This window comes from Paramagnetospirillum magnetotacticum MS-1 (genome assembly GCF_000829825.1).
GTDB classification, from domain to species: domain Bacteria; phylum Pseudomonadota; class Alphaproteobacteria; order Rhodospirillales; family Magnetospirillaceae; genus Phaeospirillum; species Phaeospirillum magnetotacticum.
In genome coordinates this window covers 1-57,671 of record NZ_JXSL01000019.1, presented here as the reverse complement: position 1 = coordinate 57,671, position 57,671 = coordinate 1, and the positions used below count along the sequence as shown (strand labels likewise).

51 protein-coding genes (1 of these 51 running past the window's edge) are annotated in these 57,671 nt (G+C 65.4%); 33 read left to right on the top strand and 18 right to left on the bottom strand.

The window, feature by feature from the left end; genetic code table 11:
* The 12 genes from CCC_RS02340 to CCC_RS20990 form a co-directional block, all read left to right on the top strand.
* On the top strand, positions 1-555 hold the 3' portion of the coding sequence (locus tag CCC_RS02340) for an AAA family ATPase (protein ID WP_052472907.1). Its footprint begins 5,271 nt before the window's first position; 555 of the gene's 5,826 nt are visible here — the last part of the coding sequence; the start codon falls outside the window, past its left edge; it ends in the stop codon at positions 553-555.
* Positions 556-584: 29 nt separating this feature from the next.
* The gene (locus CCC_RS21620) at positions 585-1,463 is read left to right on the top strand and encodes a response regulator (protein ID WP_236686276.1); all 879 of its coding nucleotides are present in this window, start codon (positions 585-587) and stop codon (positions 1,461-1,463) included.
* Between the two features lie 32 nt (positions 1,464-1,495).
* On the top strand, positions 1,496-2,416 hold the full coding sequence (locus CCC_RS02330) for a GGDEF domain-containing protein (RefSeq protein WP_052472913.1): 921 nt from the start codon (positions 1,496-1,498) through the stop codon (positions 2,414-2,416).
* 10 nt (positions 2,417-2,426) lie between these two features.
* Positions 2,427-3,083, top strand: coding sequence for a trimeric intracellular cation channel family protein (locus CCC_RS02325; protein WP_009868880.1), 657 nt, complete (start codon positions 2,427-2,429; stop codon positions 3,081-3,083).
* A gap of 32 nt (positions 3,084-3,115) precedes the next feature.
* Positions 3,116-4,138: an NADH-quinone oxidoreductase subunit B family protein gene (locus tag CCC_RS02320; protein ID WP_009868881.1), complete on the top strand. Its 1,023-nt coding sequence runs from the start codon at positions 3,116-3,118 to the stop codon at positions 4,136-4,138.
* The gene (locus CCC_RS02315; RefSeq protein ID WP_009868882.1) at positions 4,135-5,580 is read left to right on the top strand and encodes a nickel-dependent hydrogenase large subunit; all 1,446 of its coding nucleotides are present in this window, start codon (positions 4,135-4,137) and stop codon (positions 5,578-5,580) included. Before CCC_RS02320 ends, CCC_RS02315 begins: the two co-directional genes overlap by 4 nt.
* A gap of 453 nt (positions 5,581-6,033) precedes the next feature.
* Positions 6,034-6,276 (top strand): hypothetical protein, encoded by a 243-nt coding sequence (locus CCC_RS02310; RefSeq protein ID WP_041039588.1) that lies wholly within the window; start codon positions 6,034-6,036, stop codon positions 6,274-6,276.
* Between the two features lie 64 nt (positions 6,277-6,340).
* Positions 6,341-6,784 (top strand): hypothetical protein, encoded by a 444-nt coding sequence (locus tag CCC_RS02305; RefSeq protein ID WP_052472905.1) that lies wholly within the window; start codon positions 6,341-6,343, stop codon positions 6,782-6,784.
* A gap of 5 nt (positions 6,785-6,789) precedes the next feature.
* The gene (locus CCC_RS02300) at positions 6,790-7,284 is read left to right on the top strand and encodes a hypothetical protein (protein ID WP_009868885.1); all 495 of its coding nucleotides are present in this window, start codon (positions 6,790-6,792) and stop codon (positions 7,282-7,284) included.
* On the top strand, positions 7,281-8,453 hold the full coding sequence (locus CCC_RS02295; protein ID WP_160295506.1) for a multiheme c-type cytochrome: 1,173 nt from the start codon (positions 7,281-7,283) through the stop codon (positions 8,451-8,453). The genes CCC_RS02300 and CCC_RS02295 overlap by 4 nt, the downstream gene beginning before the upstream one ends.
* Positions 8,450-9,724 (top strand): MCP four helix bundle domain-containing protein, encoded by a 1,275-nt coding sequence (locus CCC_RS20995; protein WP_009868887.1) that lies wholly within the window; start codon positions 8,450-8,452, stop codon positions 9,722-9,724. Before CCC_RS02295 ends, CCC_RS20995 begins: the two co-directional genes overlap by 4 nt.
* Entirely contained in the window at positions 9,721-10,524 is an 804-nt protein-coding gene (locus tag CCC_RS20990; RefSeq protein WP_009868888.1) for a methyl-accepting chemotaxis protein, read from the top strand. Before CCC_RS20995 ends, CCC_RS20990 begins: the two co-directional genes overlap by 4 nt.
* Here the strand turns inward: CCC_RS20990 and CCC_RS02285 are convergent.
* Positions 10,521-11,228 (bottom strand): DUF1223 domain-containing protein, encoded by a 708-nt coding sequence (locus CCC_RS02285; protein WP_160295505.1) that lies wholly within the window; start codon positions 11,226-11,228, stop codon positions 10,521-10,523. The two genes, CCC_RS20990 and CCC_RS02285, sit on opposite strands and share 4 nt — an antisense overlap.
* A gap of 17 nt (positions 11,229-11,245) precedes the next feature.
* A complete protein-coding gene (locus tag CCC_RS02280; protein WP_009868890.1) occupies positions 11,246-12,181 on the bottom strand; it encodes a LysR family transcriptional regulator in 936 nt (311 codons plus the stop codon).
* A gap of 104 nt (positions 12,182-12,285) precedes the next feature.
* On the opposite strand from CCC_RS02280, the gene CCC_RS02275 reads away from it, so the two are divergent.
* The 4 genes from CCC_RS02275 to CCC_RS02260 are packed head-to-tail and all read left to right on the top strand — an operon-like array spanning position 12,286 to position 14,856.
* Positions 12,286-12,837: a carboxymuconolactone decarboxylase family protein gene (locus CCC_RS02275; protein WP_041039584.1), complete on the top strand. Its 552-nt coding sequence runs from the start codon at positions 12,286-12,288 to the stop codon at positions 12,835-12,837.
* 38 nt (positions 12,838-12,875) lie between these two features.
* Positions 12,876-13,490 carry a pyridoxamine 5'-phosphate oxidase family protein gene (locus tag CCC_RS02270; protein WP_009868892.1) on the top strand — a complete coding sequence of 205 codons (615 nt, stop codon included), beginning with the start codon at positions 12,876-12,878 and terminating at the stop codon, positions 13,488-13,490.
* Entirely contained in the window at positions 13,490-14,227 is a 738-nt protein-coding gene (locus tag CCC_RS02265; RefSeq protein WP_236686275.1) for an RNA polymerase sigma factor, read from the top strand. Before CCC_RS02270 ends, CCC_RS02265 begins: the two co-directional genes overlap by 1 nt.
* A complete protein-coding gene (locus CCC_RS02260) occupies positions 14,227-14,856 on the top strand; it encodes an NrsF family protein (protein WP_009868894.1) in 630 nt (209 codons plus the stop codon). Before CCC_RS02265 ends, CCC_RS02260 begins: the two co-directional genes overlap by 1 nt.
* Positions 14,857-15,007: 151 nt before the next feature.
* On the opposite strand, the gene CCC_RS02255 is transcribed toward CCC_RS02260, so the two are convergent.
* From CCC_RS02255 to CCC_RS02240, 4 genes are all read right to left on the bottom strand, one after another.
* Positions 15,008-17,377: a transglycosylase domain-containing protein gene (locus CCC_RS02255; RefSeq protein ID WP_052472902.1), complete on the bottom strand. Its 2,370-nt coding sequence runs from the start codon at positions 17,375-17,377 to the stop codon at positions 15,008-15,010.
* Complete coding sequence (locus CCC_RS02250; RefSeq protein ID WP_041039581.1) at positions 17,374-23,160, bottom strand: alpha-2-macroglobulin; 5,787 nt, start codon at positions 23,158-23,160, stop codon at positions 17,374-17,376. Before CCC_RS02250 ends, CCC_RS02255 begins: the two co-directional genes overlap by 4 nt.
* Positions 23,157-28,418, bottom strand: a complete 5,262-nt coding sequence (locus tag CCC_RS02245) for a hypothetical protein (protein ID WP_152619676.1) — start codon at positions 28,416-28,418, stop codon at positions 23,157-23,159. The genes CCC_RS02250 and CCC_RS02245 overlap by 4 nt, the downstream gene beginning before the upstream one ends.
* Positions 28,419-28,625: 207 nt before the next feature.
* Positions 28,626-29,420: a TOBE domain-containing protein gene (locus CCC_RS02240; RefSeq protein ID WP_041039577.1), complete on the bottom strand. Its 795-nt coding sequence runs from the start codon at positions 29,418-29,420 to the stop codon at positions 28,626-28,628.
* A 238-nt stretch (positions 29,421-29,658) separates the two neighbouring features.
* Between CCC_RS02240 and CCC_RS02235 the strand changes: the two genes are divergently transcribed.
* The 4 genes from CCC_RS02235 to CCC_RS22050 are packed head-to-tail and all read left to right on the top strand — an operon-like array spanning position 29,659 to position 34,845.
* On the top strand, positions 29,659-32,412 hold the full coding sequence (locus CCC_RS02235) for a molybdopterin-dependent oxidoreductase (protein ID WP_009869348.1): 2,754 nt from the start codon (positions 29,659-29,661) through the stop codon (positions 32,410-32,412).
* Positions 32,409-33,245, top strand: a complete 837-nt coding sequence (gene fdhD, locus CCC_RS02230) for a formate dehydrogenase accessory sulfurtransferase FdhD (protein WP_009869349.1) — start codon at positions 32,409-32,411, stop codon at positions 33,243-33,245. The genes CCC_RS02235 and fdhD overlap by 4 nt, the downstream gene beginning before the upstream one ends.
* A complete protein-coding gene (locus CCC_RS02225) occupies positions 33,242-33,910 on the top strand; it encodes a 4Fe-4S dicluster domain-containing protein (RefSeq protein WP_009869350.1) in 669 nt (222 codons plus the stop codon). Before fdhD ends, CCC_RS02225 begins: the two co-directional genes overlap by 4 nt.
* Positions 33,907-34,845 (top strand): polysulfide reductase NrfD family protein, encoded by a 939-nt coding sequence (locus CCC_RS22050; protein ID WP_152619675.1) that lies wholly within the window; start codon positions 33,907-33,909, stop codon positions 34,843-34,845. Before CCC_RS02225 ends, CCC_RS22050 begins: the two co-directional genes overlap by 4 nt.
* Here the strand turns inward: CCC_RS22050 and CCC_RS02215 are convergent.
* Positions 34,761-35,654 carry an EAL domain-containing protein gene (locus CCC_RS02215; protein ID WP_009869352.1) on the bottom strand — a complete coding sequence of 298 codons (894 nt, stop codon included), beginning with the start codon at positions 35,652-35,654 and terminating at the stop codon, positions 34,761-34,763. The two genes, CCC_RS22050 and CCC_RS02215, sit on opposite strands and share 85 nt — an antisense overlap.
* Positions 35,655-35,846: 192 nt before the next feature.
* Between CCC_RS02215 and cysE the strand changes: the two genes are divergently transcribed.
* Genes cysE through CCC_RS02190 form a run of 5 tightly spaced genes read left to right on the top strand, consistent with a single transcriptional unit; the run spans position 35,847 to position 39,256 of the window.
* Positions 35,847-36,716 (top strand): serine O-acetyltransferase, encoded by an 870-nt coding sequence (cysE, locus tag CCC_RS02210; protein ID WP_041039575.1) that lies wholly within the window; start codon positions 35,847-35,849, stop codon positions 36,714-36,716.
* A 14-nt stretch (positions 36,717-36,730) separates the two neighbouring features.
* Positions 36,731-37,066, top strand: a complete 336-nt coding sequence (locus CCC_RS02205; protein ID WP_009869354.1) for a DUF2325 domain-containing protein — start codon at positions 36,731-36,733, stop codon at positions 37,064-37,066.
* Positions 37,067-37,087: 21 nt separating this feature from the next.
* On the top strand, positions 37,088-38,044 hold the full coding sequence (locus CCC_RS02200) for a family 2A encapsulin nanocompartment shell protein (RefSeq protein ID WP_009869355.1): 957 nt from the start codon (positions 37,088-37,090) through the stop codon (positions 38,042-38,044).
* The gene (locus CCC_RS02195; protein ID WP_009869356.1) at positions 38,041-39,036 is read left to right on the top strand and encodes a COG0520: Selenocysteine lyase; all 996 of its coding nucleotides are present in this window, start codon (positions 38,041-38,043) and stop codon (positions 39,034-39,036) included. The genes CCC_RS02200 and CCC_RS02195 overlap by 4 nt, the downstream gene beginning before the upstream one ends.
* Entirely contained in the window at positions 39,026-39,256 is a 231-nt protein-coding gene (locus CCC_RS02190; RefSeq protein WP_008615048.1) for a hypothetical protein, read from the top strand. Before CCC_RS02195 ends, CCC_RS02190 begins: the two co-directional genes overlap by 11 nt.
* Before the next feature lie 79 nt (positions 39,257-39,335).
* Here CCC_RS02190 and CCC_RS22380 read toward each other — a convergent pair whose 3' ends face one another.
* From CCC_RS22380 to CCC_RS02175, 5 genes are all read right to left on the bottom strand, one after another.
* A complete protein-coding gene (locus tag CCC_RS22380) occupies positions 39,336-39,485 on the bottom strand; it encodes a hypothetical protein (RefSeq protein WP_160295504.1) in 150 nt (49 codons plus the stop codon).
* 22 nt (positions 39,486-39,507) lie between these two features.
* Positions 39,508-39,681, bottom strand: a complete 174-nt coding sequence (locus CCC_RS22375) for a hypothetical protein (RefSeq protein WP_160295503.1) — start codon at positions 39,679-39,681, stop codon at positions 39,508-39,510.
* Between the two features lie 57 nt (positions 39,682-39,738).
* Positions 39,739-41,853: a ferrous iron transport protein B gene (feoB, locus tag CCC_RS02185; RefSeq protein WP_009869357.1), complete on the bottom strand. Its 2,115-nt coding sequence runs from the start codon at positions 41,851-41,853 to the stop codon at positions 39,739-39,741.
* A gap of 35 nt (positions 41,854-41,888) precedes the next feature.
* Positions 41,889-42,143, bottom strand: a complete 255-nt coding sequence (locus tag CCC_RS02180) for a FeoA family protein (protein ID WP_231920569.1) — start codon at positions 42,141-42,143, stop codon at positions 41,889-41,891.
* Positions 42,144-42,217: 74 nt separating this feature from the next.
* Positions 42,218-43,426 (bottom strand): carbohydrate porin, encoded by a 1,209-nt coding sequence (locus CCC_RS02175; protein ID WP_009869358.1) that lies wholly within the window; start codon positions 43,424-43,426, stop codon positions 42,218-42,220.
* A gap of 328 nt (positions 43,427-43,754) precedes the next feature.
* Here CCC_RS02175 and CCC_RS22685 point away from each other — a divergent pair, with 328 nt between their 5' ends.
* Positions 43,755-43,937, top strand: coding sequence for a transposase (locus CCC_RS22685; protein ID WP_082036466.1), 183 nt, complete (start codon positions 43,755-43,757; stop codon positions 43,935-43,937).
* Positions 43,938-43,980: 43 nt separating this feature from the next.
* Here the strand turns inward: CCC_RS22685 and CCC_RS02170 are convergent, their stop codons facing one another.
* From CCC_RS02170 to CCC_RS02160, 3 genes are read right to left on the bottom strand one after another with little or no spacing between them, the layout of a single operon-like run.
* Complete coding sequence (locus tag CCC_RS02170; protein WP_009869359.1) at positions 43,981-44,946, bottom strand: protein kinase domain-containing protein; 966 nt, start codon at positions 44,944-44,946, stop codon at positions 43,981-43,983.
* Positions 44,947-44,952: 6 nt separating this feature from the next.
* A complete protein-coding gene (locus tag CCC_RS02165) occupies positions 44,953-45,906 on the bottom strand; it encodes an ABC transporter ATPase (protein ID WP_009869360.1) in 954 nt (317 codons plus the stop codon).
* Entirely contained in the window at positions 45,890-46,870 is a 981-nt protein-coding gene (locus CCC_RS02160) for a hypothetical protein (protein ID WP_041039569.1), read from the bottom strand. Before CCC_RS02160 ends, CCC_RS02165 begins: the two co-directional genes overlap by 17 nt.
* A gap of 304 nt (positions 46,871-47,174) precedes the next feature.
* On the opposite strand from CCC_RS02160, the gene mamY reads away from it, so the two are divergent.
* The 4 genes from mamY (at position 47,175) to ftsZ (ending at position 52,161) form a co-directional block, all read left to right on the top strand.
* Positions 47,175-48,311, top strand: coding sequence for a liposome tubulation protein MamY (mamY, locus tag CCC_RS02155; protein ID WP_009869362.1), 1,137 nt, complete (start codon positions 47,175-47,177; stop codon positions 48,309-48,311).
* A 135-nt stretch (positions 48,312-48,446) separates the two neighbouring features.
* Positions 48,447-49,262 carry a magnetosome protein MamX gene (gene mamX / locus CCC_RS02150; RefSeq protein ID WP_041039565.1) on the top strand — a complete coding sequence of 272 codons (816 nt, stop codon included), beginning with the start codon at positions 48,447-48,449 and terminating at the stop codon, positions 49,260-49,262.
* Entirely contained in the window at positions 49,246-51,180 is a 1,935-nt protein-coding gene (gene mamZ / locus CCC_RS02145; protein ID WP_009869363.1) for a magnetosome biogenesis transporter MamZ, read from the top strand. Before mamX ends, mamZ begins: the two co-directional genes overlap by 17 nt.
* 45 nt (positions 51,181-51,225) lie before the next feature.
* The gene (gene ftsZ, locus CCC_RS02140) at positions 51,226-52,161 is read left to right on the top strand and encodes a cell division protein FtsZ (RefSeq protein WP_040475729.1); all 936 of its coding nucleotides are present in this window, start codon (positions 51,226-51,228) and stop codon (positions 52,159-52,161) included.
* A 39-nt stretch (positions 52,162-52,200) separates the two neighbouring features.
* Here the strand turns inward: ftsZ and CCC_RS02135 are convergent, their stop codons facing one another.
* The 3 genes from CCC_RS02135 to CCC_RS02125 all read right to left on the bottom strand — a co-directional run bounded on the left by CCC_RS02135 (position 52,201) and on the right by CCC_RS02125 (position 56,021).
* Positions 52,201-52,527: a YnfA family protein gene (locus CCC_RS02135; protein ID WP_009869365.1), complete on the bottom strand. Its 327-nt coding sequence runs from the start codon at positions 52,525-52,527 to the stop codon at positions 52,201-52,203.
* Between the two features lie 247 nt (positions 52,528-52,774).
* On the bottom strand, positions 52,775-53,731 hold the full coding sequence (gene dmeF / locus CCC_RS02130) for a CDF family Co(II)/Ni(II) efflux transporter DmeF (protein ID WP_009869366.1): 957 nt from the start codon (positions 53,729-53,731) through the stop codon (positions 52,775-52,777).
* A gap of 16 nt (positions 53,732-53,747) precedes the next feature.
* Entirely contained in the window at positions 53,748-56,021 is a 2,274-nt protein-coding gene (locus CCC_RS02125) for a heavy metal translocating P-type ATPase (RefSeq protein WP_236686274.1), read from the bottom strand.
* A gap of 99 nt (positions 56,022-56,120) precedes the next feature.
* Between CCC_RS02125 and CCC_RS02120 the strand changes: the two genes are divergently transcribed.
* The 3 genes from CCC_RS02120 to CCC_RS02110 all read left to right on the top strand — a co-directional run bounded on the left by CCC_RS02120 (position 56,121) and on the right by CCC_RS02110 (position 57,472).
* Positions 56,121-56,546 (top strand): MerR family transcriptional regulator, encoded by a 426-nt coding sequence (locus CCC_RS02120; protein ID WP_009867026.1) that lies wholly within the window; start codon positions 56,121-56,123, stop codon positions 56,544-56,546.
* Positions 56,547-56,651: 105 nt separating this feature from the next.
* The gene (locus tag CCC_RS02115) at positions 56,652-57,077 is read left to right on the top strand and encodes a Fur family transcriptional regulator (RefSeq protein WP_041039563.1); all 426 of its coding nucleotides are present in this window, start codon (positions 56,652-56,654) and stop codon (positions 57,075-57,077) included.
* A 146-nt stretch (positions 57,078-57,223) separates the two neighbouring features.
* Positions 57,224-57,472, top strand: a complete 249-nt coding sequence (locus CCC_RS02110) for a hypothetical protein (protein WP_009867024.1) — start codon at positions 57,224-57,226, stop codon at positions 57,470-57,472.
* Positions 57,473-57,671 lie beyond the last annotated feature (199 nt).

Sequence of the window (57,671 nt, the reverse complement as noted above, 5' to 3'; positions counted from 1 at the left end):
CAGGCCATCGCCGATTTCGACAAGATGATCCACCAGATTTCCGCCCGACTGGAAAAGGAAGTGGGACCCCTGGTGGTCGAAGGCGACGACGTCCGCATCGATCCCGAAGTGTTCGGGCCGTTCCTGCGCTCGCTCGGCCACGTCTTCCGCAACGCCATCGATCACGGGATCGAGGACCCGGATTCCCGATTGTCCACCGGCAAGAGTGAAATCGGCACCATCCGCTGCGCCATTCGCCGCATGGAGGGCTTGCTGGCCATCGATATCGCCGATGACGGCGCTGGCATCGATGTGGAAAACCTGCGCCGACGGGCCGCCGAATTGACCACCTCCGACGTCAGCGGCTGGGATATCGCGGATCTGGTCTTCGCCGACGGAATCAGCATCCGCACCGAGGCCACCGAACTGTCCGGGCGCGGCGTCGGCATGACCGCCGTGAAGGCCAGCGTCGAGGAATTGGGTGGCAGCATCCGCATCGACTCGCGTCGCGGCCAAGGCACGCATGTTCTGTTCCATATCCCCTATCCGCCGCAGGTGGAGGGGCACATCCAATGACCTTCAACACCCTGAAATTCCCGCCGGCCATGGCGGCGGTCCTGACCCGCACGCGGGACTACCTCCAAGAGGAGATCGGCCTCAAGGTTTCCAGAGCAAAACCGCGAACCGGCAATGTGGACTCACTACAGTTGCGCGATATAACTGCTGTCGTCTGCACCGATGGTCCGATCAAGCTGATGATCGTCTTCAGCTTCCAGCGCGTCCTGCTCGAACACATCCGCGAAGTGGTGACCGCGAGGCTGAAGGTCTTGCCCGAGGAACGCGAACTGTTCTTGCGTGAAACCGCTGGGGAAACGGTCAACTTCATCCTGGGCCATGCAACCGCCGATCTGGCCGAGACGGGCAACGTCATGCATTTGTCCCCCCCATCCATACTGGATGAGGAGCGCAACATCCTTCGCCCCAAAAAGGCGATTTTTACAACCATCGAAATGGCAACCAGCCATGGTATTCTTGATATTAATTTTATTGGTCCATCAGAACTTTTCGACCAAAAGCTGAACGTCATCGAGGAAGAAGAGACGCAAGGGGGAGAGATGCACCCATTGAAGGTCCTGATTGTCGACGACTCTTTGCTGACTGTCCGGACGCTGACAGGCATGCTGACCGAACTGGGCCATCTGGTGGTCCAAACGGCGGGGAGCGGAGCGCTGGCCCTGGAGGCCTACCGCCGGTCCAAGCCCGACCTCGTCACCATGGACATCACAATGCCGGACATGGATGGCATCGAGGCCACCAGCGGCATTTTGAAGGAATTTCCCGAGGCCAACATCATCATGGTCACCTCCCACGGCCAACAGGGCATGGTGATGAACGCCGTAAAGGCCGGAGCCAAGGGATATGTCCTCAAACCCATCAAGTTGGAAAAGCTGCGCGATATGATCGCGCGGGTCTTCAAGACCTGATGGCGCCGCCGCGGAATGCCCAGGGGACCCGGATGACGGCCGTCGCAAGGCTTGCACAGGCGGAGCAGCGCCCGCGTTGCGACGGCACCATCGACGTTATTCCGTTTCCCATCTATGTGGTCGATGCCCGGACGCGCGAACTGGTGACCCTCAATCAGGCCATGCGCCGCAAGACAGGGGCCGAGCCCGGCCAGACCTGCCACGTGGCCATCTATGACCAGCCCGCGCCCTGTCATTTCTGCAAGATCGCGGAACTGTCCACGTTGCGCAGCGATCCGCCGACCACCATCGTGTTCGAGCATTTCAACGACCGCGACAATTGCTGGTACCAGTTGAGCGAGACGCTGATCAACTGGTTCGACGGCCGCCTGGTCAAACACTCCATCGCCGTTGATATCAGCGCCCTGAAGGAGGCCGAGAACGAATTGGCGGAGGCCTATGCCGAACTGGCCCTGAAAAGCGTGGCGTTGGAAAAGGTTTCCATCACCGACGCCCTGACCGGCCTGTTCAACCGCCGCCGCCTGGATGAGGCCTTCGCCCATGAGTTGGACCGCGCCCAGCGTTATGCCGAGCCGGTTTCGCTGATCATCTCCGACGTGGATCATTTCAAGTCGATCAACGATGTCCACGGCCACCAGACCGGCGACGAGGTCTTGCAATCCATAGCCGATCTGCTGCGCAACGGCGTGCGGGCGTTGGACGTGGTCGGACGGTGGGGCGGTGAAGAATTCCTGATCATCTGCCCCAATACTGATCTGGAGGGCGCCGTGGCCCTGGCCGAGAAACTGCGGTTGACCATCGCCACGGCCGTCTTCACTGGAACAGGCGCCTGCACCGCATCCTTCGGCGTAGCCCAATACGCTGAGTCAGAGTCCTTCAAGGACACGGTGGCCCGCGCCGACACGGCCCTCTACCGTGCCAAGGTCGAAGGCCGCAACCGCGTGAATCAGTGAACCGCTTGCCATGCTGATCGGCCAGTTCACTCTGCCCCTCGCCTTCGATCTCGCCGCGACGTTCCTGTTCGCCGTCACCGGTGCGCTGACCGCCATGCGCAAAGGCTATGACATGGTCGGGGTGTTTTTTCTGGCCCTGGTCACCGGCCTGGGCGGCGGCCTGTTGCGCGACGGTGTCTTTTTGCAGCAGGTCCCTTCGGTTCTGGGCTCGCATTATCTGACCGCCGTACTGGTCGCCAGTTTCATCGGCCTGTTGTTCGGTCAGGCCCTCAACCGCCTGTCGCTGGTCTTCCTGCTGGTGGATGCCATGGGATTGGGCCTTTATACCGTATTCGGAGCGCAGAAAGCCCTAAATGCCGGTCTGGGCTGGGTTTCCGCCCTGTTGATCGGCGTGGTCAACGCGGTGGGCGGCGGCATGCTGCGCGACCTGATGACCCGTGAGGACCCGCTGATCTTCCGCCCCGGCGAATTCTACGCCGCCGCCGCCCTGGCGGGGGGATTGGTCTTCGCCGCCCTGGGACTGGGGCTGGGTGTCTCCGCCGAGCCCGCCGCCCTGGCCGGGGCGGGAGTGACGGTTCTGGTTCGGATGGCCTCGGTCCGTTTCGGCTGGCGGACTCCGGCGGCGCGGGCCCTGATCGGCCGCGACGAGCCGACCGAGGGGACTTGAACCCACCTCCTCCCGGCGCTTAATGTGAAGTCATGGCGGCATCTTCTTCTTCCGACACCTTCAACCTCCTGTGGCTGCAAGCCGCCAGCTGCGGCGGCTGCACCATGTCGGCCCTGGCCGCCGACGACACGGAGTTGCTGCGCTCTCTCGAACGTTTCGGCATCCGCATGCTGTGGCATCCCTCGCTGTCCGAGGAAAGCGGTACCGAAGCGCTGAGCATTCTGGAAGATTGCGCCAGCGGGCGGGTCCGCCTCGACTGCCTGTGCGTCGAAGGCTCGGTGCTTCTGGGCCCTCAGGGCAGCGGCCGCTTCCAGATGCTGTCGGGCAGCGGCAAGCCCATGATGGAGTGGATCTCCCGGCTGGCCGCGCAGGCCAGTACCGTGGTGGCGGTGGGAAGCTGCGCCGCTTTCGGCGGCGTGCCCGCGGCGGGACACAATCCCACCGACGCCCGCGGATTGCAGTATTCCGGCTGGGATTTGGGAGGTGCCCTGGGCAAGACCTTCCGCTCCGGCTCTGGCCTGCCGGTGGTCAATATCGCCGGTTGCGCCCCCCATCCCGGCTGGATGGTCGAGACCCTGGCGGCCCTGGCGCTGGGCAATATCTCGGCCGAGCATCTGGACGCCCTGGGCCGTCCGCGGACCTATGCCGATCACCTGGCCCATCACGGCTGCGGCCGCAACGAGTTCTACGAGTTCAAGGCCAGCGCGGCGCGCCCCTCCGATCGCGGCTGCCTGATGGAAAATCTCGGCTGCCGCGCCACCCAGGCGCCGGGCGACTGCAATATCCGCCGCTGGAACGGCTATGGCTCGTGCACCGATGGCGGCTATGCCTGTATCAACTGCACCTCGCCCTGCTTCGAGACGCCGTCTGGGCCTTTCCAGGAAACCGCCAAGGTGGCGGGAATCCCGGTGGGCCTGCCGGTGGACATGCCCAAGGCGTGGTTCGTGGCCCTGGCGGCCTTGTCCAAATCGGCGACGCCCCAGCGGGTGCGCACCAATGCCCATGCCGACCACGTCATCGTCCCCCCCGCCCGCAAGCCATTCAAGTCGCCATGACCCAAAACCCCACCCGTCTCATCGTCGGCCCCTTCAACCGGGTCGAGGGCGATCTGGAAGTGACCCTGGACATTCAGGACGGCGCCGTCGCCGAGGCCCGCGTCAACGCCCCCCTCTATCGCGGCTTCGAGCAGATTCTGCTGGGCCGTCCGGCCGCCGATTGCCTCGTCATCGCGCCGCGCATCTGCGGCATCTGCTCGGTTTCGCAATCGGTGGCGGCGGCCCGCGCCCTGGCGGATCTGGGACAGGCGAGCATGCCCGACAACGGCAGCTTGGCCACCAATCTGATCCTGGCTTGCGAGAATGCCGCAGACCACCTGACCCACTTCATGCTGTTCTTCGCCCCCGATCTGGCGCGGTCTTGTTACAGCGAGCACCCGTGGTTCCAGACGGCAAGGCGGCGCTTCGCGGCGGGTGACGGCGAATGCGCCCGCACTTTGTTGCCTGCCCGCGCCCGTTTTCTCCACCTGATGGGCCTGTTGGCGGGAAAGTGGCCCCACTCGCTGGCGCTGCAGCCGGGCGGCGTCACCAAGGGAATTGATCCGGGCGAGAAGATCCGCCTGTTGTCCATCCTCGCCGAATTCCGCGAGGCGCTGGAAACCCATCTTTTCGCCGACAGCCTGGAGTCCATCGCCGCTCTGAACGGCATCGCGGCCCTGGAGGCCTGGGCCGATGCCGCTCCATTCGATCGCGGCGATTTCCGCCTGTTCCTGCATATCGCCCGCCACCTGAACTTCACGGGTCTGGGGTCCGGCCCCGGCCGCTTCATCTCGTCGGGCAGCTTTGGCCTGTTCGCCCCCGGCGTCTGGGACCGGGACGCCCTGACGGTCTTCGATCCCACCCAGGTCACCGAGGATCACGCCCATTCCTGGATGGAGGGCACAACCGCCTCGCCTTCCGCCGGAAAGACCATTCCCTCGCCCGATAAGCCCGAAGGCTACAGCTGGTGCAAGGCGCCCCGCCTGGCGGGCCAGGTGGCCGAGGTCGGAGCCCTGGCCCGCCAGATGGTGGACGGCCATCCCCTGATCCGCGACCTGATCAAGACCCGGCCCGGCGGCTCGGTGCAGGATCGGGTGGTGGCGCGCCTGCTGGAACTGGCCCGGCTGATCCCCGCCATGGAAACCTGGATCCGCGCCATCCGCCCGGCCGAACCGTTCTGTTTTCCCCCCACCGATCTTGGGGATGGCCCTGGCACGGGGCTGGTCGAAGCCGCCCGCGGCACACTGGGCCATTGGATCGGCCTGGACGGCGGGCGCATCGCCCATTACCAGATCATCGCCCCCACCACCTGGAACTTCTCTCCCCGCGATGCCCAGGGCAATCCGGGAGCTCTGGAAATGGCCCTGGCCGGAACCCCCGTACTGCCTGGAGAGACCACGCCGGTAGCAGTCCAGCATGTGGTCCGCTCCTTCGATCCTTGCATGGTCTGTACCGTTCATTAGCTAACACATTGTTTTTACAAGATTTTTCTGCTTCCAAATGTTTAGCAAAACTCTGCTGAGTCGAACTGACCAAAAAGCGGTCATTCAACACGGCCTGGCATCAGCCATCCCCGGCAATAAACAACCGACCCGACCAGTCGCCCCCCAGGTGGCGCCCAGGTCCTCGCCAACCACCCCAGCATCAAATTGCAGATGGGACGGCCAGGAAGTCTTCCCCTTCCCCCCATAAATTCCACCTCCCCCCACGTAACCTTCGCGTGAGCGGCGGCGAAACCAGGACAGACGTTCCCCCTTACCAAGCCCAATCCTGGGCAGGGTGCTGCTGGTCGGACGTCTGATCCTTTCCGGACTCGACAAAGTGGTCGAGACCCGGCTCGCCGACACCACGCCGCCTTGGCTGGTGAACATGACCACGCGGTTCTAACGCGGTTGGTCTTAATCATGGAGACTTGCATGCTCACGTCACTTCGGACCCTCGCCTTCACCATCGCCGTCGGCAGCTTCGTGGCCCTGGGCAGCGCCGGGGCCTATGCCCAGGCCGCCAATCCCTGCGCCGCCAAGGCCGCGAACCCCTGCGCCGCAAAAAAGACCATGGACGACAAGAAGGCCATGGACGACAAGGCCATGATGGACAAGAAGCCCGCCAACCCCTGCGCCGCCAAGCCAGCCAATCCCTGCGCCGCCAAGAAGATGTAGTCCTCCCCGGGCGGCCAGCCGGGATCTGTCCCGGCTGGCCGCATTCTGTTTAAAGGAGGCGATCATGAGGGCAATTCTCCCCAGGCAATGGATACTGGTCCTGGCCGGGCTGGCCTTGCTGGTTGTTGCCATTCCGCCCAGCCGGGGCGCCGGTCATCGGGTCAAGCTGACCGGCGAGGTGATCGATTCCTGGTGCCAAACCACCGGTATCATGTTTGCCCTGGGCACCGCCCACCACCAATGCGCCATCTGGTGCGCCGTCGGCGGCATCCCGGTGGGCCTGCGCACCAGCGACGGCACCCTCTACACCATCCTCAAGGTCGACAAGGACAAGGAGAACGTCGCCAATCCGCGTCTGCTCCGCCTTCAGACCCACGAAGTCTCGGTCGAGGGCGACATCATCGAGCGTGACGGGCTGCGCTATCTCCTGATCGATCAGGTGATGGACGATCACGGCATCGTCAATCAGACCCATGCCGATAACGGCATCCAGCCATACGGGGAGTGATAAGCATGCGCAAACTCTTGCTCATTCTTCCCCTGCTGATCGCCAGCCCCGCCGGTGCGGCGGAGTCCTGGGGCCTGCCGGGCGAGCAAGCGGCCAGCTTCGCAGGCATTGTGGTCGATATTCAATGCGCCCTGACCAGGGATTGCCCCAAGGATTGCGGCGCGGGCCGCCGTCAGCTTGGCCTGCTGAAAAAGGATGGCGCGTTGATCCTGGCCATGAAGAATGCCGATCCTTTCGCCGGGGCCACCCGCGACCTGCTGCCCTTCTGCGGCAAATCGGTCACGGTGGACGGGCTGTTCACCAGCAACGAAGGCGTGCGCGCCTTCGCCCTTCAGCGGATCAAGCCCCCCGGCGGTGAGTGGATCGCCGCCAACGGCTTTGTCCGCGACTGGGTCAAGGCCCATAATTCTTCGGAAGCCGAGGAATGGTACCGCCACGACGAAGCCGCCCAGGCGCGGATCAAGACCGAGGGCAAGCTTGGGCTCGGGCCGGGGCAATGAGGGCAATTCTTGGCCGGATTCTGGCGCTCTTGCCCCTTTTCCTCTGCTTCGGCGCCGAGGCGGAGGAATACTGGTCACGGCCGCTTAAAGCCCAGGGCATACCACCGGCCGCATGGTCGGAGTTGGAAGAGTCCCTGGACCCGCAATCCTGCGGCGCCTGCCACCCCGACAAGCTGGCGCAGTGGAGCGGCTCGCTGCATTCCAAGGCCTTCTCTCCCGGTCTGGTCGGCCAGTTGCTGGCCTTGTCGAAGGAAGACACCCAAGACTGCCTCGACTGCCATGCCCCATTGGCCGAGCAGGCGGCGGCTTTCGAGGCGGCGAGAAAGAAGGGCAATGCCCATCGGCCCGAGGCCCAGGGGTTGGCCGCCGCCGGTAATTCCTGTGGCGGCTGTCACCTGCGCGGCCACCAACGCTTTGGCCCGCCCCAGCGCAGCACCGGGGCGGTGGGACGGATCACAGGCGACCTGCCCCACGGCGGCTTTACCGGAACCAAGGATTTCGAGCGCTCGGAGTTCTGCGCCGCCTGCCATCAGTTCTCCGCCGATCAGGCCATCAACGGCAAGCCGCTGGAAAACACAATCGAGGAATGGCGGGCCAGCCCCCAGGCCGCCGCCGGTCAGACCTGTCAGTTCTGCCACATGCCCGACCGCCAGCATCTGTGGCGCGGTATCCATGATCCCGCCACCACCGCCGCCGGCCTGACGCCCAAAACCTCGTCCGACCAGGACAAGGCGCGGTTCGCCGTGACCTCCACCGGCGTGGGACACGCCTTTCCCACCTATGTCACCCCCAAGGTCATCCTCCATGCGGTGCTGCTGGACGGGGCGGGCCAGCCTAGGCCCGGCACCGAGAAGACCCATATCATCCAGCGCCGGGTCGAGTTCGACGGCAGCGATTGGCGCGAAATCTCAGACACCCGATTGGCTCCGGGACAGACCGCATCGGTGGAGATCGCTTGGAAGGACGCCACACGGGCGCGGGTCTGGCTGGAGGTGCAGCCGGATGATTTCTACCACTCGGTGACCTATGCCCAGCTGCGCCGGGACCTGCCGAAATCCAGCGCCGCTTCCCGCTTGATCGCCGAGGCGGATTCCCGGACCCGGTCCAGCATCTATCGCCTGTTCACCACCGAAATCGAGCGGCCTTCCCCGTCAGGAGATCACCCATGAACAATCTTCGCATCCGGGGTCGTTTGATCGCCGGTTTCAGCGCAGTTTTGCTGATCATGGTGGTGATGGTGGGCACCACGGTGACCAAGATCGCCGGTATCGGCACGCTGACCCACAGCATCACCGAAAAGCGGGTACCGACGGCGGCCACCAGCGCCCGGCTGGTCAATTCCATCAACGCCTCCCTGGCGGCGCTGTCGGGCTGGATGCTCACGGGGCGCGAGGACGACAAGCAGGAACGGGCCGCCATCTGGCGTGACATCGATCAGGCCAAGGCCGCCATGGACAAACTGTCCGCCGACTGGGACCGGGCCGAGGAAAAGGCGGGCTGGGAAAGTTTCAAGACGGTGCTCGACGAGTTCCGCGCCGCCCAGGACCGGGTGCAGGTCATCGCCCGCTCCCCCGATGAACAGCCTGCGACCAAGCTGCTGGTGGATCAGGGCGGCCCCGTGGCCACCGCCATGCTCGAGCGCATCTCCGAGATCCTCAACACCGAAGTGGATCTCGCCGCCACCCCGGAACGTAAGCAATTGTTCGCCATCATGGGCGATATCCGCGCTGGCATCTCGGTCAGCGTGGCTAATGTGCGGGCCTACCTGCTGGCCGGTGATGCCCAGTTCTCCGAACAGTTCCAGGGCGTGTGGCCCTGGGTGCGTGATCAGATGGATGCTTTGAACAAGAATGCGGCGGCCCTGACCCCTGGGCAGCGGGCCTCGCTGGCGGCGCTGCTGAAGGATTCGGACAGCTTCGACGCCCTGTCCAAGGAGATGTTCGCCATCCGCGCCTCGGAGAAATGGAATATGGCGCAGTTCCTGTCGCGCACTGAAATCGCGCCGCGCGCCGACCGGCTGTTGACCTTCCTGGCTGGCACGAAGAATGCCGACGGCACACGCGCCGACGGCCTGGTCGATCACCATGGTGCCGAGTTGAAGCAGGAGGCCGCAACCATCGCCGATGCCATCGGCTCTCTGGCCTTGCTGGAATGGGTGCTGCTGGTCCTCGGCCTTGGACTGACCGGCCTGATCGTGGTGCTGATGTCGCGTTCCATCATCGATCCCATTTCCGGCATGACCCTGGCCATGACCCGTCTGGCCGAGGGCGACATGGCGGTCATGGTGCCTGCCCTGGGCCGCATCGACGAGATCGGCGAGATGGCCAAGGCCATGGAGGTCTTCAAGGTCAATGCCGCCGCCACCGGGACTCGCAGCAGGCCATCACCCAAAAGGCCGAGCGCCAGGGCCAGTTATCAGCCGGGTTCGACGCCGCCATGAGCCAGACTCTGGTCCAGGTGGCCGAGGCGGCGGAAACCATGCGCGCCAATGCCGAACAGATGCTGCATCAGGCCAAGACCACCGACGGCCTGTCCAATGCGGTCGCCTCGGCGGCGGTCGAGGCCTCGTCCAATGTCTCCAAGGTTGCCGCCGCCGCCGAACAGCTGACCGCCTCCATCCAGGAGATTCAACGTCAGGTGGCGGATTCGTCGCGCATGGCCGCCGATGCCACCAGCGAGGCTACCCAGACCAATACCCGCATCGCCGGTCTGGCCGAAGCCGCCACCCGCATCGGCGAGGTCATCGAACTGATCCAGCAGATCGCCGAGCAGACCAATCTACTGGCGCTCAACGCCACCATCGAGGCGGCGCGGGCTGGCGAGGCTGGAAAGGGCTTCGCCGTGGTCGCCAATGAGGTCAAAAACCTCGCCAACCAGACGGCGCGGGCCACCCAGGATATTACAGCCCAGGTCGGCGACATCCAGGCCGCCAGCCGAGACGCGGTGGATTCCATCGGCGGCATCGCCACCACCATCTCGGCCATCAACGACATTTCCGCCACCATCTCCCACGCCGTGGCCGAGCAGGGCCAAGCCACCCAGGAGATCGCCCGTAGCGTCGATCAGGCGGCCCAGCGGACCGGCGAAGTGTCGGAAAAGATCGAAACCGTCCGCGACGCCTCCGGCGCCACGGGCACCGCCGCCCAGGCGGTGCTGGGCGACGCCGATGGCCTTGCCCGTCAGGCCCGCGACGTGAAGGCCAAGGTGGAAGGCTTCCTGTCGGCCATGCGCCAGGCCTAGCGAAGCGGGATCGTCGCCGCGCCCTGCATCGGCCCCTGCCCGGCGCTTTGGACCAGAACGGCGGCGATGGTGGCGCTATCGGGCACCGAGGCGAGGTTGAGGCTGAGAGACTTGGCGGTGCCGTCCCACTGCCCCATGGGATAGACGGCGCGGACGATGGCATGGTCCTTCAAAACCCGTCCGGCATTTTCGCCCCGCGCCACCCTGGTCTCGGTCTCGCCGCTATAGGCCAGCACGGTGATCTCGCCTGCGCGACCCGCCCCCAGTTCGATCAGCAGTTTGCCGTCGGCCCGCGACAGATGGATGGGCACGCCGTCGCCCTTACCCTGCATGGCCGCCAGCACGGCGGGACGGTCGAATCCCACCACGTCGGTCTTGCCGCCGATCACCATCTGCGGGGTGTAGAGATTTTGCAGGTTCAAGGCACGGGTATAGGCGTTCTGACGCGCGGTGGCGGCCGGCAGGCTGAACGGATCCTTCCATCCCAGCCGATCCCAATAATCGATGTGATAGGCCAGGGCGATCACACCCGGCCGCCCGGCCAGTTCACCGAGAAGACGGTCGGCGGGCGGACAGGAACTGCAGCCCTGTGACGTGAAGAGTTCCACCACCACCGGCATGGGTTCGGCGCGTGCGGCGCTGCCCAGCACCAGGGGGGCGGCCAGCCCCAACACCATCCCCACGCTCCACAGGGTCCGTCCCATCGCGTCCTCCGATTCCATCAGCCTCGATGGCTATTCGCCGCGAAAGGCGGAAAGGTTTCGCCGAGGCGTTGGCCGAGGCGCGGTCTGGCGAAATCGAGAAAGGCCCGCAGCTTCAGCGGCAACGCGCCCTGCCCGGCATGGATCAGGCTGACCGGAAGGGCTGGCGGCTCGAAGGTCCGCAGCACCACGACCAGCGCCCCGGCCCGGACGGCATCGGCGGCCTGATAGGACAGAACCTGGGTGAGTCCGGCCCCCGCCCGCGCGGCATCGACCGCCGCCTCGGCGGTGTTGACGATCAGCCGGGACTGAACCACCACCGAGAGATCCGCCTCCCCCTCTCTGAAAAGCCAGCTTTTGCCCGAGGCCAGGGCATCGAAGGACACGCAATCATGGTCGGCCAGGTCCTTGGGATGGTGAGGAATTCCCCGCACTGCCAGATAGGACGGGCTGGCGCACACCACCCGGTGAACCGAGCCCAGTCCCATGGCCATCAGGCCGCCATCGGACAGCGCGCCCACTCGAACCGCCACGTCCACGTGATCGTCGAGCAGGTGAACCCAGCGATCCGACAGGGCCAGCCGGACATGGATCTCGGGATAGGCCGCCAGAAACGCCGCCACCACCGGCAGGACATGCAGGCGTCCGAAGACGATGGGGGCGGTGATGACCAGATCACCCTTGGGCGTGGCGTATTCACCCGCCGCCGCACGCTCGGCCTCGACCACCTGCTCGAGAATTCGTCGGCAGGCGGCCAGATAGGACTGGCCTGCCTCGGTCGGTGATAGCTTCCGGGTGGAGCGTGCCAACAGACGAGCCCCCAGATGGGCCTCCAACTCCCCAACCTTACGGCTGATGGTGGCGAGCGGCACGCCCAAGCGGCGGGCGGCGCCCGAAAAGCTGCCGCAATCCACCACCGCGACAAAGATGGACATGGCTTCAAGCCGGTCGGCCATAATCTCAATTTCCAAGATAGTTATTCTTAATAATGGGCAATTATCGCCAAATTTGGAAGGTGATAGCGTCTGGTCATCGGCAATAACCACCAGGAGCTTTCCCCATGTCCCTCATCCCGACCCCCGCCACCATCGAAGACGCCCCCGCCGCATCCCAGCCGTTGCTCCATGCCGTCAAAGCCCAGTTGGGCGTCGTGCCCAACCTGTTCCGGCTGGTCGCCAACAGCCCGGCCGCCCTGGAAGGCTATCTCGGCCTGTCGGGTGCCCTGGCCAAGGGGGCGCTGCCGGCCCAGACCCGCGAGCGTATCGCCCTGGCGGTGGCGGAGATCAATGGCTGCGACTACTGCCTGGCCGCCCATAGCTATCTCGGCAAGAACCTGGCCAAGCTGAGCGACGCCGAGATCGCCGCCAACCGGCACGGCGGCTCGACCGATGCCAAGGCCGACGCGGCGGTGCGCTTTGCCGCCAAGATCACCCGTAGCCACGGCCGCGCCGACGAGGCCGATTTGAAGGCCGTCCGGGCGGCAGGCTATGACGACGCCCAGATCGTCGAGATCGTGCTGCACGTCGCGCTCAACACCTGGACCAATTACATCAACTTGGTCGGCGCCACCGACCTGGATTTCCCCGCCCCTCAGGCCCTGAGCGCCGCCTGATCGGTACAGCCCTCCACCTTGAAATCAGGGATTCCACCATGAGCCATCTGCGCACCCCAGCCAGCGATGTCGCCTTCACGCCGACGGTCAAGGCGATGCAAAGCCGGCTGGGGTCGCGCGCCGCCTATGCGCGCATGGAAAGCACTGGCGGCTGGGAGAGCCGCATCACCTCGGATCTGGCCCTCTTCATCGCCTTGCAGACCAGCATCTTCATGGCCACCGCCAGTGCCGAAGGCCAGCCCTATATCCAACACCGCGGCGGCCCGCCCGGCTTCCTCCATGTTCTCGACGACCACACCATCGCCTTCGCCGATTTTGCCGGCAATCGGCAATACATCACCTTGGGCAATCTGGCAGACAACCCCAAGGCCCACCTGTTCCTCATGGATTACGCCCACCGAAGCCGCATCAAACTGTGGGGCGAGGCGCGGGTGGTCGAGGATGATACGGAGCTGTTGGCAAGCCTGATGCCGCCCGATTACAGAGCCCGGCCCGAACGGGTCATCTTGTTTAGCGTCGCCGCCTGGGACGCCAATTGCCCCCAGCATATTCCCCGACGCTTCGAGGCCGCCGAGGTCGCGGCATTGCTGGACGAGCGCGACCGGCGAATCGCGGTGCTGGAAGCGGAACTGGCCATGCTGAGGCCAAAATAATGTCGACATCCATGGGGGGCGACGACGGGGCTGTAACCTATGCGCCATTGCCGACGAACTCACTTCAGGATCCCGTGGAAGCAAAGGCCATTCCCGCCATGGATATTGCTGCCGATACTCCATTCGAGGCATTGTCGGGCTTGATCGAAAGCAAGGGTGGCCGATCCGTGACCAGCGGCGAGCAGAATGGAACCGGCACCGCCTGGGGCGCTCTGATGGCCGCCGCCCAGGATGGCGATGGGGCGGCCTATGGCCGGTTGCTGGCAGAGATTGCCCCCATGCTGCGCCGGACCATTCGTCGCCGGTGGGGCGATACCGATTGCGAGGATATCGTTCAGGAGGTTCTGATCTCACTGCATCGCGTCCGCCACACCTATGATCCCAATCGGCCCTTCATCCCCTGGCTGATGGCCATCGCTCAGTTTCGTATCGCCGATGCCGCCCGCAAATCAGCGCGGCGCACCGTGCATGAACGCCCCGAATGGAGTTTCGAGTTCGGTCTACCCGATGTCGCCGCCGAAGAACCCCAAGAGACCCAGGGCGACCCTCAGTTGCTGCGCCGCGCCATCGCCGATCTGCCCGAAGGCCAGCGCCGCGCCGTGGAACTTTTGAAATTGGAAGAGCGCTCGCTGAAGGAGGCGGCTGCCGAAACCGGCATGACCGTGGGCGCGTTGAAGGTGGCGGTCCATCGCGGGCTCAAGTCCCTGCGGGCCGCCCTGACGGGAAGGGAGCTATAATGCGGACCGACGACCTGATCCTTTCCTTGAGCCAAGATGCACGACCGGTCCGGCGTTTGGCGCCGCCGACCCGGCGCGCCCTCGGTTGGTTCGCCCTGGCGATTCCGGTGGTCGGCGCCATCGCCTTGGCCATGGGATTGCGGGCGGATTTGGGCTTGCGCATGGCGGAGCCCGCCTTCGTGATCCAACTGATCGCCTGCGGGCTGACCGCGTTTTGCGCCGCCATCGCTGGCCTCGCGCTGACCATTCCGGGAACACCCAGGCTCTGGGCGCTGCTGCCGGTGCCGTCCATGCTGGTGTGGCTGGGCGGATTCGGCCGCCAATGCGTTCTGGAATGGCTGGCCCCGGAGTCCGGCGAACTGTTGAGCGGGCCCCATCTCCATTGCCTGCCCGATATCGCGGTGATCACCGCCATCCCCACCACTGTCCTGCTGCTGATGCTACGGCGCGGCGCCTGCTTGGAACCCCGGCTGCCGGTAATGCTGGGCGGGCTGGCGGCGGCGGCCCTGGCCCATGGCGGGCTGTCCCTGGCCCATCCCGAGGATTCCGGATTGCTGGTCCTGATCGTTCAATTTCTGGCCATCGGACTTCTGGCGCTGGTCATCGGGGCGAGGCCGAGGGGCGCATAGCGTCACCTCATCGAGCGGCCAATGACCGGATCTCATGGTAATTTGTCGTCGCCCCCACTGAATGCTGCCTTCCGCTGTTGCGGTGTCACGCGCCAAGGCAACCGGCACCACCATGGCTCCAGAGATTGCCGGTTGATCGCCGCTCTGGCTCCTATTCCACCGAAATGGCCACCGGGGCCGATCTCTGGGTGCCGTCTTGGCTTGTCACTTGAAACACATGGGTTCCGGCGCTAAGCGGCCAGTGAACCGGATCATGCGCCCCCGCCTCGGCCCAAGGCCTGCCGTCCACCAGCCACACCACCGTGGTAACGCCGCGTCCGACCGTGGCGCGGAGATTGAGCATATCGGCCTCGGGCGGGGTTTCGGGATTGCGCGCCATGCGTAGGCCGTCGCGGGGCGCGATGACCCGCAATCCCGCCCCGGCATCCCGCGTCCCGACGGCACCCGGCCGCGCAGCCGTCGGCGCCCGGTCCGAGGGCCGGTCCAGGGGGCTGAGTTCCGTTGGCGGCGGCGCCAGGGCATTGGCGCTGCCCCAGGCGGCATGCTCGGGCGGAAAGGCGGCGAAGGTGCGCTCGACCACGTAATCCCCAGGCGTCCACGGCGCCGCCAGCAAACCGTTGCGCAAATCCACCTTCAGGAGCTGGAAGACATCATCCTCCTCAGGCGGACGGCCATCGGCGAACCATTCCACCAGGGTCTGGGAACACCGCCCCGCCGAGCGCAATCCCGTCCGGGCGCACAACTCCACCGGCCGGTAATTGGCGGGGGGCGGGAAAGCACGTTCTGCCAAGGAATCGGGCCGGGCCTCTCTCAGACCGACCAGGATTTCCTGGGCGAGCCGCGCCGAGGACTGCGCCCCGGTCATGGCCTGCATGGTGGTGCCCCGCGCCCGCCCGGTCCACACCCCCACCATGGTGTCGATGGTCCAGGTCACGGCCCAGGCATCGCGATAGCCCTGGGAGGTACCGGTCTTGATGGCGATGGGAATTCCGGCCTCGTTGGCGCCCAAACGGGGAAAAGTGGGCAGCCGTGCCGCCGGATCGGACAGGAACAAGGTGATCTGCCGCGCCGTCGCCGCCGCCAGAACCTGTCCCGGCGGGGAAACCTCCTGGCCGCGCCACCACGACAGATCCTTCAGCCTGCCGTCATCGGCAATGGCGCCATAGGCTCGGATCAACCGCTCCAGCGTGGTGGGCATGGCGCCCACCGCCAGCACCAGCCCATAGCGCGAGGCCGCCTGGGTATTGTCGTGCACCCCCAATGTGGAGAGAAACAGATGGGTCTCGTCCAGCCCCGCCTGGCGCAGCACCGAGACCGCCGGGACATTGCGCGAATTGGCCAGGGCCTGGCGCGGCAGCATGGGACCGAGATAGTCGTGGTCGGAATTGTCGATGCCCCACTGGGTCTCGGGCAGATCGGCCAGGATGGTATTGGCGGCGATGCGCCCGCGATCGAGCGCCAGGGCGTAGATGAGGGGTTTCAAGGCACTGCCGGGCGACCGGCTGACGGCGGTGAAATCGATGGCCCCGCCTTGGGGCGAGAAATACGATTCCGAGCCCAGCCAGGCGAGAACCTCGCGGCTGGAACGGTCCATGACCACCACCGCCACCTGCTCGGCCCCCCTGGCCCGCCAGTCGGGCATCAGACGCGAGGCGGCCTCCTGCACCCGGCGCTGGACTGCCAGATCCAAGGTGGTGAACACCAGAGGCGCCACCGGGGATGGCGAGGCGGCCAAGGCGCGCTGCAACCGCAGCACGGGATGAATCATCTCGGCCGGTCGACGGCCATGTCGCGGAACCACCAGATGTTCGATCTGGCTTTCGGCCAGGGCGAACTCCTCCGCCCCCATCAATCCGGCCTGATGCAGATGGGCCAGGATGCGATGGCCGCGCCGTACCGCGCGGGCCTTGCCCTCGGAGGTATAAGGGTTCATCCGGGCCGGGGCCTGGGGGATGGCCGACAGAAAGGCGATCTCGGCCCAGGACAGATCGTCCACCGGCTTGTCCAGATACCAGCGGGCGGCATGGGCGATGCCGTGGCTGCCATTGCCGAAAGGCACCAGGCGCAAATAGTGCCGCAAGACCTCTTCACGTCCATGACGGGCCACCATGATCATGGCGGTGGCCGCCTCCAGCAGCTTGCGCGGCAAGGTGCGCGGTCCCGGCATCTGCATGCGGGCCACCTGCATGGCGATGGTCGAGGCTCCGGAACGGCCCGCGCCCCTCAGACGCTCGGCCGCGGCCCTGACCGTGGCGACGGGGTCCACCCCCGGATGGGCGGTAAAACGGCGGTCCTCGATGGCAATGATGGCGGCGGCCACCCGTTCGGGAACGCGCTCCACCGGCCAGTAGCCATAGCCGGTGGCGTCGCTGCCGCCCGACTGGGCCAGGAAAGTCCCGTGGCGGTCCAGCAGGATGCGGGTCATGGCTGGCGCGGCAAGGTCGGCGCGCGGCCACAGGACCGCCAGGGTAAGGACCAGCCCTGCCGTAATTCCGAAGGCTGCGCGCCTCCCCCTGGTCATGGCCGCGCGATCACCACCAGCGCCCCGTTGCCATTGCCGTTCACCGTGTCGTCGTACATGGCGCGCGCCGCCGCTGCGGGCTGGATGAAGCGGCCGGGCACGGTGGCGCGGCTGCGCAGGCGGAAGTGATAGGTTCCCTTGGGCAGTTCGTCATAGAAGTAACTGACCTTGTCGTCCAGGAAGGCGGCATAGGACGGCGCCCGAGTCACCGCTTCCGACGGCTTGGCTTCTGGCGGAGCCGTTGCCAGGGCGGGGTTCAGCGGCTCCATTCCGGCAGCCAAAGGAACCACCACGGCGATATGGGCCCGGTCGGCGGAATTGACCACGGTGACGTGATCCTCGATCACCTCGCCCACCGCCAGAGCAATGGTGGTGGAATGGGTATCCAGGGCGATCCGCCGGGTCAGCCCGCCATCGCCCGCCACTATCCACACGTCACGATCCACGGCGAAGCCGCGCGCGGCGGATGCCTGGGCGCTGCCATCGGCCTCGGGCAGATAGCTGGTCCGCACCCATACCGCCAAGGGTTCCGGCGACGGAGCGCCCAGGCTGATCGTCGCCTCGCTAGCCTGAATGCTCTGGCGCACCGCCGGAACCGTATCGGACAGGGTCAGTTGCCGCCGTTCCGCCCCAAAGGCGATGGTGGCGGCGCTCTCGCCCGCTTTGGTCCCTCCCGCCTTGATCCAGTCGGCCAGGGCCAGCAGGGCTTCGGCATTGGCGTTGGTGCTGCCCCAGCCATCGCCCTTGCCCAGAGCCAGCAGGGCATCGGCCAGCATGCGGTTGCGCGGCTCGGTGGGCTGAACGGCCATGGAGGCCCGCAGAATCTGGGCCAGGGTCCGGGTTTCCGACGGCAGGATCAGCGGGCTCAGGCCTCCGTCTTCCTGCAAGCCGCCATAAACGTCCCGGCCCTTGTCCAGCTTGACCACCACATTGGACCACAGACGCTTTTGCATCTCGCCCAGGATCGAGACCGGGGTAGCGGGCGATTTGGCCAGGGCCCAGGCAACCTGGGCCAAGGCCTCGGCGCGCAGATTGGGTGCCTTGCGCGCCAGTTCGGCGGCATAGGTGGCATCCCCCTGCCCCGCCCCGGTCAGCGCCGCCAGCGCCCAGGACCGCTCCGACCAGGACTGGCCGTCGACGAAGTCGCGGTAGTCCGAGCGCAACGACTGTTTCAGCGCCACACTCAGCTTGTCGAGCAGGGATTGATCCACCGCCAACCCCGCCGCCTTGGCCTCGGTCATGAACTGCACCGCCCAGGCCGTCACCGCCACATAGCCGCGCCCGCCCGGCCAGTAGGATACCAGGCCATTATCGGCCACGGATTGGGCGATCCATTCCTGGGTCGCCCGCATACTGGCCTTGATCCGCTCCTCCGAACCATCGGGCCCCAGTAGGGCGCCGCCGAATTGGCGGGTGCCGATACCGGCGCGGGCCAGGCTGATCCGCTGTTCGGTGCAGCCAAAGGGATAGAGGAGCAGAGAGTCAAGACCACCAGCCAGCGCCACCAGTTCCTTACCTGCCACCACCACATCGCGTTCCAGCGTGCCGGGCCGCACCGCCTCGGTTACGGCGGGCACCACCACCGGAGCCTCGGCGCTCAGCCGGGTGATGGTGCGCTCGGCCACCTTTTCCCGGTCGGGCAGGACCGGCAGGCTAACCTGGAAGGCATCCTTGGCGCCGTCAGTGGCCCGGTCCACGCCCATGGTCACGTCCACATTGCCGCTGGCCCCCACCGGAACCTTCACCGGAAAGTCCAGGCGCTGGGAGACATTGGCCTGCCACTCGAAGCCGCGCTCGTCCGAGCCTGCCAGGTCAAGCCCCGACAGTTTGACCTTGGCCCGTCCGGGCCCGCCGCTTCCGTCCACCACCCGGCCGATGGCCGACAACTGGAAACTGTCGCCAGGGCGCACGAAGCGCGGCAGAGCAGGCTGCACCAGGACCGGCAGGCGAACCTGCATGTCGCCGGTGCCATATCCGAAGCGGGAGGGGCCGCTGACCGCTTTAGCCCGCAGCTTGAAGTTGGTGAGGGAATCGGGCAGGCGCACGGTGACGGTCACGGTCCCGCTTGGTCCCACCTTGAGAGACGGCTCGTAATAGGGAACCGGCGTGAAATTCTTGCGGACAGTGGCGCGCAGCAGGGGGGAACCGTCATCGCCCTCGTCGCCGCCCGGTTCCTCCTGCAAGGGCAGCAGGCCGAAGACCGAATTGCGGGTATCGCGCAATTTGGTTTTGCTGTCGCGCGGCACGATGAACTGGGGCAGCGGGTCCAGCCGGGCCTCCTTGGCCAGGGCCAATACCGCTTGATCGACCATCCACAAGGTGACCTCGCCCGCCAGAGGCTGGCCCAGATCGTCGGCCAGTTTCACCGTCAGATCCACATCCTGGCCGGGCTGAGCCTTGCGCGGCGCGGAAATCTCGACCTTGACCAGATTCTTGGCGGGCGTGACCGTGACCCATTGGGTGGCCGCCACGGTGGCGGGTTTGCGCAGATCGGCGTGGATACCGACCTGATCGTCGTCGCCCTTCAGACGCCCGCGCATCAGCACGAAATGCACCGGCAGGCGCGGCATGTATTCCGGCTTGATGGCCAGCGCCAAGGTGCCGTAGCCATTCTTGACCGTCACCCATTCATAGCGGTTATGGCCGTCGGGTTCTTCGATCACCGCCAGGGCCTGACCGTTCTGGAAGGGGCTTTGCAGCACCAGCTTGGCGGTCTCGCCGGGGGCATAGGCGGTCTTGTCGGGCGCCACCGAGAATACCTCGGCCGGTGGGCGCGACCATGTGGCCGGGCGCTCGCCACCGGCGAACAGGTCCACCTTGACGCTTTGCAGACGGCCCAGCCTGTCCTGGGACTCGACCTCGACCACATAGACCCCCGCCCCATTGATGGGGAAGGGAACCTTGAACGGCTCGGCGGCGCTGTTCACGGTGGTTTCCGCAACCTTCTCCTCGACGGTCTCGGTGACGTATTTGGCCGAACCCTGGGTGAAGTCGGTGGCCTGAAGAATGGAATTCCACTGGCGCTTGAGCAGCCGAACCGTCACTTTCTGACCGGCGATGGGCTTGCCCTGGCCGTCCTCGACCACCACCAGGGGCTCGAGCCGGTCGGTCTTTTCGATAAAGCGCGGCAGCTTCAATCCCAGCACGAAGGGCGGCAGCGCCAGCACTTCCTGGGTATTGGTGACGCTCTGGTCGTCGTCGCCCACCACCGTGGCCTCGACGATGTACTTCCGGGGCTGGGCGGTAGCCTCGATGGTGGGGTCGAGGACCAGCCGCGCGGCGCCCTGGGGATCGGTCTTGCCGTCACGCTCCAGGACGGGGCTGGAACGGAAGGGCTGATTGCCGGAAAAGCGCTGGTCGGCCGAAAACAGAAAACCCGGCCGCGCCTTGGGCGTCCAGGCGAACGGCACCTGCGTCACCCGCCAGCGCAAAGGCCTGTCGGCCACCACGCCACCGGCATAGTACTCGCTGGTCAAGCCCACGGGGAAAGCGGCGTCGAGGCCCACGGAGAGGGGGGCATGCAACTGCACCTCGAAGCGCGGCAGCCGATAGGCCTCTTTCTTGAACTTGGCCACATGGCAGATGCCGCCCCCCGACTCGGCGGCTAAATCCTCGTCCTCGGATTCGTCGCGGGGAGCTGGGGTCGTCTTATAGTCCAGGCTGACCTTGTAGATGCCGGTGGCGGCGGTCTTGGCGTCGAACTTGTGGTAGAAGCTGCCGAATTCGTTGATCGCCAGAGGATAACGCCACTCGGTGCCGTCGGGGGCGCGCACCACCAGGGTGCCGGGCTTGGCCGACAGGTCCAGCTTGCCGTCCTGGCCCTTGCGGACATAGCCCTTAATATGGACCGGCTCATCGGGCCGGTAGATGGGCCGTTCGGTGAAGATATGACACAAATCCCTGGGGAGTTCCTTGCGATCCGCCAGGGCGCGCGTCGTCCAGTTCAGCCAGTTTTCGTAATAGGCGGAGTCGCGCCAGCCTCCCTCGGCATAGAACCGGGGCGGGCGGGCGGGGTCGAGAACCAGGATATCGCCGTCCTTGGCGACGACGATGCGCCGGATCATGTCATCGACATTTCCGGGCGCCTCCCACGATACCGTGCCATCCGCGCCGGTGGTCAATTGGACAGGCAGGCTGTTGTTGTTCTGATTGCCTCGGCCCTCCAGACGGATAGAGGCCCCCGCCACCGGCTGCCCCGACGCCAGCGAAGTCACGGCGAAACGGACCCGGTCGACCTCGTCCACGGCGGTCAGGCTGAGATCGGTGACCTGCAGGCGCATCCAGTAGCGGCTGCTCTTGCTTTCAAGGCGGCGGATTCCGACCAGATAATGGCCCGGCTTGTCCGCCCCGGCGATCCGCGCCAGATGGGGACGCAAATTGAGGCCGAAACTGGTGGTCGCATTCCCCTTGCCGCCCGGAACCTGAACCAGTTCGGAGATGGAGGGAGAGCCGAAAGCCCGGATATGCTCGGCGATGATGTCATCGGAAACCGCATAGCTGGCGGTCCAGGGCTTGGGCTCCTCGCCCGGGGCCGGAGGGCGCCGGGTCTCGTCGATCAGCATGTTCTCGCGCGGGAAAGGCCACAGCGAGCGATCCAGCGGGTCGATGGGATGGATGCGCAGATCCATGTGTTCGACGCCGCGCGACTTCATGGGCACCATCTGCGGCCCGAACCGTTCGGCGATCCCCTCGCCCGCCATGAATTTGATGAAGCCCGGCTTGGCGGGAAAGGACAGATACAACTGATTGGCCGCCGCCAGATGCAGCAAGCGGCCCTTGGCATCGGACAGGGCCGAGGGTTCCAGGCGGACCTGATACAAGGTATCGGCCTCGAAGCGCCCCCGGATCACCAGCGTGTCGTTCACGGTCTCGAAGCGCAGCCCATCCACCTGGGGCGATAGGCGCACCAGATTGCGGCCTTCGACAGGACCGACGGGTTTGAGATTGCCCGAGAAGGTCAGGTGCACCGAGCGCTCGTCGGCGGGGCATTGCAGGGCGCGTTCCTTGGCATAGGACACACCTTCGGGCAGCGAGGGATAGCCGGAATCGCGGCAGCCGAACCGGGTGACATGGAAGGGTTGGGCGGTGGAAAAAGCGATGCGCTGCTCCTCATGGCCCGCCACCTGATCGGGGGCCAGCCGGAGATGAACCACCACCCGGTTTCCCGGACCGATGGGATGGTGGAGATTCAGCACATAGACCGCCGGATCGGCCGAGCGCAGCCGCTCTTGCACCTTGACGTCGAAATCGGCGGCGTCGAGGGTCCGGGCGCGATCGCCGCCAACCCCCGGCAATGGCCGGATTTCGATGGTCGCCAGACGGGCCAGGATGTCGGGCGCGATGGGCTCGCGGAACGACAAGGTGATGGCCTCGATGGGATCGAGGCCGCCTGCGCCCTCAGCGGGAATGCTCGCCACCGCCCCGGACATCAGGGTTACCAGATCGGTCCTGCGGCCCTGCACCGTCCAGGCGAAGCGCCCCATGGGCGGCCAGGCCACCGTCGGGCGGAATTGCAAGGTGCGGGAATCCATCCAGGTAAAGGCGCCGGGATGGGGCGGGTCCAGGGTGACGACGCGTTCGGGATGATCTTCCGCCCCGCCCTTGGCCGGGCCTGTATCGGCATCGAAGAACACGGTGACCGGGTCCCAGCTTCGCAGGAAATGTTCGGGCACCACCTGGGCGCCACCGGGACGGCGAAGCTGGTCGGCGGCCCATCCGGGCGCCGCCAGGAGGGCGACCAGAAGAGCCAGGGCCGCGAAGAGGCGGCGACGGAGGTTGGTCATGGCTTGCTGCCCTCTTCCTCGGTGGCCACCAGGGCCCAATAGGCCCGCTTCACATCCTCGGGCGGACCGTTATCGGGCCTCGCCAATCCCACCAGGGCCGGTTGGATTTCCACCGGCAAGGCATCAACGCGATTGGCCACCATCAGGAAGTAACGGCCTGCCGCCAGTTCCTTCATGGCCACATTGCCTTCGGCCAGGACGCCGCCCTTCGGGTCCAGCAGGGTTGCCCGCGCCGAATCAGACGAGCCCTTGATGCCGATGCCCACCGGCCCCGCCTGGACCACGTCAAAGGAAAACAGGCGGGCATCGCCCGGCGCCAGGCGCAGCCGGGGCCCCAGCCCCTCGCCCAGGGAAACGGGCTCGCTGCGGGCCAAGCGGACCGAACCCGCCAAGGGGCCACCGTGCAGCGACCGCAAGCCCACGACCGAAGCGCCTTCGGGCATGAAGACATGCAGACCCGCCGCCTCGGGCGACGCCGCCACCACGGGAGCGGCACCGGGTCGGCGCAGCCCCGTCACCACCGGCTCGGAACTGCGCAGATGCAAGAGAGTGGGCGACGCATTGTCGAATCGCCAGGACGCCTCGTCCCCGGCCAGCGCCACCGTTCCCGGAACGGAGGGCGCCGCCACGGATTCCGCGGCCCGAGGCCATGCCTCCTCGCCCGAGCCGTCCAGCCATACGGCCAGCGATCCCGGCCGATAACGCACCTCCAGAACCGCATCGTCGTCCACGGCAAGGCGCGTTCCGGTCCGCACCACCCCATCCTTCTGGATCAGACGGGCGCCATCGGCCTGCCCCGAGACCTGCACCACCAGCCCCTTGCCGCGCAGAGCCGGGGGAATCTCCAGTTCCAGCCTCAGACTTCCCGCGCTGGGCAGCCATCGCTTGACCAGCCCGCCCGGCTTCAACCGGTCATCGACAGTTCCGGCTTGGGATATCTGCACCCCGTAAAGCCCGACCTCGCCGCCGGTATTGAGCAGCAGCAAGCGATCGGCCGAACTGTCCACCGTCACGGAAAGTCCCTGCTCTGCCGACCACAGCGTCCGCGCCGCCTGCCCGTTCTCCATCAGCACGGCCACCACCTGGGGCGGCAAGGCCAGTTCGAGGCGCTTTCGCCCAACCGGCAGGGCATAGTCGCGTCCCGCGCCGCCAGCCACCTGTCCGTCGCCCAGCCCCCAGTCGAGACGGTCGCGGGTCATGGCGGCAAACGAGACCTGCCGCAGCAACAAGGGCAAGGCCGTGCCTTCACCATCCGCCCGCCACAGGCGGACCATGGCCCCCTTGACGGCGGCGGGATCGGTCAGCACCGCCACCGCGACGCCATCGCCCGCACCGCCGGTCCGGGCATCGCCCATGGCCTCGATCGGACCCAGCGCCACACCGGGTTGCCCCACCCGCGATTGGGCCAAAAGCAGCAGCGGCGCGGCCGCCTTGTCATCGAGCGGCCAGACGGCGGTTTCGCCATCATCCAAGGTGAGGGCCAGCGGCACCGAGGCATCGGGGGTGATTCGCCGGGCCGTCACCGTGAGCCCGGCCCCGGTTTCACCCACCAGCCACAGACGCGGGCTCCCCGCCATCACCACCTCAGCACCGCCGCGAAGGGCGTGATGGTCCGAAACGGATGCCCAAGTCAGACCGGGAATGCGCTGGCGGAACCGAAACAGGCCCGGCCGGTCCAGATGAATCTCCGCCGCCGCGACCGGCGGGTCCAGGCCGGGAATCCGAGCCAGGGTCAGACCATCGGCCAGGGCTTGCTCGGAACTGGCGGGCAAGGACACGGAGTGCACGGAAACGGTGATGGGCCGGGAGGCATGATCGAGCGACCACACCCGCAGCCGATAGGATTCCTTCGCCTCTCCCCCATGGGGCAGGGCCAGAACCGCGCGCCGCCCCGAGGCGCTTCCCACGCTGCGCCAGTCACCATTCGCATCCCTGCGTTCCAGCATCAGACCGGCACTGTCGCGCGACTGGGCCTGGGCGACCAGCAGGGATGAAGCCGGGCCAGGGTCCAACGGCAGGATATGCACCGCGCCGCCCACCAGATCCCGCTGGCCGGATGCCGTCATGGGCGGCTCCTCCACTTCGGCCAGGCCATCCAGTCTGACCGTGGTTTCGGCCGTATCGGTTCCCACCGGCTCCACCGCCAGGACATAGAATCCGGGCGACAGACGGTTGGCGATGTTGAAGTTCCAGTCATCGGGACGATCATCGGACCTGCCGATCTCGCGGCCACGGACATCGCGCAGCACCGCCCGCACATCCTTGTCGCCAAACGAGGACAGTTCCACCATCTGCTCGCGGCCAATGCTGATGGGGATGACGGCGGGGGCATGAACCACCACCTGCCGCCCCTCGGTCAGTTGCCGGATCTCGGACGCGACCGTGTAATCGACGCGGTTGTTGGGGCGGATGGTGCGGACTTTAAGACGGTAATCCCCCGCCGCCAGCGGTCCGGCAAAGGGCCTGCGATGATCGAAGGCGGCCACGGCGCCGCCGTCCGCCCGCTCCAGTTCCGCTTCCATGAAATCGCTGAGAACAAGCCGCAGATCGGCGGCGGCTGGCAGGGTGAAGGTCCAAAGATCGTCAATCCGCTCGCCCCCCTGGGCCGGTTCTTCCCAGCGATTGGCCGCGGACCCGCCCAGCGGCAGGACATGGGGGCCATGACCGGCCAGGGCCTGCTTTTCGCTTACCGGCTGGAACAGGCTGACCACCCTGGACGGCAAGGCCTGCGGCAAGACCACCACGCGATAGCGCCCGGCAGCCAGATTCCGCTCCAGATCGCCGGTCTGTTCCGGCGTGGTCAGAGGCCAGCCCTCGGAATCCTCCAGCCGGATGAGGGGACGGGCGCCCAGCGTCATCACCTGCAGGCGGTAGCGGCCGGGCTCGGTCACCTCGACCTCGTATTGCAACGCTTCTCCGGCATCGAGGCTGGCCCTGGCGGGCACGCCCGAGGTCAAATCCCCGCCCAGACGCAAGGGAGTGCTGGCCAGCGATACGCCGAGATGGCCCGCGGTGGAGCCCTTGGGCGCAATGGTCAGCTGGTAGCGGCCCTCGCGCAGATAGCGTTGCAGCAGAAAATTGCGGCCGATGCCGTTACTGGCGGCCGAGGCCAGCGACGGCAGCACCTGGGTGCGCAGATTGCCCTCGGTCTCCAGCAGACCGGTGGTCTCGACCCGATACAGGGCGGGCCGATCCACCTGGACGGTAAAGGTCGCCGATTGACGCGCCGCCAGATCAAGGAAACGCGGCTTTCCCGCCTCCAATACGGGGAAGACCGGCACCTTGGCCAGCATGCCGGCGGTAACTGGGGGCAAGACCGATGGCGGAGCCTCCGCCTGCGGCACGGTCAGGCGCAGGGACGCCCGCACCGGCGCCCGCGTCGGGTTGGAGAACGCCACGGAATGGAGCCCCGCCGTGACCTCCAGCCGATCCGCCGCTTCGGCGCCGGGCAGAGCCACCATCAATCGGCGCTCGTCCTCGCCGACCGCCTCGAGCAGACCGCCCTTGGGTATCGACAGGGGCAAGGTGACGGTCTCGCCCGCCCCCAGGGTCAGGGGCACTTCCCCACCCATATCCAGGGGCAATTTGCGGATCAGCGCCCCATTGCCCTGATGAAGGGATTGATTGAGGGTCAGGCGGTAGGTCTTGGCGCCATCCATCCGCACCGGCGCGAAGCTGGCCCCGGTGACCGGTGGGGCCATTTCCGAGGCTTGCGTCCCCTTGTCGCCCTTCACGGTCAATTCGAGGATTCCGCGCTGCTCGGGCCTGGGCGTCAGGGTGACGACATGCAGGCCGCGCTCAAGAGTCCAGACCCCGCCGCCGACACTCGGGCCCCTGACTTTCATATCCGGCGATCGGACATAGGGCGTGACGGCGATTTCGGCCTCGACCCCGCCCCCGGTGACGCCATAGCGGCCAGGCTCGGCGATATCCAGAAACAGGGTTACGGTATCGAGCAGATTGAAGCGGCGCTTCCAGGCGCTGTCGGAGCGAATGCGCAGGGCGGAACTGGCCACCACCTTCTCGCTGCCGTCACCGCCCAACTCGGTGAGGATGGCGCCAAGGTCGGCGTCATCCTCGCCGCTTCCCGGACGCAGCGCCGTCACCAGATAGTCGCCGGACCCATTGAAGCTGTAGCTGCGGCTGCTGGGATGATGCTGCAGCACATAGGAACTACCGGGTGCGCGCTCCACCGTCACCAGATGCCGGGCGGCGGTGTCGGTGATCCTGACCTCCGCCACGGGTTCGCGCAGGGTCTTGTCCAGAACGACATGATCGCCGGGTTGGGGTTGTCCGTCGGTATAGCGAACCACGTCGAGCGCGGCGGCGCCCGGTTCGGGCAATTCCAGCCGGAAGTAATTGACTTGCTTGGGCACCAGCCAGCGGTCCAGGCCGAAAGGGCCGGCAATCATCTGCCGACGGGCGGCCTCGGGCAGGGATGGAATGCCCCAGCGCAGATGCATGGGCGTGTCGGCGGACCCATCGCTCCAGACGGTTCCCGGACCGCCATAGGCGACCACGAGATAGAGGCCGGGATTGAGGTCGGCCACCAATCGGCGCAGCGCCAATGGCCGCCCCGGCACGGGCTCGACCATCTCGGCGACCGGTGCCGCGTCCACCAGCCACGTCCCATCCTTCCACAGGCGCAGATCGGCCAGATGACGCCCGGCGGCCTCCAGGAACACCTGGCGCCGCGCCGTCACCTCCAGCCAGTAGGACCGTTGCTGTATATCGCCCAACTGGGTCGAGAGAGTGTCGAGTTCCACCAGCCGAGGGGGCGTGGCGCCGTTCATTTCCTCGAAGGGCTTGACCTGCAATTCGGCTGGGGCCTCGACCTTTTGGGGTGAAGTCAACACCACCTTGTGGTCGCCGGGGCCGAGAAACTGATCGATGCGGCCATCGCGCTTGCCTGCCTGGCCGTCTTCGGCGCCGGGTCCGGCCATGCGGTCCACCAGTTGCACCGCGGAGCCATAGGGACTGACGGCGGATACGGCATATCGGCCGAACCGCGCCACCGTGAAGATCCGTTCCGATACAGACGTCCCCGGAGAAGGCGGCCGCGCCGCCGCTCCTTGGGCCTCGCGAATGGTGATGGAGGGATTCGGCTCTGCCTCCGGGCTTTGCGTCGGCGGAACATCCGCCCGCAATGATTGCGGAGGCGCTGGCCAATTGAAATAGGCGACAGCAATGGCGGCGGCGCAAACCATGACCAGCCCCCGGACAGCCCCAGACAAGCCGCAAGTCGCCCGCTTGGTCATGCCAACCCCCAATTCGCCGGTCAGGCGAATGCTACTATGCCCCCTTATGAATGCCAATCACCTGATCTGAAAAAATCCCGACCCGAACCGAAGACGCGCCCCGGCACCAAGCTCCGATGCGCGCGGCAATGGGCGCGAGAACGACAGGCGGCGGAAGCAGCCGCCCTGGCGCCTCGCCAGGCACGGCCCTCGCCCAGGTGAGGTGATCTATTCCACCGCCAGGATGACGTGAGAGGCCTTGAACAGCGCCCAAGCCTTGGCCCCTGCCCGCAGCCCCAATTCATCGGCCCCGTCGCGGGTGACCATGGCGGCCAGAACCTTGCCGCCGCCGATATCCAGGGTGATCTCGCTGCTGACCGGCCCGTCCTCGCGATGGGCTACAACGCCGGGAATGCGGTTGCGAGCAGATACGGCGGGCACGGCGTCGCCGGTGGCCAGCATGACGAAGGACGCCTTGACCAGGGCGGTCACCGCCTGGCCGGGAACGATGCCCAGATCGCGAAGGCTTTCCCCGGTGACGGTGGCGGCCAGGGTGACCGCGTCGGTGAGGTGAAGAATCACCTCGGCATTGACGCTGCCCTGGCGGATTTCGGCGACGGTACAGCGGAAGGCGTTGCGGGCGCTGGTCTTCATGCCGAGACTCCGAAGCAGGATGATGGGATCGATGGGCGCGCCCGCGTCGCCGAACAGGGCGGCGGCGCGCGACAACCGCTCCTCCAGCAGATGGAAGGCGGCGATCAAGGCCTTGCCGTCCTCGGTGACCACGGCGCCGCCGCCGTTGCGCCCGCCCGTCTGGGCCGCCACCGCAGGACGCGGCAGGAGATTGTTGACGGCATTGAGCGCGTCCCAGGCCGCCTTGTAGCTGAGCCCCACCGCCTGGGCCGCCCTGGTGATGCTGCCGTGGTTGTCCACGGCTTCCAGCAGGGCAATGCGGTCCCGCCCCACCGGAGAACGGCTGCCGCCCCTCAGCGCCAGAATGGCTTCCACTTTGCTCTCGCTCACGATGCCCCCTTCGTCATGTAGCCACACTATATTACGAAGGGTGGTGGGACGTCAGCCGAAAAAGCGAAGGCCCCGGCGCGTCACGCCAGATCAAAGCGTTCACCGTGGTGCGAAGACGGCACAGGAATTAACCACGCCGCTGCGCGTTATTACGCAAAAAATTTGACTCGCCAGTAAAAAATGCATTACGACGTTAAAAAATGCATAGCGCCAACGAGCGCCGGGAGGAGTTACAGCCATGCTGGACAGCGTTTCAGGCGGCAAGAAGACGGTTCCGACGTACTGCTACAACTGTGTCGCCGGTCCCGACCTAATGTGCGTCACGGTAGAAGACGGCGTGGCGACAGGCGTGACGCCGAATCATGACGGCATCGGCATCCACCCCGCCGACGGACGGCCCTGTGTCAAGGCCTATGGGCTGGTGCAGAAGACCTATAACCCCAACCGCATCCTCACCCCCATGAAGCGGACCAACCCCAAAAAAGGGCGGCACGAGGACCCCGGCTTCGTGGCGATTTCCTGGGATGAGGCGCTGGATCTGGTGGCGGAGAAGCTGCGCGGCTTGCGCGAAGCGGGGCTACTCAACGAGCAGGGCATGCCCCGTCTGGCCGCCACCTTCGGCCATGGCGGCACGCCAGCCAATTACATGGGCACCCTGCCCTGCCTGCTGGCCGCCTGGGGCCCCATCGATTTCAGCTTCGGTTCGGGCCAAGGCGTGAAATGCGTTCATTCCGAGCACCTCTACGGCGAATACTGGCACCGCGCCTTCACCGTGGCCGCCGACACGCCCAGCGCCAACTACATCGTCTCGTTCGGCACCAATGTGGAGGTGTCTGGCGGCCCCTGCGCCGTGCGCCGCCACGCCGACGCCCGCATTCGCGGCATCAAGCGGGTGCAGGTCGAGCCGCATCTGTCGCCCACCGGCGCCTGCTCAGCGGAATGGGTGCCCATTCGCCCCAAGACCGATCCCGCCTTCATGTTCGCCATGCTGAACGTGATGCTGCACGAGGCCCCGCGCGGCAAGCTGGACCTGGCCTTCCTGCGCGACCGCACCGCGTCGCCCTATCTGGTGGGCGACGACGGCTGGTATCTGCGCGACGAGGCGACGGGCAAGCCGCTGGTCTGGGACACGGTATCGGGGACCGCCGTTCCCCACGACCACGCGAACGCCGTTCCTGCCCTGGAAGGCGATTTCACCGTTCCCCGTTCCGTGGCGAAGCTCCCCGACGGCGAGACGGCGATCCACCAGAACGCCAAGGCCCGGACGGCCTTCCAGATGCTGGTCGAGGGCATGGCCGCCTACACGCCGGAATGGGCCGAGAGCGTCTGCGACGTGCCCGCCGCCACCATGCGCCGGGTCGCCACCGAGTTTCTGGACAACGCCTGTGTCGGGCAGACGGTGGAGGTCAACGGCAAGACCCTGCCCTACCGCCCCGTTGCGGTGACTCTGGGCAAGACGGTGAACAACGGCTGGGGCGCCTATGAATGCTGCTGGGCGCGCACCGTGCTGGCCACCCTGGTGGGCGCCCTGGAGGTACCGGGCGGCACGCTGGGCACCACGGTACGCCTCAACCGTCCCTATGAGAACCGCCTGAAAAGCGTCAAGCCGGGCGAGGACGGCTTCATGACCGCCCAGATGAACTCGACCAGGAAGGGCGGTTGGGCCGACAAGCCCAAGGGCCGCAACGCCCACACCACCTTGATCCCCATCGTCGGCGATTCCAGCTGGGCCCAGGCCTTGGGTCCCACCCATCTGGCGTGGATGTTCCTCAAGGACTCGCCCGAGGGCTTCGAGCCGCCTCTGCCCCCCGACGTGTGGATCGCCTATCGCACCAATCCGGCGGTGTCGTTCTGGGACACGGCGCAGTTATCGGACAACATGGCCAAAATGCCCTTCGTGATGTGCTTCGCCTATACCATGGACGAGACCAACCACATGGCCGACGTCCTGCTGCCCGAGGCCACCGATCTGGAAAGCACCCAGCTGATCCGGGCGGGCGGCTCCAAATTCGTGGAACAGCATTGGGCGCATCAGGGCTTCGTGTTGCGCCAGCCTGCGGTGGCGCCCCAGGGCGAGGCCCGCGACTTCACCTGGATCACCGGCGAACTGGCGCGGCGCACCGGGCTTCTGGCCGAATACAACCGTGCCATCAACAAGGGATTCGCCCTGGTGCCGCTGAAGGGCGAGGGCTACGACGTCACCTTGCCCGAAGATCAGGTCCACGACGTGGACACCATCTGGGACAGGGTCTGCCGCGCCGCCACGGCGGGGGCCACCAAGGGCGAAGAGGTGCACGGCCTGGACTGGATGAAGGAGCATGGTTTCTTCATGCAGCCCTTCGCCCGCGAGGACTGGTACCTCCATCCCGCCATGGAAGAGCAGAAGCTGCGTTACGAACTGCCCTATCAGGAACGCCTGATGCGGGTCGGCGAGGAACTGCGCCGCCGCCTGCACGAGGCCGGGATCTTCTGGTGGGACGAGCAGTTGGAGGAATATCAAGGAATTCCCCACTGGCACGACGTTCCCGGCCGTTGGGTCAAAGCGGTGGAGCGGGCGGGCGCCCATCCCGACGACTTCCCCTTCTGGGGCATCACCACCAAGACCATGCCCTATACCACGGGCAACAATGCGGGTATCCCGCTCATGAACGAGGTGGCGGGCAATCTGCGCGGCCACGGCTCGGTGATCATCAACGCCTCATCGGCCAAACGGCTGGGGATCAAGCAGGGCGACTGGGTCGAGGTCTCCTCGGTGGTGGGACGAACACGCGGCCGCGCCGCCCTGGTCCAGGGCTGCCGCCCCGACACGGTGGTCATCCCCGGCCAGTTCCAGCACTGGAAGACCCCATTCGCCAAGGATCTTAACTTTCCGTCGCTGAACACCATCACCCAGATGTCGCTGGAACTCACCGACGCCACCGGCTCGGGCGCCGATCTGGTGCGGGTGGCCATCGCCAAGGTGGACGGCCCCCTGGCAGGAGACGCCCCATGAGCGCCCATTTCGCGCGTACCGCCCACGGGCCAGCGGTGGAGAGCGTCAGGGTGGAGCGCTGGCGCAATGGTGAAAGCGTCGCCGACCATGATGCCGCCGCCGCCGAGGTTCCTGTCTGCCTGGAATTCAATGGCCTGTCCCATGCGGTGATGCTGGCCTCGCCCACCGATCTGGAGGATTTCGCCTTAGGGTTCAGCCTGACCGAGGGCATCATCGACCGGCCCGGCGACCTGCTGGACATGGAGGAGGAGACCTCCTGCGAGGGAATCGTGCTTCGACTCACCGTGGCCGCCGCCTCGTTCCACCGCCTGAAGCAGGTCCGCCGCAATATGGCTGGCCGCACCGGCTGCGGCCTGTGCGGCGCGGAAAGCCTGAGCCAGGTGTTCCGCCCCATCGCGCCGCTCAAGGGCGGAGGCGCCATTTCCGCCCCCGCCCTGCATGCCGCCTTCCGGGATCTGAGCGCCAGCCAGCCCTTGATGCGCCTGACCGGGGCGACTCACGCCGCGGGCTGGGCGCTGCCCGATGGCGCGCTGGCCCTGATCCGCGAGGATGTGGGCCGTCACAATGCGTTGGACAAGCTGATCGGCGCCATGGCGCGCGAAGGGATCGATCCGGCCAAGGGCGCCGCCATGGTCACCAGCCGCGCCAGCTACGAGATGGTGCAGAAATCCGCCGCCGCCGGTATCGCCATCCTGGCCGCCATCAGCGCCCCCACCGCCCTGGCCATCCGCATGGCCGACAGCCTGAACCTGACCCTGGTCGGCTTTGCCCGTGGCGGCGGCCATGTGCTCTATGCCGGGACCGGGCGCATCCTGGCCGGAGATCCGTCATGACCCGCTACATCATGGTGGCCGATCTGCGCCGCTGCGTCGGCTGCCAGACCTGCACGGCGTCGTGCAAGGAGACCAACGGCACGCCGCCCGGCGTTCAGTGGCGCCGCGTTCTGGACCTGGAGGCGGGAGAGTATCCCGAGGTCAGCCGGGTCTTCCTGCCCACCGGCTGCCAGCATTGCGACGAACCGCCCTGCATGGAGGTCTGCCCCTCCACCGCCACGGGCAAGCGCGCCGACGGGCTGGTGACCATCGACTACGACATCTGCATCGGCTGCGGCTACTGCGCCATCTCGTGCCCCTACGAGGCCCGCTACAAGGTGGATAAGGCCGATTTCGCCTATGGCCCGTCCTCCGTGGCCTCGGAACGGGCGCGCTTCGATCCCGCCAAGATCGGCGTGGCCACCAAATGCACCTTCTGCATCGACCGCATCGATGCGGGCACCAGGGCGGGCATGACACCCGGCCGCGACCCGCAAGCCACTCCGGCCTGCGTCAATTCCTGTCTGTCGGGGGCGCTTCGCTTCGGCGACCTCCACGACCCGGACAGTGCCGTCTCGAAGCTGGTGGCCGAGAACCAGTGGTTCCGCATGCACGAGGACGAGGGAACCGGACCAGGCTTCTATTATCTCTGGGACTCCAGATCGGTCATTGGGGAGGCGTTATGAGACAATTCGCGACGGCCAAACGCCAGGGCTTCTGGGATCTGCGGGCGGCGGGCAATTTCATCGGCGGCGGCACCGGAAGCGGCCTTCTCCTGGTCGGCAGCGCGGCCAGCTTGGCCGGGCTTGATGCGACCCTTCCCCTTCTGGCGGGCGCGGCCTTCGTCATGGCCGGGCTTTCCCTGGTCTGGCTGGAGATCGGCAAGCCCTGGCGGGCGCTGAACGTCTTCTTCCATCCCCAGACATCGTGGATGACGCGTGAAGGCATTCTGGCCGGGCCGCTGGCTCTTTGCACATTGGGCTTCGTCGTCACCGGTCATTCTGCGCTGCTGTTTCCGATCCTGGTGCTGGCTGGCGGCTTTCTCTTCTGTCAGGCCCGCATCTTGAAGGCCTCGCGCGGCATTCCCGCCTGGAAGCAGCCGGAAATCGTCGGGTTCATCATCGCCACCGGGCTGGCGGAAGGTACGGGGGCGTTTCTGCTTCTGGGCAATTCCACCACCCTCTGGCTCGTCACCGCCGCAGCCGCAGGTCTGGCGCGTGAAGGAGCCTGGCGGACCTATCGTCAGGGATTGATTCGCAGCAAGGCCCCTGCGGGAACCCTGGACTGCCTGGCGTCCCCCCCCCGCCAGGGTCCTGCGCTCCGTGCAACTGGCGGGACTGGCCATGATCCTGGCGGGACTTGCAGGCGCCGAGTTCATGGCGATCATGGGCGGCATTCTGGCTGCGGTCTCAGGCTGGGGACTCAAGGCACTGCTGGTGACCGGGGCCGCCTTCACCCGAGGCCCCCGCATCACGCATACGCCCGTGCGCGGCCGCGGCATCAGCCGGACGGTCGAAGCTTGATACGGGTGACTGATCAAGAGCCCGGTGGATACAGGTCGGCGGTTCCAGTCACGGCCGAGGTGGGGCGGTGCTGCAGCCGGTCGACCGGCCGGGCGTAGAGATAGCCCTGCAGCATGTCCACCCCGGCATTCACAGCCAAGGAATGCTGGGCCACCGTCTCGATTCCCTCGCAAACCGCGCGGGCGCCCAGGTCGTGGATGATTTCCACCAGTTTGGGCAGGATCTTGCGGGCACGGGGGTTACCGGTGGATTGGACGATCAGGCTGCGGTCGAGCTTGACGATATCGGGCGACAGACGCCACAGCCGGTCGAAATTGGAATTGCGGCATCCGAAATCGTCGATGGCGATGCCAAAGCCCCGCCGCTGATAGGCGGCGATGGCCTCGATCAGGCGGTCGAAATCATTGATGCGCGATTCCAGGATTTCCAGCACCACCTGGCCCGGCCTCAGGCCGCAATGGCCGAGCAGAGCCTCGAAGAACGTGCCGTGGGTCCCGCCTCGGACGTTGAGGAGATGACGTCCATCGACGTTAAGGTAAAGAACGGCGTCCGGCTCGGCCTGGGCGGCGAAATTGATGGCGTGGATGGTGCGGCACAGACGGTCGAAATGGACGATCCGCTCTGGAGACTTGGGTGTACGGAACGCCTGTTCGGGTGACAGGGAGCGCTGCCGGTCGTCTTCGACACGCAGCAATGCCTCGTGGGCCACCGCCCGCATGGAATCGGCCTGGAACAGGGGCTGGAACGCGGATCGCAGGCTGAGATTTCCATAGCGTCCGACGGCGCCGGAATCCTCGAAATGCACGCAATGCTCGAGAAGCGGGGAGTCGCCGCCCTGTTCCTCGAATTGGGCGATCAGTTGCTCGAATTGGATCGCCGAACCGTCCTTGTTCGTCACGAAGCTCATTCCGGTCGCTCCCCTGGCAGAGCGGTACTCCGAAAACGGGTACCGGACGGATATCCTCGCCTAGCATTATCTATTTTCCTAGTAGATAAATTACATATAGAGGCGCATAGCGCGCTTGCGATATTTTCCTATTGATCTAGTAGATTTATGATGTAATTGTTCTGGCGAGATGTAGCGAGGGGGACAGAAAACATGACACAGCCGACCCCGGGGCGCTTGACGCTGATCATCAACCAGGATCGCGAGTCCGCCGATTTCGCCGACGGCCTGTGGGCCGAACTGCGCCACGAAGCGGAAGAGGCCCTGGCCCGCACCCCCGTGCTGAGACGGCTTTTCATCGATTCCATCCTGGAACAGCCCAGTTTCGAGTCCGCGGTCTTCCATCGCATCTCGCAGCGCCTGAAGAACGAAGTGGTGACCCTGCCGCTGCTGACCGAGACCTTTGCCCGCTCCGTCACGGCCGACCGCTCCATCGCCCAGGCGCTCAGGGCCGACATCGCCGCCGTTCTGGACCGCGACCCGGCCACCCAGCGGTTCATCGAGCCATTCCTGTACTTCAAGGGTTTCCACGCGGTGCAGACCCATCGCCTCGCCCATTGGCTGTGGAACAGGGGCGAGCGTGACTTCGCGCTCTATCTGCAAAGCCGCTCCTCCGACGTGTTCCAGACCGACATCCATCCGGCCGCCCGCTTCGGCCAGGGCGTCTTCCTCGACCATGCCACCGGCTTGGTGGTCGGCGAGACCGCCGTGGTGGAAGACGACGTATCGTTGCTCCAGAACGTCACCCTGGGCGGCACCGGCAAGGAAAGCGGCGACCGCCACCCCAAGGTCCGCCAGGGTGCCATCATCGGGGCCGGGGCCAAGATTCTGGGCAATATCGAGATCGGGGCGCATTCGCGCATCGCCGCCGGATCGGTGGTGCTGAAGGCGGTCGAGCCCCACTCCACCGTGGCCGGAATTCCGGCCCGCATCATCCGCACCACCAACGACCCCGAAACCCTGCGCACCAAGGAAGAGATCCTGAAGGCGCTGTCCTACGAATCGTTCGACTACTCCATCTGAGAGGAGCCTCCCGCATGTCCTCCCAAGCCACGGATACCTTCGATCTCTCCGGCCGCCTGATCCTCTACGTGGGCGGCCGCCACCAGCACGTCGCCCATCTGCGCCGCCTGGTGGAGGAGCGCGGCGGCGGCTTCGTCCACCACGATGGAGGCGTCGAGCAGAGCATGACCAAGCTGGCCAACCACCTGGAGCGCGCTGACGCCGTGCTGTTCCCGGTGGGCTGCGTCAGCCATCAGGCGCAAAGCAAGGTCAAGGACCTGTGCCGCCGCTTCGAGAAGCCGTTCAAGCCGCTGCGCAGCACCGGCATCGGCGCCATCACCCAGGCGCTGGAATCCCTGACCACCAACTAGACATTTCATGGAGACGACTGAATGTCCGAGGATACCGAGATTCGCCGCACCCTGAACGAGCAGGCGGCCCGTCAGCTCGCAAATGCCACCAAAACCCGCGCCCAATGGTCGGGCATCACGCCGCGCTGGCTGGTGTCCTTCCTGCCCTGGACGCCGGTGGAGGCTGGCATCTACCGCCTGAACCGGGTCAAGGAAAGCGGCGCCGAAGCCTCCGCCGACGTCAAGTGCAGCCCGCGCAACGACGCTGACCTGCCGGAAAGCTTCGTGCCCTACGAAGAGAACCCGCGCGAATACTCGCTGAACGCGGTGACCACCGTTCTCGACGTTCAGACCCGCGTCTCCGATCTTTATTCCCACCCCATCGACCAGATTCAGGAGCAGCTGCGCCTGTTGATCGAAAAGGTGAAGGAGAAGCAGGAGTTCGAGCTGATCAACAACGCCGAATACGGCTTGCTGACCAATGCCGCCAAGTCCCAGCGCATCAAGACCCGCAAGGGCGCCCCCACCCCCGACGATCTCGACGAACTGATCTCCAAGGTGTGGAAGGAGCCGTCCTTCTTCCTGGCCCATCCCAAGGCCATCGCGGCGTTCGGTCGCGAATGCACCAAGCGCGGCGTGCCGCCGCCCACCGTCAATCTGTTCGGCACCCCCTTTCTGACCTGGCGTGGCCTGCCCTTGGTGCCCAGCGATAAGCTGACCATCTCGGCTGAGGGCAAGAAGGGCGGCGGCAGGACCAATATCTTGCTGGTCCGTACCGGCGAAAAGAAGCAGGGCGTGGTCGGCCTGTTCCAGCCAGGCGTGCCGGGCGAAGTGTCGCCGTCACTGTCGGTACGCTTCATGGGCATCAACCGCAAGGCCATCGCGTCCTACCTGATCTCGCTGTATTGCTCGGCCGCCGTGCTGACCGAGGATGCGCTGGCGGTTCTGGAAGACGTCGAGGTCGATCACTACTTCGATTACGACAAGAAGTTCGCATGACCCAGCCGCTCTCTCTCGAGCTGCCGACCTCTCCCTCCCCGGCGGCGCTGCCCGCCGGGGAATGGGAGGAGCCGCAAGCGGGCTTTGCTGGCGCACCCGATGCCCGGCTGATCGCCCAGATGGCCAACGCCCTGTTCGCCGCCCAGCCGGGTCAGTCGCTGCCCTCCATCGGCGTGGCACCGCCATCGGTGCCCGTGATCGAGGCAGCCCCCACCGGGGGATTCGTGCCGCCGGGCGTTCCCGCGCCCCCTTCGGTGGGCAACGTCACGCCGGTGCCGCAGATGCCCCAAATCGGGCCTTTGGCTGCCGCGCCCGCAGCACCGCCCGGCAATCCCGCCGCCTTCCCTCCGACCGTCTTTCCCGGTGAAGGCGATCTGCGCAGTCTGCCCAATCTGCTGGGCAGCATCATCGCCCTGGTACCACCCGATCACGGGGCCGGTCACGGGGCCGATCCTTCGGTGCCGGGTGGCTCGCCCGAGATTCCCGATGCCTCGATCCCCAACCTGCCGTCCGTGCCCACGGGTGCGCCCCAGGCCCGGCCGGACGACGGCTATTCCTTTTTAGACGATACGCGGCCTGCCACTGACATCGCTCCGGTGCAAAGCAGTCTGAACCAGCCGATTCCCGCCCTGCCCCAGGCCGCGCCGTCGCCCGGCCCGTTCACCCTGCCCGCCTCGGTGCCCTCGGCACCGCTCTATTTCGTCGATGAGGCCCAGGGCGTGTCCAGCCGGGCCGAGCCGGTAGCGCCCGCGCCCGCGCCCGCTTCCATACCGCAATCCAGCCTCGGCATCGAGTTGCGCCCGGACTTGGTCCCCGACCTTCGGGGCACCAGCGCCCATGGCGGCGCCTTTGATGCCCATTCGGTCAAACGCGACTTTCCCATTCTCCAAGAACAGGTTCACGGCAAGCCGCTGATCTGGCTGGACAATGCCGCCACCACCCAGAAGCCGCGCCAGGTCATCGAGCGCCTGAGCCGCTTTGATGCGCAATAAGGATGACGAATACGTTCAGTTCCATGCCAAGCAAGGGCTGGTGCTGTGGATGATCGCGGTCCTTTCCATGTTCGTCCTGGAAATTCCCGGCATCGGAAAGTGGTTCTTCGGCTTCTCGTCCATGCTGGTTCTCGTGCTGTCGGTGGCCGGGCTGGCCTCGGTGGCGTTCCGCCGCGCCTGGAAGCTGCCGCTGGTCGGATATATCGCCGACCGTATCTGAGACTGCTGAACGGATCCGCCGCGCCGAGATGACTCCATGGGGTCATCTCGGCGTTGGCGTTTTTGTGGGGCGTTTCTGGTCACATCCGGCGCCACCAATCGAGGGTGCCGCACAGCAAGGCGGGGCCGTTATCGACAATTTCGATAATGCCCATGGCCACGGCAGCCAGCCCCAGCAGAATACCGATCTTCAGCCTGCCGTTCCGAGGCAGTTGATCGCGAGAGATCATTGCCGCATCCCCATGGCGGGGGTCAGCCGCAATCGGCGCGGCCGCCGTTTCTCTTGGCGCCGCAACTGCATCCGCCGCCACACGACGCTCCGTCGGACGGCCGCCACATCCGCCACAGATGACGGATGACCACGAAGGCCGCCCCCGCTCCCACGACGGTAATGGCGCCTATATCCCAGAGTGATCCCCAAGCCATGGCGCAACGCTTCTTTCATCAAGAGGTGGCGGAGTAACTCCGCCACCGGAACAAGCCCTACAGGAAAGTCCCGCCGATGCGGCTGGCGGCCAGGGCCAGCAGCCAGGCGAAGGTCAGGGAATAGGCCACCGAGAACCCGGCCCAACGCCAGCTCTGCGCCTCCTTGCCGATGATGGCGATGGTGGACAGGCAAGGCGCGTAGAGCAAGGTGAAGATCATGAAGGCGATGGCCGTGGCGGGCGGCATGGCGCCCCTCAAGGTCTCGGTCAGCTGGTCCGACCCCTTCTCCTGGGCATAGATGACGGCATAGGTCGCCACCACCACTTCCTTGGCGACAAAGCCGGTCATGATGGCCGCCGAATCCCGCCAGGAAAAGCCCAGCGGCTGGAATAGCGGCGTCACCGCGATGGCCGAACGCCCCAGATAGCTCTTTTCCAGTTTCTCCTGCGCCTGGGCGCTTTTCAGCGTCTTCAGCGCTGTTTCCTTTTCTGGGCTGTCGGGAAGCGCGGTCTGTTCGGCGATGACAGTCTCGAAATCCTGGGAATAGGTGATATCGCGGGGGAATTCCTGGAGGAACCAGATCACGATAGAACCCACCAGGATGACGCCGGTTACCTTGGCGACAAAGCCCTGGGCGCTGTCCCACATATGGTGCAGCACCGAATGCAGTGTCGGCAGACGATAGGGCGGTAGCTCCATCACGAAGGCGTCACCACCGCTGCCCGGGATGATGCGGTTCAGCAACACCGCCGACACCATGGCGGCGACCAGGGACAGCATATACATGGCGAAGACCACGGTGCCGGCGATATCCGCGAAGAAAGCTCCGGCGAACAGGATGAAGACCGGCAGGCGGGCTGAGCAGTTCATGAACGGCGCGATCAGCATGGCGATCAGCCGCGCCCGCTTATTGGTGATGACGCGGGTGGCCATGACGGCGGGGACATTGCAGCCGAACCCGGCCACCATGGGGATCAGGGTGGTACCGTGCAGGCCGAAATGATGCATCACCCGGTCCATCAGGAAGCTGGCGCGGGCCAGATAGCCGGTGCCGCTGAGGATGGCCATGAAGAAGAACAGGATGACGATATTGGGCAGGAATACGATGGTTCCGCCGACGCCGGCCATGACGCCGTTGACTACCAGATCATGGAACATGCCCTCGGGCAGGGTCTTGTCCACGAGCTCGGTGGAAACCTGAACCCCCGCTTTGATCCAGTCGGTGGGAATGGCGCCCAGGGTGAACGTAGCCTCGAACATCACCCACAAGATGCCCAGCAGCAAAGGCAGGCCCAGGGTGCGGTTCAGGAAGAAATCGTCGAGGATACGGGTCAGCTTGAACCCGGCGGTGGGATCGCTCTCCTGCTGGCGGACTTCGCGCAGCAGGCCGTTGGAAAAGGCGAAGCGGGCCGAGGCCAACAGGCCGGCGGTGTCTTCATCATGCTCGTGGGCCAGGGCGGTCTGCTCGCCCTTGATCTCCTCGACCAGTTCGACATGGTTGCTTTCGTGGCGCAGAACCTCGTCGTCGCCTTCCAGCATCTTGATGGCCAGCCAGCGCGAGCGCACCGGGCTCAGCTCCTGGGGGTGCAGCTTGGACAGATGCTGCTGGACGCGCTCGATGGCCGCCTCAAGATGGCTGTCATAGTGCAGCCGTAACGTGGCGGCGGCGGGAGTTGTCGAGGCCATGGCCGCCACCGCGTCCAGCAGGGCGTCGATGCCCTCCTTCTTCAGCGCGCAGGTCTCCACCACCGGCGATCCAAGGGCCGAGGCCAATAGGACGGTGTCGATGCGAATACCGGCCCGCCGGACCTCGTCCATCATGTTCAGCACGGTGATGCGGGGCAGCCCGGTCTCGATCAACTGGGTGGTCAGGAACAGGCTGCGGTCCAGATGGCCGGCATCCAGCACATTGACGATGATGTCGGGTTCCTCGCCGTGGATATAGTCGCAGCCGACCTTCTCCTCCGGCGATTGCGACGAGGTGGAAAAAATGCCCGGCACATCGACGATGCGTAAGGGAACCCCGCCATGGGTGATCTCGCGCACATTCAAAGAGGTCGTCACCCGCTGATAGTTGGCGACGGCGGATTGGGCGCCCGTCAGGGCATTGAACAAGCTGGTGGAACCGGCATTGGGGTTACCCACCAGTGCCACGGTGACGGGGGATTTCATGTGCGGCTACCCTTGGATCGAGGTCGGTGGGGTGATTATTTGACGCGGATGCGGATCTGCTGGGCCTCGGCATTGCGCAGGCCCAGGCTGTAGCCCATCAGGCTGTAGATGCGCGGATCACCTAACGGGGCCGAACGATCCAAGGTGACGGGAGTACCGGCCACGACGCCAAGAGACTGCATGCGGCGCTTGAAAACGCCGTCCTCGGTTTCGATCTTGACGATCTCACCCTGCTGCTCGGGACGAAGGTCGGCAAGGGTGAGAGTGTCGGAATTCATCTGCTGCGCCACGGGACGACTCCTCTGAAACATGGTATCGCGGCCCTGGATGATTTTTTGGCTGTCCAGGGCCGGCACGAAAACGGCTAAAGCTTGAAAGAGGTCCTGAGGCCCAGCACGCTGGCATCGGGAATGGTCTTGGAGCTGTTCTCGGGCAAGGTGGTGGTGCCGCCCGGATGGAACAGGTACTGGCCAAAACCGGTAACGGACCACCAAGGGGTGACGGCGTAGCTGTACATGATCTCGACCACGGATTCGAAATCGTGATCCGGCGCGGTGGCGGTGCCAAAGCGGCGAGCATCGGCATCGCGCGACGCCAGTTCGTCACTCATCTTGCCATAGGCGAACGAGATGCCGGTGATGTCGTCATCACGCCCCTCGAAGGTCCCCTTCAGGGTCAGGCCGGTATCAAGCCAATAGGACATCTGATTGCGGTCGTCAGGCATGTATGTCGTGCGGAAGAAGGCGCCGACCCCGCTGTCCACCGTGCCTTCGCGCTTCCACAGCATGTGATCGACGATGCCGTAAACGGCCCAGTTGCCATGCAGATTCCGGGCGACGCCCGAGCTGGCGCCGCTGCCCAGGGACCGGCCGGTATTGTCGAAATGCTGATCGGCAGTCCGGCCGTTGTAATACCAGCCTCCCAGCTTGAAAGTCGCCGGCAGTCCTGGCGAGTCCTTGTCCTGGTTGATGGAATAGGCAGCCTCACCGAACCATACCGGGGGAGAACCGAAGGAGAAATCCGTGCCGCTGCGATTGCGCTTCTGGGCATCGTTGCCCACATTGGTGCCAGGCGCCACGTTGCCGGAGAATACAGCGGCCATCAGGCTGATCTCTTCGGTGGGCTTGACCTTCAGGCGGGTGCCCATGTTAGCCAGGGGATAGCCGCCACCGCCCGATGGCATGTTGGCGGCATAGATGGCTGGCCAGCCGAAAGCGCTGTTCACCATATAGGCCGCGTAGGTGCTGGTGAAGAACTCCTCCTGCATGGGGATCTGACCGAAGCGCAGGGAAGCCCTGTCATCGAGCACGCTTTGCTCGAACCACAGCGAGAACAGACGGGTGGAAGGCGCAGCCTCTACACTGGAGACCGGGATCAGGCCGCCGATAAAGTTGGAGGTCAGCTGACGGCCCTGGATATGGAAGGCTGTAGCGTGGATTTTGCCGCCCTGCCACCCAACCAGCTTATCCAGATTGACGTCCAGATCACCTTGCAGAAGGGCCGCGCCAACAGCGCGCCGCTTGATGCCGCCCGAGGGATTGCCAAGGGTTTCTGCGGTGTAGGTAGCGGTCAACTCGACGCCCCTGTCGGCCAGATCCGTGCGAATCCCCCCCCAATCGCCGGTCAGCTTCTCACGATCCCAGAACCCCTTTTCTACCTCAGGAGTGACTTCATCTGCAACGGCAGGTAATACGGCAAGGACGAGGGAGGGAAGGACAAGGGCTCCAGCCAAAACGTTCGACAAACTGGCAATCTTCTTCATTGGAATACCCAGCGCAATTAAATAGTGCGATTAGCTCGCATCTTCAATAGCGCAGATCCCCCCCTCCTGACAAGACTCTATGTGGGAGGTCGTGCCCCGCCCAGCAGCATGCCGCTGGGGGTAAAAAGGGGGCACGGATATCGCCATCAGCCGTTCTCGTGGAGGACTGAGCACCAAAATCCATACCATCGTGGACGTGCGTGGATTGCCGGTGAAATTGCTGCTAACGCCTAGCAAAACCTCCGACAAGGCGGCGGCCCCGACCATGCTTGAGGGCTTACCGACGGCTCAGGCATTTGTCGGCGACCGAGGTTATGACTAGCAGACCCTCGTCGATCCGGTCAAATCCAATGGCTGCTGCGCCCTCAGGAAAAAAATGAGAGAAGTCGTTTGGTGGGTGGCTTGGCCGGAACGGCCTCGACTTTTGCCGCCGCCTTCAATAGGGCTTCCATGGCGGTGATCCTGATCATAGGAGCCTTGGCAGCCTTGATCAGATGTTCCGTCCAGTCGCGGACATGGAAGTCCGGGCTGAGCGCCCATTGCCGCAACAGATCCGAACTGTCCGGCCGGGTGAAATCGCTTTTGGTCAGGACGAGATTCTCGCCGTTGTGATGACGCTTCAGCAAATCGGGCTGGAAGGTCAAGGCCCGCAGGGACAGCAAAATCACCAGCATGGAAAAATGGTCGATGGTCCCGTCGAAATGCCGGACCTCACGCCGGGGGTGCTGGAAATTGACGCCCCCCAGTATGGTCGAGGCCAGCCCCTTCAACTCCGGCAGATACATGGAATCATAGTCGATCAGCTTCAGGGCGCCGTCCTGTCCGACCAGGACGTTGTCGTGCTTCAGATCGCCATGGGCGACGCCCCGTTGCAGCAAATCCAGGCACAGACGACTCCACGCCCGGGTCAATCCGGCCAGGGCGGGAGCGTTTTCCCGCTGACACAGGATCTGGACGACGGCCCCCAGGCCCCGACCATCGACCCAGGGCATGGTCACCACCGCGTAATCGGCATGGGGGGCGACGCTGGAGGTCACGAAGACCTCCGCCGGAAGAAACCGCAGGGGCACCACATAGGGGCATTGGGCGGTCCGGCAGAACTTGGCCACGGCGGCATAGCGGCGCGGCAGATCCGAGACTTCGCGGGTGAAGCACTTGACCGCCACATGCTCCCCCTCCGGGGTCACCATCTTGAACACCCCGGCGAAGTTTCCCGCCAGGAAGACCGGGCTGCAGCGGGCATCCAGATGCGGCCGGACGTCCAGGGTCGCGAAACGCCCTTTGGCGTTGGCGATGGCCGCCTTGTAATCGTTGATCAGGGGAAACGGCATGGCGAATCACCGGGACCGGGCAAGATCGACGTCGATCATGATCAACGTGCAATCGTCATTGGCCAGCAGCCCCTTGCCGCACAGGGCGCGGACCTGCTCGGCGAAGGCTTGATCGGATTTGAGGCAATCGCGCAGGGCCGTCAGCTCGGCGGACAGGCCGGGCCCCGGCGTGGCGCGATGGGCACGGGCGGCCTTGCCAAGCTTGCTCTCGCCGGTGCCAGACAGCCGCTGGAATTCTCCCACCAGCCCCGCCGCCGCCGCGGGGCGGGGCTGACCGGCCAGGGTCCGCAGCAGCAGATACTGGCCGATCCCGTCCGACGCCAGCACCACCGTCGCCCGATCCGGCAATACCATTTCCCCGGCATGGAATCCGGAATCGTGCGGCAGATCCTTCCAGTTGAGCAAGAGGGGCGCACGGTCCAGCGCCGACAACGAGGCTGGATAACAGGCCGCCAGGACAGGCTGGCGGCCGGTGCGGTCGAACACCATCATCTGGCTGTCGCCATAGCCCATCCATCGCAGCCGGACCCGGCCCAGGCGATGGACGAGCCAGCCGGCCGCCAGCGTGGCGAACGAGCCTTCCCGGATGAATTTGCTGTGCCGGGCGGGAGTGGCTTTGGACAAGGCGGCATATTCCGAGCGAAAGCCCAGGCAGAACCCGTCCATCCACTGGTTCAGCGCATTCACCCCAGCGATGGGGGTCTTGGGCAGACGGCTCACCAGCGTTTCGGCCCAGGGGCCGCAGAACAGCCCCGCCCCTCCGGCTCCGTCGGAGACGGCGGCCAGCAGGCCGTTGGGAATCCGGGCCAGCCGTAGCCGGTCTTCGTTTTGCCGCCACCGCAGCCTGTCGCCATCGGCATAGCTGTCGTTGCGGGGCTTGACGATCGAGCGGCCCTGGGCTGTCCAAGTGAGCATGGGGGTAGCGCGCCGGATCAAGGGCGGATCAGCCTTGATCGCCATATTCGATCCGCACGGATGGTTCTTCCAGCACGAAGGAATCCTCGATCAGGGATTCTGCCTCGATTCCCGGCGGCGTGAAGGGCTCCATGGCCACCGACAGGCCGATGGCCTGACGGGTGCCGATATCCAGCAGCTTGAGCAGCGCCACGGCATCGGCGTTGAAAGCCATGCCCTTGATGGAAGGGGTGCGGCCGGGGTCACGGTCGAAGATTTCGCAGATGACGGCGCGATGGCGATTGGACAATTCGCTCGACATCTCGAACAGCAGCTTGGCATAGGGGTCGCGGGGCAGTTCCGCCGCCGAAGCGGGGAACACCACCGATGCATCGCTGCCGCCCGCGATATGACAGTTGATGAGCAAGACATTGCCGTCGCCGGTCTTCAGCCCGGTCAGCTTGCGCGCCGTGGCCAGAAGCTCGGCATCGGAATTGACGTCGTTGGCCATGCCGTCGGTAATGTTGATGACCACCGGCGGGAACGAATCCGGATTGTTGCGCACCCATTCCGCCAAGGTGGCATGGGCCAAACCGAACGCGGCGTTCATGGGGGTGCTGTCCACTCCCACCGGATCGATCCAGCGCGACAAGGTGATGCGCTCGATCAGCACCTGCCCGCGCATCTCGGTTTCGATCTCTACTTCCTCGATCTCGGCCTTGGCCGCCACTTCCGGAATGGGAACCAGCCGACGACCCGCCAAGCCGCCGCGCCAGCAGAATTCCGGGCGATTGGTGCGGCCGTAGCCGATGATCCCGATGTCGAAATAATCGCGCACGCCTTCATCGCGCATGCAGCGGTTGACCAGTTCCTCCAAGGTGCCGTTCAAGGCATTGGCCACCACCTCGGCGCGGCTGACCATCTTTCCCGACCGATCGGGACCGAAGGGCTTGTTCATGGATCGGGACTGATCGACCAGGAACAAGAAGACTCCCTTGCACTCCCTGCTGATTTCCTGGGAATAGCTCATGCTTGCCTCCTGCCCGCCGATCACTGTCGCCGGCCCATCAAGGACCGGACAAACCCTGATTTCGGGCGATAGCATAATGCCGCCGCCATGTACACCGCCATGTTCAACAATGCAGCATCGTGTTGACGAAGCATAGGATTGTGATAATCATACGCAATTTCAGTCATTGACGCATCGACGCCCAACCCATATCAATGGATTGTTTCGAAGGTATCCCGCCGTTCGCCTTGCTGTTACTATAAGGGGAACGCCTGCGGGGCGGCGCATTGGGATGGCGATTGCGGCCATCATGGGAGATGTCCTTATGTTGATGGGGTTTAACAAGGCAGCCTTCGGCAAGTTGAATTCCGCCTCCCGCGCGGCCTTGATCGGCGCGGTCATTTGGGCTGTCCTGTCCATCGTCTATCTGACCATTTTCAATGGTTGGAAAAATCTCTTCACCATGCTTCCCCATGAATTCTTCATCGTGCTGCTGTCCATCGCCTTGCCGATCGGACTGACCGTCCTGATTCTCATGCTCTCGCGGATCGTGAAAAGCGTGGACACCTTGAAATCCGAGGTGACCACCCTGTCCCGGAACGATGTGTCGTCGGAGGGCTCCGTGGCCATGCTGGCCGACCTGTTCCGCGAGCATCGCGCCGCCATCGCCGCCCAGGTGGAGGCCCAGGTGGAAGCGACCACCCAGCTGATCCGGCTGAACCAGGAGGGCCGCGCCCTTGCCGCGCCCGCGCAGGCATCCGGCACCGACGAGGCCATGACCTTGCTGGCCCAGCTGTTCCGCGAGCATCGCGAGGCGGTGGCCGCCCAGTTGGAGGCCCAGGCCTCGGCCACCGCCCAGCTGGTCCAGGTGACCCGCGACAGCCGCGACGGCATCGTCGATGAGCTGCGCTCCCAGCGGGTGCTGTCGCAAGAGATCACCCAGGAATTGTCCCAGATCGCCCAAAGCCGCACCGTCGCGCCGGCGGCCCCCGGCCTCGACCCGTCGCAGCGGATCGACCGCATGCGGGCCTTGGCCGAGGTTCTGGGGCTGGCCCTCAACGATCTGTCCATGACCGCCACCCAGGTGCTGACCGAACATCTGAACGCCGCCCATGGCGACCGGGACGGAACGCGGAAATTCATCTCGACCCTGACCACAGCCTATTTCGCCGGCGACAAGAACGTCTTTTTCCGCAGCTTGGTCCAAGAAGCGGTCAACCGCTCGGAACAGCTGCGCCGTTGCGCCGAGGACACCGAAAGCGTCCGCCAGCAGATTTCCAAGATCTTGCGCGAAGCCCGCGAGATCCGCTCGCTGGTGGCCGCCTGCGATCCCAACGACCTCGTCCGTATCGTCTTCGAGGACGGCGAGTTGTGGGCCTTGGAAAAAGCCCTAGCCGAACACTTCCTGATCGACGGAAGCCCCGTCTGGACGGAAACCGCGCCCGATTCCGGCATGGACTGATGGGCTATGGTCATTCCATTCCGAACCGGGATATGAGAAACTTCCGCCTCGACAGTTTGGAGCCGTTCTTATAAGCGGCCACCCCCGACGCCAAAGCACAAACCGGTTAAACACTTTGCCATCGATCGAGTCCCCGTGAGCAGTAAGGCCGTTACACATCCCAATATCGCGGTTTGGATCATGGCGCTGGGCATTGCCTTCAGCATGGCCCTGGTTCTGACCGCCGTGTTCAACGCCAATCCCTGGGAGGACCACACCTACGATCTGGCCCCGCCCATCGTCGCCGGAATGCCCGCCCCCCATCGCGACGGCCGCGAGAAGATGGTCTGCTCCAGCTGCCACATCGTCACCCCCCCGGCCATCGGCACCGGACCGGGATCGGGAACCCTGCCCATCGTCCAGGGAACCCCGGCGCCCCATGTGGACGGCCGCGAAAAAATGCCCTGCGCCAGCTGCCACACCATCGTGAAGAAAGGCAGCGTCGCCAAGGGCGCCAAGGCGGCGCCGCTTCCGGCTGCGGTCACACCGGGCATGCCCCTGCCCGAGGCGGTGAGCGTGGCCCTGGCGGTGGCTCCGGCCCCCGCCGCCGTCCCCCTGGGCAACGAAGCCCACGAACGGATGGTGCCCTTCCGCTATCAGGGCAAGGTCGTGAGCATCGCCGGAGCCGGAGCCCGCTCGGTCTGGGGCGACATCTACATCCAGATCAACGACGGCATCAATCCGCCCATCTGGATCGACCTGGCCCCGCGCTGGTATCTGCAGGCCGAGGGCTGCGTGGTTCGTCCCGGCATGTTCGTCAAGGGCACCGCCTTCCGCGATCCGACCCAAGCCGCCGCAGGACTGGATTACGCCATGAGCGTCATGGCCAACGGCGAAATCTGCGCCTTGCGCGACAATCACCTCAACGGCCTTTGGGCGAATGCGGGAGGCATGGATGCCGAGGAACGCTGAGGCTCCGGCCAAGGGGACGACGGCGGCCGACTTCGCCCCCACCCAATGGAACATCATCTATCTGCTGATGACCGTGGGCGCCCTGATGGCGGCGCTGTCCATTTCCATCCAGCCCCTGCTGCTGGACAAGATCTTCGGCATCGCCTTCGAAAAGGAAGGCGCCGTCAACGCCGATATCCAGGTGGTGGCGGAAATCGTCTCCATCGTCTGTGTGGGCTGGTTCGGCCTGCTGTCCGATCGCATCGGCCGGGTGCGGATCATCGCCCTGGGCTTCCTGATCGCCGTGGTCGGCGCGGCGGTATCGCTGCTCAGCCTTCAGGTAGGACTGGCCTTCGGCGCCGCCGGTCTGGTGCTGTTCTATCTGACCCGGGTACTGCTGACCGTGGGCGCCGATACCGTCCAGTTGCAGCTGTCCACCCTGGTGGGCGATGTGTCGTCGCGCGCCAACCGGCCGCGCCTCATGGGGAATCTGGTCTTCATGATGGTGTTCGGCGGCACCATGCTGGCCGCCATCGTCATGCAGATGGCCGATTATCCCGGCGGCGTCTTCCTCATCATGTGCCTGCCGCTGCTGGCCGGAATCGCCGGTTTCCAGCTGACACGGCGCAATCTGCGGGACGTGGCCCCGCCCCAGCCGGCCTCGGGAGACGACGAACATCCGCTGCGGCAGGTCTGGACGGTGATCACCAGCGATCCGCGCATGCAGCTGGCCTTCGCCGCCGCCTTCTACACCCGCGCCGACGTGATCATCCTCAGCCTGTTCTTCTCGCTGTGGTGCATTTCCGTTTCCGATCTGGTGGGGGTGACCCGCACCTTCGCCACCGCCCATGCCGCCGTGATGATCGGCCTGCTGGGGCTGGCGGTGCTGGCGGCGGTGCCGCTATGGCGCAGCTTCATAGAACGGCACAGCCGCATTTCCGCCATCGGCGCCAGCCTGTCCCTGGCGGCGCTGGGCTATATCTGGCTGGGCATGTTCGCCAATCCCTTCAACTGGCTGGTGGCGCTGCCGCTGCTGATGGTGGGAATCGGCCATGCGGGATGTTTCGTGACCCTTCAGGTTCTGACCGTGGACGCCTCGCCCAAGCCGATCCTGGGGGCCATGGTGGGAGCCGGTTATCTGGTCGGCGGCCTGGGAACCGTCATGCTGGTCCAAAGCGGCGGCTATTATTTCGACGCCCTCGGCCCCCGCGCCCCGTTCATCTTGATGGGAACGGGCAAGATGCTGGTGACCCTTTACGCCGCCTGGCTGCTGGCCAACGGCATCGACGAAACCTGCGACCATCATCTGAAATCGGCCCGCACCGTGGATTGGAAGCCGCTAGTGTTCCTGACCGCCGCGTTGCCCTTCGTCTGGCTGGTGGGACGCAGCGTCATCGAGGGCTATATCTCCAACGGGTCCCTGGGCGAGGCCCCCGTCGGCTTCGTCAACCGCTATCTCGGCGATTGGGCCTTCACCTTCTTGATTATTTCCCTGGCCATGCGTCCGGTCCAGGAAATCACCGGCATCAAGACCCTGGCCAAATACCGGCGCATGATCGGGCTGTTCGCCTTTTTCTACGCGGTGATGCACGTCTTGGCCTATATCGCCTTGGAATGGGCGCTCAATCTGGGCGACATGATGGGCGACATCTACAAGCGGCCGTTCATCTTGCTCGGTCTGGTGGCGTTCGCGCTGCTGATTCCACTGGCCTTCACCTCGGCCAACAGCCAGATCAAGCGGATCGGCGGCAAGCGCTGGAAGAAACTGCACAGTGCTACTTATGTGATCAACGCCCTGGTGGCGCTCCACTTCATCCTTGCCGCCAATCACGAAAACGGCGAACCCTATGTCTATGCGGCGGCCGTCATCGTTTTGCTGTGGTATCGCTTTCACCAGTGGCGGGGCGGGAACGTGCTGCGCGCCCTGCGGATCGGCTGATGAGGCTGGACACGCGGCGCATGTCTTATCGGCGGTGATGGTGCGATGACGATAGTCCGTCCGAGAATAGTGGTGATCGGCGTCGGCGGAGCCGGCGGCAACGCCGTCAACAACATGATCCAGTCCAAGATCGAGGGCGTGGAATTCATCGTCGCCAATACGGACGCCCAGGCGCTGGGGCTGAGCCTGACCGAGCGACGCATCCAACTCGGCGGCCGGGTTACCCAGGGATTGGGCGCCGGTTCGCGCCCGGACGTGGGCCGCGCCGCCGCGGAAGAAAGTCTCGAAGACATCCAAGACCTGATCGGCGACGCCCATATGGTGTTCATCACCGCCGGCATGGGCGGCGGCACCGGGTCGGGCGCGGCACCGGTCATCGCCAGGGCCGCCCGCGAACAGGGGATCCTTACCATCGGCGTGGTGACCAAGCCGTTCCACTTCGAAGGCAAGCACCGCATGCACACCGCCGATCTCGGCATTGAAGCCCTGCAAGAAGAGCTCGATACCCTGATCATCATCCCCAATCAGAACCTGTTCCGCGTCGCCACCGAGCGCACCACCTTCGCCGACGCCTTCAAGATGGCCGACGGCGTGCTCAATTCCGGGGTGCGCAGCGTCACCGATCTGGTGGTGATGCCCGGCCTGATCAACCTGGATTTCGCCGATATCCGCATCGTCATGAGCGAAATGGGCAAGGCCATCATGGGCACCGGCGAGGCCGCCGGCGAAAAGCGCGCGATCGACGCCGCCGAGGCCGCCATCTCCAACCCGCTGCTGGGCGACACCTCCATAAAGGGGGCCAAGGGCGTCCTGATCAACATCACCGGCGGCATGGACATGACCTTGTTCGAGGTGGACTCGGCCGCCAACCGCATCCGCGAGGAAGTGGCCGCCGAGGCCAACATCATTTTCGGATCCACCTTCGACGACGCCCTGGCCGGCAAGATGCGGGTTTCGGTGGTAGCCACCGGAATCGCCTGACGCCCCCCCCCCCCCGCCGCCCTGCGGCCGATTACGGCATCACTCGCCGCGGGGGGCGAAAATAATCACCAGGGCGCCCGCCAGGCAGAAGGCGGCGCCCAGAACGTCCCACCGGTCCGGCGGGCTCTCTTCCACCGCCCACATCCACACCAACGACGACAAAATGTAGATGCCGCCATAGGCCGCATAGGCGCGACCGGCGAAATCGGCATCGACCCGGGTCAAGGCCCAGGCGAACAGGGCCAGACTGGCCATCCCCGGAGCCAGCCAGAAGGGCGATTTGCCCAGCCGGAGCCAGGCCCAGAACGCGAAGCAACCGCCGATCTCGGCGAAAGCGGCCAGAAGGTATGTCGGAATGGCCCACATCCTGATTTCATCCCCTTTTCCCGGAAATCATAGCCGGACCACAGCACCGCCCGCCCCCGCGGCAAGCCGGATCAAGGCCGATTGCCATAAGCCGATCGGGAAGCCCCCCCTAAAGCCTTTTACGTCGAATGTGACGCAAAAGGCTTTAATCTTATGTATGCCCTCGCCGGGCGCAAACCTACGGTTTGCTTGGCCGCTCGCTCAATGCTCGCCAAAGCGGTTTGCGCCAGATAAAGCGCAAACCGCTTTAGCCGCAAGACGCCCCGTCGCAGGGATGGACCTCCACCGTGACATGGCTGAGTTCGTGAACCTCGGCCAGCAGCGTCTTGTAATGGCCCGGCTCGCGCGGGGTGCGGGTCACCAGTGAGACGATGGCCCCCCAATGGCCCGGCCCGATCTGCCAGAGATGAAGATCGGACAGCCGGTTGTCGGCATCGCCCTCGATGGCGGCGCGGACTTCCTCCGGCAGCTCCCGGTCGTCGCTGTGATCCAGCAAGACCGAACCGGTCTTGCGCAGCAAGCCCCAGGCCCATTTGCCGATGACGGCGGCCCCGACCAATCCCATCATGGGATCCATCCACCACCACCCCAGATATTTCCCCAGCAGCAGGGCGGCGATGGCCAACACCGAGGTGAGGACGTCTGCCAGGACATGGATATAGGCGGCCTGGAGATTGTGGTCGTGATGGTCGCGATGATGGTCGTGATCGTGGTGGTGGCCGCAGTGATCATGGTCGTCGCCGAGGCCGTGTCCGCCCAAGATCCCGGCGCTGACCACGTTGACGACCAACCCAATGACGGCGACCATCAGGGCCTCGTCGAAGGCGATGGCTTGGACCGTCATCAGGCGGTTTGCCGATTCCCACACCATCAGCAGCGCCACCATGCAAAGGATAATGGCGCTGGTAAAGCCGCCCAGCGTCCCGACCTTGCCGGTGCCGAAGGTAAAGCGCTGGTCGTCGGCGTGACTGCGGGCGAAGGCATAGGCGAAGGCGGCGATTCCCAAGGCGCCTGCATGGGTGGACATATGCCAGCCGTCGGCCAGCAGTGCCATGGAGTTGAAGATCGTGCCAGCCGCGATCTCGGCCACCATCATGGCGATGGTCAGAGCCACCACGATCTTGGTCCGGCGTTCGGCGGATGCTTCCAGGCCCGATTGGAAATGGTGGCTGTGTTGCCATGACGACAGATTGTGTACATGCATGATCGCCCCTCCATCCCTAGGCAAGCCTCTGTTTCAAGGTATTCGACGACGAGGATAAACCCATGCCGTCCTCGGACCTCTGAGTAGCGCCGGCCTTCAGCAAGCGCAATCCATTGAAGGCCACCAGAAGGGCCGCTCCCATATCCGCCGCGATGGCTCCCCACAGGGTCGCGATGTCCAAAATCGCCAGCACCATGAACACCGCCTTCAGGGTGATGGCGAAACCGATATTCTGGCGGATGACCGTCATCATCCGGCGGGAATGGCCGATGAGCCAGGCCAACCGGGTCAGATCGTCGGACATCAGCGCCAGATCCGAGGTTTCGATGGCGGTATCGGTTCCGGCGGCCCCCATGGCGATGCCCAGGGACGACCGGGCCATGGCGGGGGCGTCGTTGACTCCGTCTCCCACCATGGCGACGGTTCCGAATTGCCGGGCGAGATCGTCCATGGCCTCGCTTTTGTCCTCGGGCAGCAGTTCCGCCAGGACGAGATCGAAGCCCAGGGCAGCGGCCACCCGCTCGCCGGTGGCGGCGTTGTCTCCGGTCAGCATGATCAGTTTGCCCACCCCGGCCCGGCGTAGGCCCGCCAGCGCCGTCGCGGCTTCCGGACGAATGGGATCGGACAGGGCGATCAGCCCGCGTACCCCGGCGGCATCCCCCACCGCCACCACCGACCGCCCCCCTTCCGCCAAGGCCAGGGCCGCCTCGCGCACGGCAGGCGTCTCGGCACCCCGCTCCATCGCGTAACGATGGGAGCCCAGCCACACCGCCTCGCCGTCGACGACCCCGCACATCCCCTTGCCGGGCAGGGACTGGACGGATTCAGCCGGAGGCGGAGCAATGCCCCCGGCGGCGGCGTGATCGAGGATGGCCCGGCCCAGCGGGTGGGTGCTGCGCGCCTCCAGCGCCGCCGCAAGCCGCAAGATGCGGCCCTCGTCGCCGCCGTCCAGCGCCATCACCCGTTCGACACCGGGGCGGCCCAAAGTCACGGTTCCCGTCTTGTCGAAGGCGATGGCGGACAGCCGCGACGCCGTTTCAAGATATTCCCCGCCCTTGACCAGCACACCGGCCCGCGCCGCCGAGGCCATGGCGGCCACCACCGTCAGCGGCGTCGAGATCACCAGGGCGCAGGGGCATGAAATGACCAGCAACACCAAGGAGCGGTAGATCCATTCGGACCAGTCCAGGCCGAGCGCCAGCGGCGGCAGCACCGCCACCGCCACGGCACCGGCCAGGACGACGGGGGTATAGATCGCGGCGAAGCGATCGACCCAGCGCTCCACCTTGGATCGCTTGCCCTGGGCCTCCTCCACCAGCCGGGCCACCTTGGCCAGGGTGGTTTCACCGGCCGGTTTAAGGTTTTGCACCTCCAAGACGCCGTCGGCATTGATGGTGCCCGCGAAAACCTCCGTGCCCACGCTTTTCAGCACCGGCACGCTTTCCCCGGTGATCGGCGCCTGATCCACCATGCTTTCGCCCACCAGGACGCGGCCGTCCAGGGGAATGCGTTCACCCGGCAGCACGACGAAGACGGCCCCCACGGGTACATCCTCTGGCGCCGCCAGGGATTCGGCTCCGTCGGTTCCCTTTACCCGCGCCATGGGCGGGGTGAGTTCCATCAGCGAGGCGATAGCCCGGCGAGCGCGCTCGGCGCTCCAGCTCTCCAGCGCCAGGGACAGCGCGAACAGCGCCGAAACGGTAGCCGCCTCCATCCAGTCCCCCAGTGCCATGGCACCGAAGACCGCGACACTCATCAACAAATTCATGTCCGGCCGCAGCGAGCGAAAGGCATGCAGTGCCTTGGGCAGCACCATCCACAAGCCCACCGCCACGGCCACGGCCTCGGCGATCTGGGCGGGGAGCGGCACTTTGACCGCCTGGTCGAGAATCAGCCCCAGCAGCGCGGCGCCGCCGCTGAGCCCCGCCAGAACCGCCTGAAGCAACCGGCGCGAGGAATTGGCCTTGTCGCGCTCGGCCACGCTGGTGCGTTCCCACGGCTCCGCCCTCATTCCCGTGCGCGAAACGGCGGCGATCACCGCGTCGGCGTCGATATCGGCCCGGACAATCATCTTGCCGTTGAGCAGATCGAAGCTCAGGCGCTCGTCCCCTCCGGCCAGCGGGCCGACGGCCGCCTTCAGCGTCCGCATCTCCTCGACGCAGCACATGCCGGTGATGCGGAAGGCCCGGGACTTACCCGGCCGAGGCGGCTGGAGCGCCGCAGTGGGAAGAGCCGCTGACGCGCCCCCGCCGCAACATTTGCTGGTGCAGCAAGATTTGGCTTCCGACATGACCCGAACTCCTTCGACGCGGCCCGTGATCGCGCTGGACAATCACCCGATTCAAGTGGAGCATGGACCCTGGAGCCACTACAGAGTCAACGGAAAATCATGACGCTTCAGCCCTTCAATATCGGCGGCCTCAGCCGGCAGACCGGCGTCAACATCGAAACCATCCGCTACTACGAGAAGATCGGGATGCTGCCGCCGCCGGCACGAAGCCAGGGCGGATTTCGGCAATATGAGGACCACCATATTCAGCGGCTCCGCTTCATTCGCCGGGGCCGCGATCTGGGCTTTTCCATCGATTCCATCCGTGCCCTGCTGACTCTGGCCGAACGACCCGATTCCCCGTGCGAAGGCGCCGATCAGATGGTTCTCCTCCATCTTGACGAGGTGGAACGCAAAATTGCCGACCTCACCCTTTTGCGCGACGAATTGCGGAAGATGAAGAATTGCTGCGGACAGGTGGTCGCCCAATGCCAGATCATCGGCTCGCTGACCGCCCCCGGCTCCGCACAGCAGGACGCTATATGACCGCGACGGCAGCGAAACGCGCGGTTGCGCTCTCGCGCTTTGCCAACCTCTCCCTTGATGGTACCGTTCCGGCTGAACCGGCAGGAAAAATCGGATGAGACGGCCATGATTTCTCGAATCGAACAACGTTGCATCGACAAGAACATGAAGATGACCGGCCAGCGCCGGGTCATCGCCCGCGTCCTGTCCGAGTCCTCCGACCATCCGGATGTGGAGGAAGTTTACCGCCGGGCGGCCGAGATCGATCCCCATATCAGCATCGCCACGGTCTATCGCACCGTGCGGCTGTTCGAGGAAACCGCCATCTTGAAGCGGCATGATTTCGGCGACGGCCGCGCCCGCTACGAAGAAGCTGACGGTGATCACCACGATCACCTGATCGACCTGAAAACCGGCAAGGTCATCGAATTCTCCAGCGAGGAGATCGAATCCCTGCAAAAGGAAATCGCCACGCGCTACGGCTACCGGGTCGTGGGCCACCGCCTGGAGCTGTTCGGAGTTCCGCTGGCCGCCAACGAAACCGCCGACTGAGGCGGGCGTCACCTCTCCCTCCCCCCAAGCGGCACGGCAATCCGCGCGGCTCATCGGGGGCGATGCGAATATCCATTGACAATGAGTGGCAATTGCGGCTTCCTATGGATGCGAGTTGTTCGCAATCACAGCCGAGGGGATGCCCGATGAGCCGTCAAGCCGCTACCTTCTCTTCTTCCGCCGGGTCCCGCACGGTCGTTCGTTCCACCGTCGCCGGTGCCGGTGGCGCCGTGGCGGCAGGAACCGCCAAGGCCGCGGGCTTCCTGACCATGGGCAAGATGGCTGGTGTCGGTCTGGGCGCCCTGGCCGGTGGGCCGCTGGGGGCCGCCGTCGCCGTCGGCTTGATGGCCGGTCTGATCTATGGATCCGCCGCCGCCCGTCCCCGCCGGGTCTGAACCTTCTCCGATGGAATTATAACGGCCCGCCGCCCTTGGCGCGGGCCGTTCCCTCTCTCACTCAGGCCCGTGCCGCGGCGGCGGGCGCCGGGCTGACGAACAGGCGGATGTCGCGGGCGTGGGGGATTTCCTCCTGGATGCGCCGGCGTACCGCCTCGGCCACCATGGAACTGTCCTTGATGCGCAGATTGGGATCGAC

Coding starts and splice junctions, on each gene's coding strand:
- CCC_RS21620 (WP_236686276.1), top strand. CDS start 585: ATGGCGGCGGTCCTGACCCGCACGCGGGACTACCTCCAAGAGGAGATC.
- CCC_RS02330 (WP_052472913.1), top strand. CDS start 1,496: ATGACGGCCGTCGCAAGGCTTGCACAGGCGGAGCAGCGCCCGCGTTGC.
- CCC_RS02325 (WP_009868880.1), top strand. CDS start 2,427: ATGCTGATCGGCCAGTTCACTCTGCCCCTCGCCTTCGATCTCGCCGCG.
- CCC_RS02320 (WP_009868881.1), top strand. CDS start 3,116: ATGGCGGCATCTTCTTCTTCCGACACCTTCAACCTCCTGTGGCTGCAA.
- CCC_RS02315 (WP_009868882.1), top strand. CDS start 4,135: ATGACCCAAAACCCCACCCGTCTCATCGTCGGCCCCTTCAACCGGGTC.
- CCC_RS02310 (WP_041039588.1), top strand. CDS start 6,034: ATGCTCACGTCACTTCGGACCCTCGCCTTCACCATCGCCGTCGGCAGC.
- CCC_RS02305 (WP_052472905.1), top strand. CDS start 6,341: ATGAGGGCAATTCTCCCCAGGCAATGGATACTGGTCCTGGCCGGGCTG.
- CCC_RS02300 (WP_009868885.1), top strand. CDS start 6,790: ATGCGCAAACTCTTGCTCATTCTTCCCCTGCTGATCGCCAGCCCCGCC.
- CCC_RS02295 (WP_160295506.1), top strand. CDS start 7,281: ATGAGGGCAATTCTTGGCCGGATTCTGGCGCTCTTGCCCCTTTTCCTC.
- CCC_RS20995 (WP_009868887.1), top strand. CDS start 8,450: ATGAACAATCTTCGCATCCGGGGTCGTTTGATCGCCGGTTTCAGCGCA.
- CCC_RS20990 (WP_009868888.1), top strand. CDS start 9,721: ATGAGCCAGACTCTGGTCCAGGTGGCCGAGGCGGCGGAAACCATGCGC.
- CCC_RS02285 (WP_160295505.1), bottom strand. CDS start 11,228: ATGGGACGGACCCTGTGGAGCGTGGGGATGGTGTTGGGGCTGGCCGCC.
- CCC_RS02280 (WP_009868890.1), bottom strand. CDS start 12,181: ATGGCCGACCGGCTTGAAGCCATGTCCATCTTTGTCGCGGTGGTGGAT.
- CCC_RS02275 (WP_041039584.1), top strand. CDS start 12,286: ATGTCCCTCATCCCGACCCCCGCCACCATCGAAGACGCCCCCGCCGCA.
- CCC_RS02270 (WP_009868892.1), top strand. CDS start 12,876: ATGAGCCATCTGCGCACCCCAGCCAGCGATGTCGCCTTCACGCCGACG.
- CCC_RS02265 (WP_236686275.1), top strand. CDS start 13,490: ATGTCGACATCCATGGGGGGCGACGACGGGGCTGTAACCTATGCGCCA.
- CCC_RS02260 (WP_009868894.1), top strand. CDS start 14,227: ATGCGGACCGACGACCTGATCCTTTCCTTGAGCCAAGATGCACGACCG.
- CCC_RS02255 (WP_052472902.1), bottom strand. CDS start 17,377: ATGACCAGGGGGAGGCGCGCAGCCTTCGGAATTACGGCAGGGCTGGTC.
- CCC_RS02250 (WP_041039581.1), bottom strand. CDS start 23,160: ATGACCAACCTCCGTCGCCGCCTCTTCGCGGCCCTGGCTCTTCTGGTC.
- CCC_RS02245 (WP_152619676.1), bottom strand. CDS start 28,418: ATGACCAAGCGGGCGACTTGCGGCTTGTCTGGGGCTGTCCGGGGGCTG.
- CCC_RS02235 (WP_009869348.1), top strand. CDS start 29,659: ATGCTGGACAGCGTTTCAGGCGGCAAGAAGACGGTTCCGACGTACTGC.
- fdhD (WP_009869349.1), top strand. CDS start 32,409: ATGAGCGCCCATTTCGCGCGTACCGCCCACGGGCCAGCGGTGGAGAGC.
- CCC_RS02225 (WP_009869350.1), top strand. CDS start 33,242: ATGACCCGCTACATCATGGTGGCCGATCTGCGCCGCTGCGTCGGCTGC.
- CCC_RS22050 (WP_152619675.1), top strand. CDS start 33,907: ATGAGACAATTCGCGACGGCCAAACGCCAGGGCTTCTGGGATCTGCGG.
- CCC_RS02215 (WP_009869352.1), bottom strand. CDS start 35,654: ATGAGCTTCGTGACGAACAAGGACGGTTCGGCGATCCAATTCGAGCAA.
- cysE (WP_041039575.1), top strand. CDS start 35,847: ATGACACAGCCGACCCCGGGGCGCTTGACGCTGATCATCAACCAGGAT.
- CCC_RS02205 (WP_009869354.1), top strand. CDS start 36,731: ATGTCCTCCCAAGCCACGGATACCTTCGATCTCTCCGGCCGCCTGATC.
- CCC_RS02200 (WP_009869355.1), top strand. CDS start 37,088: ATGTCCGAGGATACCGAGATTCGCCGCACCCTGAACGAGCAGGCGGCC.
- CCC_RS02195 (WP_009869356.1), top strand. CDS start 38,041: ATGACCCAGCCGCTCTCTCTCGAGCTGCCGACCTCTCCCTCCCCGGCG.
- CCC_RS02190 (WP_008615048.1), top strand. CDS start 39,026: ATGCGCAATAAGGATGACGAATACGTTCAGTTCCATGCCAAGCAAGGG.
- CCC_RS22380 (WP_160295504.1), bottom strand. CDS start 39,485: ATGATCTCTCGCGATCAACTGCCTCGGAACGGCAGGCTGAAGATCGGT.
- CCC_RS22375 (WP_160295503.1), bottom strand. CDS start 39,681: ATGGCTTGGGGATCACTCTGGGATATAGGCGCCATTACCGTCGTGGGA.
- feoB (WP_009869357.1), bottom strand. CDS start 41,853: ATGAAATCCCCCGTCACCGTGGCACTGGTGGGTAACCCCAATGCCGGT.
- CCC_RS02170 (WP_009869359.1), bottom strand. CDS start 44,946: ATGCCGTTTCCCCTGATCAACGATTACAAGGCGGCCATCGCCAACGCC.
- CCC_RS02165 (WP_009869360.1), bottom strand. CDS start 45,906: ATGGCGATCAAGGCTGATCCGCCCTTGATCCGGCGCGCTACCCCCATG.
- CCC_RS02160 (WP_041039569.1), bottom strand. CDS start 46,870: ATGAGCTATTCCCAGGAAATCAGCAGGGAGTGCAAGGGAGTCTTCTTG.
- mamY (WP_009869362.1), top strand. CDS start 47,175: ATGTTGATGGGGTTTAACAAGGCAGCCTTCGGCAAGTTGAATTCCGCC.
- mamZ (WP_009869363.1), top strand. CDS start 49,246: ATGCCGAGGAACGCTGAGGCTCCGGCCAAGGGGACGACGGCGGCCGAC.
- ftsZ (WP_040475729.1), top strand. CDS start 51,226: ATGACGATAGTCCGTCCGAGAATAGTGGTGATCGGCGTCGGCGGAGCC.
- CCC_RS02135 (WP_009869365.1), bottom strand. CDS start 52,527: ATGTGGGCCATTCCGACATACCTTCTGGCCGCTTTCGCCGAGATCGGC.
- dmeF (WP_009869366.1), bottom strand. CDS start 53,731: ATGCATGTACACAATCTGTCGTCATGGCAACACAGCCACCATTTCCAA.
- CCC_RS02125 (WP_236686274.1), bottom strand. CDS start 56,021: ATGTCGGAAGCCAAATCTTGCTGCACCAGCAAATGTTGCGGCGGGGGC.
- CCC_RS02120 (WP_009867026.1), top strand. CDS start 56,121: ATGACGCTTCAGCCCTTCAATATCGGCGGCCTCAGCCGGCAGACCGGC.
- CCC_RS02115 (WP_041039563.1), top strand. CDS start 56,652: ATGATTTCTCGAATCGAACAACGTTGCATCGACAAGAACATGAAGATG.
- CCC_RS02110 (WP_009867024.1), top strand. CDS start 57,224: ATGAGCCGTCAAGCCGCTACCTTCTCTTCTTCCGCCGGGTCCCGCACG.